Consider the following 57,671-nt stretch of genomic DNA (forward strand, 5'->3'; position numbering starts at 1 on the left):
CACAGGTTTATTTTTTGCATCATGCAGTAACGGAAAAAAATCTGATGATGTTAAAGATGTTGCTGAAGAGCAAAATGATGAAAAATTTGATTCCAATCAACAGGAAAAAGATGCTCAATTTGTTGTTAATGCAGCAGAAATGAACATTGAAGAAATTCAATTAGGACAGTTGGCGCAGCAAAAAGGCAGCAGCTCACATGTTAAAGAATTGGGTAAAATGATGGTTGAGATGCATACAAAATCACAAAATGATCTCGCAACATTAGCCAACAATAAATTTGTAAGTATACCAACTTCACCAACTGATGATGCGATGAAATCGTATGGTAAATTAAATGAAAAATCCGGAACTGATTTTGACAAAGCATATGCCGATATGATGGTCGATAAACATAAAGACGCTATTAAAACTTTCGAAAAGGCATCTTCAGATTGTGAAGATATGGATATAAAAAATTGGGCTACCACTTCATTGCCTGATTTGCGTGCACATTTAGACTATTCGCTCGATTGTCAGGAAAAGTGTAAAATGAATAAATAATCCTAGTTTTGGAAACTGACGAATATCCAAATTGATTAACGACATAAGTAACCGCATTTTAAAATTCACACTAGTACCCCTTTGATTTGTGATGATTATGTAATTCTGGGGTTGTAGGTTTTGTTTTAAACTATGAATCATGTAAAGGTTAGCGTAAATTATATAATACTCACTATAAAATTTAATTACATCTTTACCATATTACATTTATTAATAATCTAAACACGTTTACTATGACTAAAAATAAAAACGACAAGGGCTTTCAGCAAACTGAACGCACTACTCAGGATTCTAAAAATCAGGATTTGAACAAACAACATTCCGGAGACGGAACAAAAAACTTGAATAAAGATGAAAAACATCCTGTGAAAAAAGAGGAGGAAGAAAGTTACGATCCCAATCATCGTCCTGCCAAAAATCAGGTTGATCCAAAACGGAAAGATTCTGATATGAATGATGATGACACCATGGATAATCCGGATGAAAAAGATCGTGTTAAAAAACGTATCGACACCGATTTAAACGAAGGGGAGATGGGCGATGAGGAAGATATTGATGAAGATTTGGATGTAGACATTGATGAAGATGAAGAAGAAATGGATGAAAATGGTAAAGTAAAAAAACGCGGTGTTATCACAACAGATGACCCTGATAAGGAAGCGGATAAAGTGTAATTCTGAACACGAAAAATTCCTGTAAAGGCACACATATTTTTATTTAAATCAAGTTTAAAAAATTAGTTACAATGCAAAATAAATCGACATCCGCTGCTAAAAAAAAGCCTTCTGCTGAAATTGCCGGTTCAGTTAGTTCAATGCAATCTTCACAATTAATGCAATTATTTGAAGATGAACTTAAAGACATACTTTGGGCAGAAAAGGCTTTAACGAAAGCAATTCCTAAAATGCAGAAAAATGCGACTTCTCAAGATTTAATGGATGCATTGGAGGCTCATTTGGAAGAAACTTATCAGCATGTTGAGCGATTAGAAGAAGTTTTTATTGAACTTGGTAAAAAGGCAGTCGCAAAAAAATGTGAGGCAATGGATGGCCTAATTAGAGAAGGAACGGAAATTATGCAATCTTGTGAAAAAGGTGCAATGCGCGATGCAGGTATAATTGCTGCCGGACAAAAAATTGAGCATTACGAAATTGCCACCTATGGCACCTTGCGTCAGTTTGCCGAAACATTGGGATTAAAAAAATCAGTTGCGCTTTTAGCAACAACACTGGAAGAAGAAAAAGCAGCCGATGAAAAACTTTCAGAAGTGGCAACATCTGCAATAAATATTGATGCGTCAAATACAAAAACAAAGAAATGAATAATTTTTTCAGAACTATTATTGCAGGTTACGGCGCAAAAAAATTAGGTGGAGGCTGTATAGGAACAATCATCGTTTTCCTGATTATTTACATGTTACTCGGGCAGTGTAGTTAATGCTCCTGAAAACCACACAAACATTAGCAGTTGTAATTATCATATTACTATTTAATAAATATTTAAAATACTAAAGAAATGGAAAATCAAAAAACAATTGATGCGTTAAATAAACTCATCACAATAAATAATGACAGAATTGAAGGTTATGAAACAGCGTCTAAAGAAACTGAAGAGGCAGATCTCAAAACCTTGTTTGCAAACTTAATGGCTACAAGTCAAAAATGTAAAAGAGAACTTGAAGCTGAAGTAATAGCATTAGGCGGCGAACCTTCTGAAGGAACAAAGGCTTCAGGGAAATTTTTCCGCGCATGGATGGATGTTAAAGCGGCATTAACAGGTAAAGACCGTAAAGCAATTTTAAACTCATGTGAATTTGGTGAAGATGCTGCCATTAAAACATACGAAAATGTAATGGAAGATGATACCAGACATTTTAATGATATGCAGGAAACGATGGTAAACGATCAGTTTAGTTTATTACTGGCTGATCACAGCACGGTAAAATCTTTGCGCGATGCCCTCGCAAGTGCCTAAGCCGGGTTTAAATAAGTTTTACTCCACCTTAATTCAATGGTTTATTATGGCCATATAATTCAGGTATTTCTATAGTAATAGTGATATCACCAATTGATGATACAGCAATGTATTGTTGGTTGGTGTTTTTAATTTAGGTTACCTCAACACACATTGTATAATTTGGAGCAAATAGGAGATTTGTTCAACTAAGCATTCAACAAAAACCCGTGCGCAACCGGCTTTACAAAAATTGCAAATTTTTGACAATTGTAAATCTGTTTAAGATTTACTTGCATTATGTGCCTGAAACGTAACATTCAAAAGGGTTGTGTCGAGTAATTGGCAGAAATAAGTAAGGTATAATATTTCTTAATTGGGACACCAAATTAACATTTATATAAAATTAAATTAATTTTGGAATAACTTATCACGTCCATATCCAATTATCTTCAATTTAATAATATCCTATGCCGGTAAAATTTACGCTGATTGCAATTGTTTTATTCCTTACCATTTCTTTTTGCACAAATGCCCAGGTAGTTATCAATGAAGGCTCAAATAAAAATTATGTTACCGGTATTGACGAAGATGCCGAAAATGAAGATTGGATAGAGTTATATAACGCAGGTGCTACAACAATCGATTTATCGGACTTTACGTTGAGCGATAAATTGTCTGAACCAACATTATGGCCCTTAACAGGACTGAGTTTGGAGCCTAATGCATTTTTGCAGATTTTTTGCAGTGAAAAAAATCGATACCAGACAGCACCCTTTATAAATGCGATAAACGATTTGGATTACACTCCCTTTGCCGGATGGAATACACATAATTTTACCACTGAATTTGAATGGGATGGCAGTAGCAATATTATTCTGAATATTTGTTCCTATAACAATACCGGCTATACTGAAAATGCCATTTTTAATCAGACTGCCACTCCTTATGTGTCAACAGTTGCTACATTCAACGATGGCAGTGATGCATCGTGTTCGGCAACATTTGGATATATGTATTATCAACGTCCGAATTTGCAAGTAAACGGAATTACCATTGATGCAGGAACAATTCAAAATTCAAATACCGATTATCCGGCACCTTATGGTAACTGGTACTGGAGTGCAAGGCATCAAATTTTAATTCATGCTTCGGAATTATTAGCAGCAGGCATTACAGCAGGTCCAATAAATTCTATCGGATTTGAAGTTGCTTCTACAAATGATATCATTTATTCTTATATTGATATATCCATAATCGCTACAAACTTAAATGACTTAACAGAAAGTTTAATTCCGGTAGATGGTTATCAAAATCATACAAATTTTAAAATTGATGCTGAAGGAGAAACCATTTATTTGTTCGATGCCGGTGGAACAAATATTAGCTCCTTGTATGTAAACTCCCCACGTGTGGATGTTTCAGTGGGTCGCTCACCGGATGCAGATGCGGAAATTGTTTGGATGTCGCCAACACCCGGTAGTACAAATAATGTAGCAACCGTTTATATTGATTCATTAGCTGCGCCAATTTTATCAGTGGCAACCGGCATAGTTAATGATGCTTTTTCGCTTGATATTATTAATCCAAACGATGCCGGAATTGACACTAAGGTAGTATATACTATAGATGGAAGCGAGCCGCTATTTTCTTCTACTGAATATTCTGGAGCACCAATAACGATAAATGCAAATGTGGTAATTCGTGCCAAAATATTTCCTGTCACGGCAACTAATTTATTGCCAAGTTATGATACCTATGGTACTTATTTATTTGATATTGATCACAGCACACCTATTTTGCTGATTACCACCGAAAATTCAAATTTATATGGCGCAGATGGCATTTTTGATAATTATAATTCTGATTGGGTAAAAGCTGCACATATTACCTGGTTAACTAAAGCGGAAGGTCATCCGGAATTATTTGAAACACGTACTGCTATGCGTATGGATGGGGGAGCTGGTGGAAGCCGATCTAATCCGCAACATTCATTCCGATTGAGTTTTGATGATAACGCACTTGGCGAAGAAACAATTCATGAACAATTAATTCCTAATATTCCATTTCGGAATTCCTACAGCGATGTGTATTTACGAAATGGTAGCAACCAATGGTTAAATTATCCGCAAAAAGATGCTACTCAGGTAAGTATCATGAGCAAAGGAACAAATAATTATTATTCTGCAATGGAGCCGGTTAGTGTTTATATTAATGGCGCCTATTTCGGATTATATGAATTGCGTGAAAAATTTAACACCGAATATTTTGATGAGCGCGAAGATATTGACAAAGACTCAATAGAAATATTATCGATGAGTTATTTTTATAATTTGATTTTGCGCGCACTGGAAGGTAATGTAGATAATTTTTATAATGACTATGCAGCTTTTGATGCATTAGACCCAAATGATGAAAATTATATGATTGACGCAGATAAATATTTCGATTTAAGCCATTACACCGACTACATCATTGCAGAATCATGGATGGGAAATACCGATTGGCCTGGAAATAACATTAAAATTTATCGTTCAAATAAAACCAATTACCGCTGGCGTTTTGCTTTAATTGATTTGGAATTATCACTTAATCCTAACGGATGGACAACCTGTTTTTATAATCATATTCGTTATATGGAAGATCAAAGTACCGATAATCCATATATAAATATCTGGTTACAAAGTATACAAAATGAAGCTTATCTAAATTCGTTCATCAACAGATATGCCGATTTATTAAATACCAGTTATTTAACCGATACCTTATTGGCAGGTGAGCAGGCTTTTTATGATAAAATGGTTGTAGAAATGCCTAATGAATATGCACGTTGGGGCGACCCATTTGACATTGAAGGCCAAATGGCAAATTTTACCAATAACCACGAAATATTTCAAGAACAACTCGCTTGCAGAAACGATCAGGTGCGCGGAGATTTATTGAGCGAATTTAATTTAAATAAGGAAGTAGAAGTTAAACTGGCAATATTTCCTGATAGCACCGGAAGTATTCAATTAAATACGATTCATCCGGCAACTTATCCTTGGACAGGTATTTATTTTGATGGTGTGCCTATTCAGTTAACCGCTATTCCGGATTCCGGATATATGTTTGTTAATTGGGTGCCAAACACTTTAATTACAGATACATTAAATCCAATAATTGAAACAAATGTAAATCTGGATACCATCACATTTACAGCAGTATTTAAATTAATACCTCCTCCACCTGACGGGCCAACAATTGATTTTACATTGTATCCTTCGCCCAGTAATGGTGTGATTACAATTGCACATAATAACCCAACACTTGCTGAAAATACAGTTTATCGTATTTATGATTTGCAAGGACAACTTGTAGAACAGGGTGATATTAATCAATCTGCCAATACAACTACAATTAATGTCTCTAAACTGCATTCTGCTTTATATTATGTGCGCATAAATAACGGATCACATACACTTGAGGTGATGCAATTTTTGAAGATTTAATGCTTAAAAATTTTTATTTTTTTTTTTTTTGGTGGTTTTTTTTTTTTTTTTTTTGTGGATATATGATGGTGAAAGAAAAAAAAAAAAAAAAAAAAAAAAAAAAATTTTTTTTAAACAGGACGCCGGGGTTTGTTTTGTTTTTTGTTTTTTTCTCCATCCAAAAAAAAAATTTTTTTTTGTTTGTCTGTTTAATTTTTTTTTTTTGGGGGGGGGTGGGTTGGGGGGGGGGAAAAAAAAAAAAAAAAAAAAAAAATAAAAAATTTTTTTTTTTGAGGTGGGAGGGAATTACCCCCCCAAACAAATTTTTGTTTTTTATTTTCCCCCAAACCCAACACCAATTGTTTTTTTGTTAATTTTAATTTTTTTTTTTTGTAAAGGGTGTGATTTTTTAAAAAAAATAATGGAATGAAAGAAAAAATATTTTTGTGGGAAAAAAGGATTTTGGGGGGGTAGAAATAAAATTTTTTTTTTCCCAACCCTTTTTTTTTTTCCCCCCCGGTTTAATTAAAAAAACACTATTTAAAAAAAAAAAAAAAATTTTTTTAAATTTTTAAATAAATTTGTTGAAGGATGAAGTGCCTTGCCCGCCCTCTTTTGTGTGGAAAAGAAAAAAAAGGGAGATTTTTTTTTTTATGGTTTTTCTAATTTTTGAATTGATAAAAACATTTCTCTCTTTTACTTTTTTTTTGTGTTTGTGTGGGAAAAAGTGGAATTCGCAGCCCGGCCTCTTTTCCCCCTTTTAACTTAAAAATTGTTTTGAAGTGCCTAAATTGTATACCTTTAAATTTTTCTTAATCCTTCTGTAATTATTTGGCAATTTTTTGTTAATTTTTTAATGAGATGCAATATTTTACTTATTTTAGATAAAATTTTCTCCTCACTATTAAAATCAGGCATATGAAACTTAATCGTTTACTTTTAACCATTCTCTTAATTTCAAGTTTAAAATTTATACATGCACAATCGCTGGCCGATTGCAATAATTTAAGTTTGAATATTGATACCGTTTATCTTTTTCCGGGTATGGATACTATAGTTACGGGTGATCTATATTATAATGATACTACATTTACCGTGTATCCAACTTTATTGGTTTTATTACCGGAAAATCCCTACATTGAGTCAAATGATTTAATGGTTTTATCCTCCTTGGATTCAGGCTCTGTTCAATGGTTTGAGCTGGAAATCACTTTTATAAATACGGATTTTCCAAACAATACCGTAATACCGGCATTGTTCCATATTTATGACTCCGATTGGGTTGGTGATTCAATTGTAACGTGTTATATACCTTTGACACTTGTGTTGCAAAATGAAACAGAAGCAATTAATGCAAACCTAAAAAATAATGTCATGCAGGTTTATCCTAATCCCGCAACTGAAAATTTACATATCTGCATGGATCCGGAATTTATAAATCAAAAAATTCAAATCATGAATTATAGCGGACAAATTTTAACTACACTTTCAGGACAACCCGATTTAAATATATCGTTGACATCCTATCCTTCAGGAATTTATTATGTTAGATTAGAAAATTCCGGTATCGTTAAATCTTTTGTAAAAGAATAAAATACATGTGTACACATGAAATAATATAAATATTTTTTGGAGCATCACCTTTCCCCACACCAGCACAATCCCTACCGGCTGTCCGCTGCAACAAACTGTAAATAGCTTCATTTAGGGAATAACAATTCGTAGCCCAATTTCAATTTGCGTCAAGGCATATATTATCAAGTTAACACATAATCCGGCTGTTCAATCAGCACATCAGCACATTAACACATTAGCACATTAACACGTTTGTTTCCGCTCCCATCCGGGCTAGTTGTACCGCATGGAGCCGCTATCACAAAAACAGTTAACTAACCAACAAAATTATTGTTAACTTTCATCAAAATTGTAACCGATAAAACTAAAAACAGGTTGGTTAAAATGGGTAAAATATATCTAACTACATTTTTATTTTTCATTACGAGTACTGCTGTTTTTAATCAAACACTTGAAGATAGCCTTGCTGCTTATTACAATTTTAATAATACATTAAACGATGCATCGGGTAATTTAAAACATATTACTGAAGCAGAAGGAGCATTTACTGCAGATCGGTTTGGCTCACCAAATGCAGCATTTCATTTTGATGGTGAAAATGATTCACTTGTTTTGCCTGTTGATAAATTTGCACCAATTACCGGAGATTTTGCAATCAGTTTTTGGTACAAAACAAATTCCTCCGCTATAATGAATTTGTTTTCATCTAAACAATCACCGGATGATACCACTCAAAATTTTGAAATCCAGTTAAACAGTCACAATCGTTTTTACCTTGAATACTATAAGCAGGTTTGGTATCAAACTTACGTTTATTGGAATGGAACAGGAATTGAATCAAATGCATTGGCTGAAGGTGTTGCAGGAAATTTTATAAAGGGCGAATGGAGCCATTTTGTTATAAGCAGAGAAGCAGATACATTTAAAATTTACCGTAACCATCAATTATATTATTTAAGCATCAACACTTATTTCGCTGACGAACTTGGCGATGCAATTAACATGGTTTTTAGTGCGATGCCGTACCGTTTTAAAGGTGACATTGATGATTTACGGTTATATAAACGTGCTTTATCACAACAGGATATTGACCTATTATGGTTTGAAAATAATCCTATTCAATTTGTAAATCCTCAAGCTACAGATGCCTATGTTTTTGGTTCAAATGTGTTGGTGTATTGGGAATATGATACAACACAAATAAGTGATTCTATAATGGTTACTTATAGTATAAATAATGGAGCGTGGATTAACGCAGATCACTCCGGGTTAGCCTTCGAAAATTACACTTATGTGGATATGAGTTTTGCACCGGGTACAACTGTTGAGGTGCGCGTTGAAGACAGGGCGGACTCAACAAAATTTCAGCAATCAGGGCAATTTATTGTTAGCCCTTATACCTGGACTGAAGTAACTGACGCATTGCCTTTTCCGGCAAAGGATGGGTCAGGATTAGTTGCATTTAAAAATAAAATGTGGTTATTAGGTGGCTGGGATCCTCCATTTCATGAACCTAATTATACCCATAATGAAGTTTGGAGTTCAACTGATGGAGAAAACTGGAACTTCGAAACAAATGCAGCATGGCCACCACGACATTGTGCTGCATGGTTATCTAATACCGATAATATTTGGGTAATAGGCGGTGATCCTCAATCAGGTTGTTTAACTGATGTTTGGAATTCAACTGATGGAATAAACTGGGTGCAAATTATTGATACCATACCTGGCTATACAAAACGTAATATGCCGAATTATGCAATTTTAAATGATAAACTAACATTATTTGGTGGCGAACAGTGCAGTGGTTTAGGATTAAATGACGTATGGCAAAGTGATAATGGTGAATCATGGAATAAATTACCGGATGCACCATGGTCGGGTAGAGGTATGCAGATTAATTCTTGTGTTGATGATAATGGTTTTATGTGGATGCTTAGTGGTGCCAATGAAGGTGAACGACGTCCGTTTAATGAAGTTTGGAATACTGCAGATGGTATTACTTGGAATTTAATAAACCCTTCTGCACCCTGGATGGGAAGATACTGGCATACTGTTGCATGGTTTGATAATAATATTTGGGTAATGGGTGGAATAACAGCAGGAATCGAATTAAATGATGTTTGGTATTCACCGGATGGCATAAACTGGCGTGAATTAAAAACCACAACAGGCAATTTACCGGAAGGCACACGTCACGCGCAATCTACAACAGTATTTGATAATGCACTTTGGTATATGTGTGGAATCAGTACGAATAATGTTTGGAAAATTACGAATCAATTTAATGAAGTGGCAATCCCTGAACTTGCTGAAACAACACGGTTGTTAATTTCACCAAATCCAACTACAAATAAATGTTTAATTCAATTTGATGAAAGCGATATCGGGAGAAATTACATTGTTACTAATACGCTGGGTGAAATAATGCTACGCGGAAAAATTAACGCAAGTCAACAAATAATTGACCTGAGCAATTTTAATACCGGCTTATTTTACTTTGTTATAAATGATTTAACACCCGAAGTGGGAATTATAGTTAAACAATAAAATTGGTAGTGCGCTTTAGCAATTAGTGGCATGTTATTTGTTGAAAAATGGCTTGATAAATTTAATTGCGGTAGCCATTAATATGGTTGCTGCTATTTTTTATTTTCCATCAAATCAACACCTATGCGTATTTCTACTTTGTTATTGCTACTTTACATGCCGGTCTTTTTATCAGCACAAAACACCAAAATTAAAGTGATAAAAGGATTAACTTTAACTAATGATGCCGTCCTGGATACACTTTTAGTATCTAACACAAACGACTTTTTAAATGCTGCACAATTACCCAATGAAAGCAACAAATTCGTATTGCCTGCACAAAAAATTGAAACATATATTTTATTAGATGAAATATTAGGTATTACAACAAATCAAAATTCGCGGGAAACAAATTTTTATAAAGCGCATATCATAAATTGTATCGAAGTAGAAGTTGCTCAATATTTGTTGCAGGTTGCTTATTTGTCTACAAGCGACAGTATACCTCAACTGAATGCAATTTTTGAAATAATCGCCCATAAAGGAAGTAACGGCTTTTTATTTTCATCCCCACTAAAATATAATACATTAAACTGGAAAACATTTACTGAGCAAAATACAACAGTTTACTTCAAAACCGATATCCAAAAAAATAAGGTGTTGGACTATACAACTTTTGCGGGGACAATAGATGCTAAATTAAAATCAACAGATAAGTCTACTGAATTTTATTGCTGCGATAATTTTAATGAAGTTTTAAAATTAATTGGTGTATTGTATAAGGCTGAATATGCAGGCATTCAACTCAATACTTTGGCATCGGTGGCCGATAATAAGAAGTTAATTGTTGCAGGTGAGCACAGTAATGAATTCACTGACTTCGATAAACATGATTTATGGCACGACCGACTCAGTTTGGTGGTGCCACGAAATACCCTAAATAAGCCTGTTGATGAAGGGTGCGCTTATTTGTATGGCGGTAGTTGGGGGCTGAGTTGGAACGAAATATTTACACAATTTATCAAATCTATTCCGATAACCGAACAAACAGATTGGAAGGAATATAAAGAAAACCCATTTAATTTTGGCGAAAATGATGCAAACCACTTGTATGTTGATTATGTAATTAATGCATTAATTGTTCAACAACTTGAAAAACAATACGGATTTGAAGCAGTTTGGAAATTACTCAATTCGGGTAAATTTCAAAAGGGCAACGAAAACTATTATGCAATATTGAAAGAAATTGCCGGCGTTGATTCAGCAAACTACAATGCATGGGTTTACGGATTGATAAATAATAAAATTAATAATAAATAATCCTGGAGAATAATTTTACCTGAATTGCAGTAGTTTGAAATAGCACACATTTTATGCGTTTATTTGGCATAAACAAAGATGGTAAATAGTTTTAAAACAGATAAGTAATTCGAATTAATAAACTGCAATGCAAAATCGCAACCCTCCACATTGAAATTTGGTCACACATCATTTGGTTAATGGTCAACCTAACCGGAATGTAAATGCTTCGTACTCAATTAAATTTATTTTTGGAGCATCACCTTTCCCCACACCAACACAATCCCTACCGGCTGTCCGCTGCAACAAACTGTAAATAGCTTCATTTAGGGAATAACAATTCGCAGCCCAATCTCAATTTGCGTCAAAGTAAAAATTATCACATCAACACATAAAGCGGCTGTTCCATTGGTACATCGGTACATCATCACATTGGTACATCAGCTTGTTTCCGCTCCCATCCGGGCTAGAATTTCCTTCTACAGTCTCTATCACAAAAATTTATCGTCATTTCACCATTATTGCACCTGCTGGAACATAAACCTAAAAAAAATAAATACCTTTGAATTTTATTATTGATAACATCTGTCCGAATACCTAAAAACTGCGATTTAAAATATGAAATACCTCCACCTTATTGGCTGTCTTATTGTAATGAGTTTGGTGCAATGCAAAAGTAGTGGTCAATCCAACTCGATTATAAAAGCAAAAATGGATAGCCTGCTGCAAATTAATAACCCACGCAGCTTTAGCGGAGTCGTATTGATCAGTAAAAACGGGAATACCATTTACAGTAATGCCATTGGTTTTACTGATTCTCTTAATAGTAAAGCAATTAATTTATCTGACGAGTTTGTGCTATTATCAAACAGTAAACAAATTACAGCAGTCTTGGTTTTGCAAGCGGTTGACAAAGGATTAATTAACCTAAACAATCCAATTAAAAATTACCTCCCTGAACTAACTATGTCTTGGGCTGATTCAGTTACTGTTCATCAATTGCTAAATCACTCCGGCGGTTTAACCGGCAAAAACGAACCTTTATTATTTGCGCCTGGCACTGACTTTAAATACAGCGATATTAATTACATTTTACTGGGTAAAATAATTGAGGCAGTTGAAAAACAATCCTATGCTCAATTGGTTACACAACTTTTTGAAAAGGTTGGTATGCAACATTCCTACTTTCCGAATTTCAGCAACCAACAAAATTTAATCATCGGCAATAAATATATTGGCACTTTAAAAAATAAATCAATAGATAGCGTTATCATCGCTCTTGAAAAAATACCTGCAGCAGGATTAGTTTCAACTGCGGGCGACATGACCATCTGGAATAATGCTTTACATAATGGTAAATTAATTTCACCTGCTGCTTATCGCTTAATGACATCCTATACCATAACAGGTCAACATGTTACATTTGGTCCTGATAAAATTGGTTATGGTTACGCACTTCGTGTAAATGACGGTATGCCGGTTAAATATTTTGGACATACCGGAACTGCACCTGACCAGGGATTTACCTCACTCACACTTTGGTTCCCTGAAGAAAAAATAAGTGTGGTAATTCTCGAAAACCAGGCTTATGATAATATGGAAATAAACTATTGGTTTGAAACGGAAATCAGAAAATTGATTTGCGGCTTGGCTGCGAAAGGTAATTTAAGTGAGTAATCACTACTTATTGTAAAAAATACAAAAAGTAGTAAAATCAATTTCTGAATCTTCTTTTTTAACCGTACCGGAGCAAATTAACTGCCAATTTTGACCCGTATTTTGCAAATTCACGGTATTCAGTGAATGGAATTGTTTATATTTAATTTAAAATTGCAATAGGTTTTAGGCAACTTGAATTAAAAACAACCGAATTATGAAAAAAATCTTTACAATTGCTTGTCTGTTAATGAGTTACGCAGTTTACAGTCAGGTAACTCCGGTGAATACCAATATATACCCGTATGATTACATTGTTAACCTGAATGGCACTTTATTGTTTTTTGCTACCAGCAAGGCGGAGGGTAATAACTACGAATTATGGCGTTCAGATGGCACCGAAGCGGGCACCATGCAGGTGAAAGATATTAATGGTAATTTGAATGGCAGTATATTGTCGAACACTGAATTTGGAATGGCTTATAACGATAGGAATTTTGTGATCTACAATAATGAATTTTATTTTATAGCTACTGATGGGCCGCATGGTTTGGAAATCTGGAAATCCGATGGCACTGCAGCGGGAACGATGATGTTAAAAGATATTTATCCGGGACCAAGTGGATTTGAATCGCCTTCGTTTAATTTCCCCTATTTTACAGAATTTAATGGAAAATTATTTTTCGCTGCAAACGATAATGTGCATGGTTTTGAATTATGGTCAACCGATGGAACAGAAGCAGGCACACAAATGGTGAAAAATATTTCTGCTGATGAAATTTATGGCTCAAATCCGGAGCATTTAATTGTGTTTAACAATATGTTATATTTTGCAGCACGCGATGATGTGTATGGTTATGAATTATATAAAAGTGATGGCACTGCTGCGGGAACACAAATTGTAAAAGATATTGTTCCGGGTATAAATGGCGCTTTAAATAATGGATATGCAAGCAGTATTGATCCGAAATTTACTGTTAGTGGTAACTACTTGTATTTTATTGGAAGAATTGATGCATCGTTACCGGTTACATTCGATTTATTTCGCACAGACGGAACAGATGCCGGAACAATTACATTAAATAATGAATTAAATGATATCACAAATTTATGTGATGCGAATGGCACAATGTATTGTTATGCATTTGATGGAAATTTTGATCATTCCGGATTATGGAAAACAGATGGCACACCGGGCGGAACAGTTTTAGTAAATGCAGCTGATGTTATGGCTTCAAGTGTTGCACATGGATTTTATAATTTTAACGATAAGTTATTTTTCTCCGGTTTTGCACCCGATTTTTCTGCATTTGGTTTAGCAACTACCGATGGTTCAGGAGCAGGAACCAATATGGTTTATGAATTCGAAAGTGTTGGTAGTATACCTGAAGTGCATGATTTTAACAGCGAAGCAGGTAGTGATTATTTCTTTTATCATGCTTTAACTAAAATATCAGATTTTGCAATGTCGATACGTATGGTGCAAACAAATGGAAGCAATGCAGGAACCAAAATATTCAGTGGTGTTCAACCATTTCGCAGCACGGAATTTTTAGATGGTGATTTATATTTTGGCGGCATCGACAGCACCGACGAAGAGGTGTGGGGATTATATAAAATTGCACCTGTAGTTTTTGAGGTTGGCATTGAAAATTATAGCACTTATACGTTGTCTGCTGGCCCGAACCCTGTTACCAATCAATTTATTGTTAGCATTCCTTTTGCCGATGGCACCTTATCCGTTTATGATATGACCGGTCGCGAGGTGAACACGGTAACCGCATTACCTGCCGGGGCTTTCGCAATTGATGTTGTTAATTTAATGCAGGGATGTTATGTAGTGAAATGGGAAAAAGCAGAAATGATCTATCAAACCAGGATGGTGGTTACCGGTAATTAAAGCCAATAAGCAGGTTAGTAATTTCATTCAGGCTAAAAAAATATCATTTACCTTTGTGCGAAACAACCAAGCATGTCTGTGAACCTACCATATTTTGGCGCTATTGATATTGATGAACTCAGTGATTATTATCAGGCTGATTATCCCTATGAAGGAAAAAATATCCCATTAGATTTAAATTTCGACGACACCGCAATCGGCAGTCGCGACCTGGAAGACACCATTGCTGCATTACAATCACTTCCACAATTAATTTCCACTGCGTATATCGAATTAAAAAAGAGTTTTCAAACCAATGGTGTTGTAAAACAATATATTAATCGCCAAATGAGTGGTTTATCGGCGGAGCAATTAGATACATTATTTACTGGCACGGCGGATGATATGAACAAAGAGCAAAAAATGTTATCACAGCTCAAAATTGTCCGCATTGGTTTTTACCCCGAAGACATCCTCGACGCCATCACCGTCGATTTCAGCATCGGCTACGACCACACCGACACCATCATCGTAATGAATTTCAACTCCAAAATGGAATTAGAAGACATTGGACAAGAAAGTTAAAAATTCCAATCAACGCAACCGCGTAGCATTACCTTCCAGATAAGGTAGGGGTGACATAATGATAACAAAGTGCGCTACATAGAATCACCTAACCGTGTAGCGGTGACACGTTTGTAACAATCACACGCTCCTAGACCACACGAAACCGCATAGCGGTGAAACCACGTAGTACTCAATTAAATTTTTTCGAAGAATCAACCGCATAGCGGTGAAATAATGGTAACAAAGTGCGCTCCCAAGACCGACAAAACCGCATAGCGGTGAAACCTCGAAGTACTCAATTACATTTTTTCGAAGAATCAATCGCATAACGGTGAAATAATGGTAACAAAGTGCGCTCCCAAGACCGACAAAACCGCGTAGCGGTGAAACCTCGAAGTACTCAATTACATTTTTTCGAAGAATCAACCGCATAGCGGTGAAATAATGGTAACAAAGTGCGCTCCCAAGACCGACAAAACCGCGTAGCGGTGAAACCTCGAAGCTCTGAATTACATTTTTTCGAAGAATCAATCGCATAACGGTGAAATAATGGTAACAAAGTGCGCTCCCAAGACCGACAAAACCGCGTAGCGGTGAAACCTCGAAGGTGAAACCTCGGAGTGCGACATTTTTTAGTTGAATAAAAAGCTACACTAGTCAACATAATAATCAATCCAATTGAACAAATATTGCGAATCAAACGGAATGTCATTATCTGTTAGATATGTTTTAAATTCCGATTCGAATTTTTCCTTTTTATGATGCTCTTCCTGATTTTTTATATAATCGTAAATACGATTAATTTCCGTTTTTGCACAACTAAAAACACCATACCCATTTGACCATCTAAAGGCATATTTTGTAAATTTTGAATCGTGGATATATTTTGAAGTATTATTTTTCAAATCCCGAACAACATCTGAAATTGATTCTTTCGGATTTAAACCAAATAAAATGTGAACATGGTCTTCAACACCATTGATAATATAGGGCTTATGATTTTTGTTCAATAAAATACCTCCCATGTATTTGAAGACATCATCTCGCCATGGTTTTAATAAAAGACTTTCTCTGTTTTTTACTGCAAAAACAAGATGAATGTAAAGTTGTGAATACGCGTTTGCCATAATTTTTTTTAGCAAACATATTACATTATTTTTTCCAAGCCGTGTGTAAGCGAATATACTCGGTTCGCGCGGCTATCATCTACAGCTGTAAGGGTTTTGGGCGAATGTTTTTTTGAGATATACTGTGTTTTTCATCCACAACTTGGAGGTTTCACCTCTACGCGGTTTAGTTGATTCTAGTAGCGCACTTTGTTACCATTGTTTCACCCCTACCTTATCTGGAAGGTAAAGCTATGCGGCTGATTCATCGTAAAAATGTAATTCAGAGCTTCGAGGTTTCACCGCTACGCGGTTTTGTTGATTCTAAGGTTCGCGCTTTGTTACCATTGTTTCACCGCTATGCGGTTGGTTTTTCGTTGAAATGAAATTCATAGCTCCGAGGTTTCACCGCTATGCGGTTTTGTAGATTCTACTATTCGCGCTTGTTATCATTATTTCACCGCTACGCGGTTGGTTTATCGTTCAAATTTAATTCATAGCTTCGAGGTTTCACCGCTACGCGGTTTTGTTGATTCTAAGGTTCGCGCTTTGTTACCATTGTTTCACCGCTACGCGGTTGGTTTTTCGTTGAAATGAAATTCATAGCTCCGAGGTTTCACCGCTACGCGGTTTTGTTGATTCTAAGGTTCGCGCTTTGTTTCCATTGTTTCACCGCTACGCGGTTGGTTTTTCGTTGAAATGAAATTCATAGCTCCGAGGTTTCACCGCTATGCGGTTTTGTAGATTCTACTATTCGCGCTTGTTATCATTATTTCACCCCTACCTTATCAGGAAGGTAAAGCTACGCGGTTGGTTTATCGTTCAAATTTAATTCATAGCTCCGAGGTTTCACCGCTATGCGGTTTTGTGAATCGTTTAATTACGTTTGCTACAAACGTTTCACCCGTACCTTATCAGGAAGGTAAAGCTACGCGGTTGGTTTTTCGTTGCAAGGAATGAGGAGCTTCGAGGTTTCACCGCTATGCGGTTTTGTGAATCGTTTAATTACGTTTGCTACAAACGTGTCACCCCTACCTTATCAGGAAGGTAAAGCTACGCGGTTGGTTTATCGTTCAAATGTAGTTCATAGCTTCGAGGTTTCACTGTTGAGAGGAATGGGCATTGGTATAATTAACTTGATTTATTACTATGTTGTTTTATTTCATTCCACATTCCGTTGGGTGGGATTCCAGACGCTGGTTTTTATGCCTTTGAGGTATTTTATGAAGCCGAGGAGGAGGGCTAAATTCATAGTGTAGAAATAGGAGAGCAAACGCAATAAATAAATATGGATGTTTAAATTGCTTAATAACTTATCTAATAATGGTGTTAAAAACCCGGCTGCTTGAATGTAAAATGCCAATTGGAAAAATAGATTGGTATTAAATAAAATTAAACTTGTTACAAATGTGCCAATTAAAAAAAATGGCCCAAGCCAACGTAGAACTTTGTGCGATAAGAAACTGAAACCGGCTCCGGTAAAGGGTTTTAAAAGTAAGCCTTTATATACAGCCAGGTTTTGAAAATTACCTGCAGATATTCTTATTTTGCGTTTAAATTCTTCTTTAATTTCATTACTAACATCTTCATACGCAATTGCTTCAGGCTCCGCAATCGCTTTTTTATTATTTTTAATTACGGCAAGTGTAATATAAAAATCTTCCATCAAAAAATTTTGCGGAATTTTTGGAAATAATTCAGCTCGGATAGCATAACATGCACCAAAGGCGCCCATCATTGTACCCCATAATTGCCCTTCATAAAATTTAATGATATTTTCGCGTTTAATGTAGGTTTGCTCCTGATAACTGATACCATCTTTTCGTAATCCGGTGTTGGTAATATTTGCTGCAACCAGACCAACTTTATCATCGGTAAAATGCGCAATTAATTTTGGAATAGTTAATGGTTCAAATAAAATATTGGCATCAGTAGGAATAAAAATTTTACCTGCTGCCAAAGGTGCCATTGCATTAATGATTTGCGTTTTACCATTTCTGCCACCAAATTGTTTAAAGTTAATGCGATATCCTTCTCTAATTAATCTAGCAATAATTTCATCGGTTTTATCGGTAGAACCATCTGAACCAATCCACATTTCCAATTGTGCTGCCGGATATGCAGTATTAAAAACGGACCTGATTTTTTGTTCAACTACCTTTTCCTCATTATAAACTGCCATTAGCACACTTACCATTGGCTGCGGAGCCGGATGATATTGAGGTTTGGGAACACTGATATCTCCCGCAAAAATTTTTAATAAAAATGGATATAGCACATAACTATGTACCAAACAAAATGCGCAAACCCAAAATATGATTAACCAAATCATTGCGGCGATAAAGTTTGATAAAATTGAATTAATTTTTTTGCTAAAATACTGTTACTAAGTGTATTGCGGACAAATGATTTGGCTGCAATGCCTTTATTTACCGACATTTCAGCATCCTGCAACAATGTTATAATTATCTCAATAAATTGTTCCTTTGTGTTGGCTACAAACACGTGCTCCTCTGTTCCGGGTGGCATTCCTTCGGCGCCTTTTGTTGTTGTAACAATCGGTTTCGCCATATTCATGGCTTCCACAATTTTAATTTTCATTCCCGAACCGGAAAATAATGGAACGATACAAATGTTTTTATCTGCTGCAAAAATATCGGCATCCGGAACTTCTCCGTAATATATGAAACCCGGTATTTTTAATTTCGACCACTCACTGCCGCCGTTTCTTCCGGCCAGATGAAATTCTGCTTCAGGCACAGATTTTTTAATTTTCGGAAATGCTTCGTTTATAAACCAATTAATGCCTTCAATATTTGGAATCCAATCTAAGCCACCAATAAAATAAATACTTTTAAAAGCGATAGTAGGTGAAACAACCGTTGATTTTAAATTTATTCCGGTAGGAGCATAAAATACCGGTTTTTTATATCCCAACTGCTGATACCAATTACTGTCGCTCGTGGAAATTGGGATTATCGCATCAAGAAAATCCGGGATGTTTTTTTCATATTTTAATAACCTTTCAGATTGTAATTTCAAATACCAAGCCTTTAATTTATTATTAGTGTTCCCTGCAATATTTTCCAGATTTCGGATTCAATGTTGTGACTTCTGTAAATTAATTTGGCTGAGGTTAATGATTTAATATGATTTAAGTATTGTATCAAATATAATCCTTCACTTTGGATGATGGAATATTGATTTGTTTTTATTAATTGTAACAATTTTTGTAAGTATTGTTTACTGAAAAATCGCTGAACGTGATAGGAATTGTTTCCTATTAAATTCATCAAAGCACCAATTGAGGTTACATTGTTATTTAAGCGAACTTCGTAAAAAGTTATTTTTTTGCTAAATTCTTCAGGAATTGCCTCAACATTGAAATGATGTTTGGGGGTGTTCAAATACAGTACATCAACCTTACAACCCTGTTCGGCTAAACCCATTGCCATCTGCATGATAGCAATAGCTTCACCATCATGAGCAGGGTAGGGTGGTTTTTTGGCTAACAGAAGTATGTGCATCGAGAAGGCAAAGTTAATCAATCATTTGCGGAGGCTGAACTATTAGCTGAAACTAAGGTGGCATCTTGAATTGGGTTGGCTGATTGAAATTGTTCATTTACAGCAATCGACCATTATAGATACCTCAAAACAGCTTTCCATTTATTGAATTAGCTTTGCAGCGCATGCTCTTATTACTCACGCCACTTACTGAAAAAATTATCAGCCTTTTTGCGGGCGGTTTTATTGCTGCAGCACAAATTATGCTGGTGGTAGATGTTTTCAGAAAACGATTTACACCAAGTTTATTGTCGTGGCTCGGATGGGGTTTATTAATAGGAACAGGTTTACTTTCACAGGTTATTGAGCAGGGTTGGGAGTGGAGCCAAATAGGATTACTATTATCAACTATAGGATGTTTTGTAATTTTCTTTTTATCCTGGGCTAAAAAAAATTATTTAATTGTCCGCTCCGACTATAGATTTTTATTTTTGGGATTAATTTGTCTGATTATTTATTACATCTCTCAGGATGCGTGGATAACCACTTGCTTTGCCATCTTAGCTGATTTTATAGTTGGAATACCTACTTTGTTGCATGCATACCGCAACCCAATATCACAAAAAAGTGCTGCATGGATGTTGGGATTTATTTCATGGACATTTTCACTGATTTTATGTGCAGGGAATCCATGGTTGTATGCGCTTTTCCCGATTTACCTCTTTTTGTATAATGGCGCAATGGTATTGTTAACGGCAAACAGCAGGATAACAAAATAATTTAAGCTGATAATTAATAATTTGGTTTGTCTGCTTTGGGAGTCGTATTTGTGTTCCTTATGTGAACCGTTTTCAAAAAGATTTATAAAATTGCTTTAGAAATTCGATTCCTTAATCCGGACAAAATTAGCTACCCATTGAAATGCGATGAAGCCAAGTAAATAAACAGTTACAAGCGGATTTCCCATCTTCCCGTTTATAAATATCAGCGTTATTGCAGTAATTCCAACAATTGCTAATCCGGCTGCATATAAAACAAAAAAATATTTGGATTTCGATTTAGCGAAAATCACACTGAGCGGCACCATCATCGTAAATCCAAAAACGGCAATCGATAAAAACAATTCGTTGAATGTAACTAAATAGCATATAATACCGGCTAAAAATATCAGCATACTGATACCAACAAAATTGCTGCTTTTAATTTCCTCTTCATCCAATAAGTGCCTGCCATATGGATTTAACCGGAATAATAAATTACTGATTGGCGTCATTACCCATGTTGAAAAGGCAAAAATGGCCAACAAAATAATTAATGGATTTAAATATGGCTGTAAAGCGGGGTTACTTTCTGCAACGCTGGCAATAATTCGTACACCAACATAAAATCCAATAATAAACGCCCATTGATATTTAGCGGTGAGGTTACCAAGAAAAAATGCATATTTTAAAAAACCGCGATAAAAAATATTGTTTGCTTTTAATGCGGCAACCATACCTGCCTGTGCATACCGATTATCAGGATCAGCTTTTAGTGACTCCCTGAAATGTTCCAGTGCTTTTTTGTGATTACCCTTTTCCAATAAATTCCAACCATAATTAGCATGTGTAAATGCATTGTTCGGGTCTTCACGTAAAGCACCAATTATTGTTTCATAAGATTCTTCTTTACGATTTAATTTTATGAGCGCATTACTTCTTATGTTTAAACCCAGCAAATTATCAGGTTCTATAGCCAGCGCGTCGTTTGCGAGATTTAATGCAGCTTCATATTGTTTACGAGAAAGTTTTATGGATGCCCAATAGGCATGATAATCAGCTTCATCAGGGGCCATTTTTATTGCCGTTTCAATACTGTTTTCGGCTGCATCGTATTTATTTTGTTCAAGCTGAATGCGTGTTTTAATATAAAACAAATGTGCGCTTTCAGGATCAATTCCAATTGCTGTATTTATCAGTTCTTCTGCCTCATCAATTTTATCCAGTTCAATTTTTGTTTCTGCCAGCATTGATAATACTAAAACATCATTAGGGTTATCCTGTGTGAGTGATGCGAGCATTTTTTCTGCTTCAACATAACGTTTTTGCTGTAATAAAATATGCGCACGCTGAATGATTTCTCCTCTCATTTTTTAATTTTTAAATGCGTGAGAATATCATCATATAAACCTGATTCATTTGCAAACAACGCAAAATTTTTCGCCGTAGTAAACCATTCCTGGGTACTTGGCTTATGTTTTTTTCCGGCTAATATTAAATCATTAGTAGTTATTGGCTTTGGAATGCCATCTGTAAATGAGGCCTCTAATTTTTCTTCAATGGCAATATCTACCAACGCTTCAATATCAGCACCGGAATAATTTTCAAATTTTTTCGCTAAACCGGCGTAATCGATTTTATCGACTGGTTTATCTTTCAGCTTTAATTTAAAAATAGCTTCACGAGCTGCTTCATCAGGAGGTGGGACAAATATAATTCGATCAAAGCGGCCCGGTCTTCTAAAAGCGGGATCCAGATGCCAAGGTGTGTTTGTAGCACCTAAAATCAAGATACCTTCATTACTTAAATCAATACCATCTAACTCCTGTAAAAACTGGTTAATTAAATGTCTGCCTGCCGATTGTTTCATATCGCTGCGACTGGCACCTAATGCATCTATTTCATCAAAAAATAAAACACAGGGTGTGTTTTGTCGGGCAACTTCAAATACCTGATGCAGATTTTTTTCGCTGCTGCCAATCCACATATCCAAAATATCGCTTAGTCCAACAGAAATAAATTTGGCATTAACCTGACCTGCAGTGGCTCGGGCAATATACGTTTTGCCACATCCCGGTGGACCGTATAATAAAATGCCACCGCCCATTTTTTTACCGTAAGCTTTATATAATTCAGGATGTAATAGAGGTTTAATTATTTTTAATTCGATTTCTTTTTTCACCTGATCCATTCCACCTACATCCTGAAAATTGATATTTGGTTTCTGAATAAAATTATTTTCAAATTCTTCCAGGTCAATATCTTCCCCAATAAAAGTTGTAGTCCGCAGTTCCTTATCCAACTCTTCATCTAGAAAACCCGGATTAAATTTCAACGCTTTTTGATATGCCTGAATAGCGGCTCCAATTGCCTTTTCCTTTACCAATGCCCTCGTATATAAAATATATACATCAAAACCTGCATTGCCACCTTCAATTATTTCTTCAAGAATTACATTACATTTGGAATAAGCTTCCTGTTTAAAATAAACTGTTGCTAAACCTGTTTTAGTTTTAAGGTCGGGCGAAAGTTTCATGAGTTCAAGATATTCGGTTTCAGCTTCCGCAATTCTGTTAGCCTGAATTAACATTTCGGCTAAATGATGTCGTAAGGGAATATTATCCGGCGAAACTTTGAGTGCTTCCCGTAAACTATTAATTGTATTCTCATCCATACCTTATAAATTAATTTTCACTATGACCAATTAAATTGATCAAACGAAGTGTAAAAGTAGCAGATTTTGCCGACAAAGCCGAAGTACATAATTCCGCAAATCAGGTTTTGAAATGGCTTATACGGGTTGGAGCAGGTTAAATTTCACCTTTCGTCGGGCTTTTCTACTTTAACAGCAATATCGGTAGGTTCAACCGGATCGGCGTGCAGTGCAACGTATGCGCGGGTAAATTCGGCACCATAAAAAACAATGAGTGATGAATATGAAACCCATAATAGTATTAATATCACAGAGCCACCTGAGCCATAGCCGTCTTCTGGTGTAGTTTTACTGAAATAAATTTCCAACACTGTTTTCCCGAGTTCAAATAATAGTGCAGTAACCAAAGCGCCAATCCAAACATGATTCCATTTTATTTTGGCATCCGGCAAATATTTAAACATGAGTGCAAATAAAAAGGCTAAAATAGCTGTTGAAGTTATAAAGGTTAATACTTGTAAAATGATTAGTGCAGATTCGGAGAAACGACCGGATATCCAATCACCAAAAGCAGTTAATACTGCCGATATTACCAGTGAAACCATTAAAATAAATGCGAGCGATAAAATTAATCCGAACGAAAATAATCTGGCAACAACAATTTTTTTAATTCTCGATTTAGTAGCGAGTGGTTTAACTTCCCAGATATTATTCAGCGACTTTTGGAATTCATTAAATACTCCCGTAGCACCAATAATTATCGTAATGCCACCTATTATTTTTGCCCACAAAGATATTTTAACCTCTGATGTTTTGTGTATCATCGACTGCACTTGGTCAGCTGTCTCTGCACCTAAAGTTGTTGTAATTTCCCCCATTAAATGTGAGCTAACTTCATCCTGTCCAAAAAAATAACCCGCAATGGAAATAAGTAACATCAATAATCCCGGAATTGAAAATATGGCATAATAAGCAATAACGGCACTTTGACGAAACGGGTCTTTTTTACGCCAGGATAAAAATGCCTTTCCTGCTATTTTAAAAAAATTGCGTATTTTAAATTTAGTTTTTGTCATTCTTTTTCTTTTTTTCAAACAATTTTTTTAACCCTTTTTTCTCATCTTTAACTTGTTCATCATCTACTGAAAGGATATTTATTTCATTGTCAATTCTTGGAATTAAGGCCTGAATAAATGCATTTCGTATTACCTGCCAAATGGCCTCCAGCGTGCTAATTTCCGGACTTGAAAATTCTCCCTGCATTTCCACTTTAGTAGCTAAGCGATCTGTTTTTTGATTTTTGAAAATAACACCAACACCACCAATTAAATGCTCCCATAATTTTTGCACAAACGGGTCTTCCTTGTCTTCAGGTCCAATTACATTTAAATCTTCAATTAATGGTTTAACATAACCTACAAATTTGCCTTCGCTTGCTGCAATTTCGGTATACATACCAAAGGTTCCGCCTGTTACATCAAAATTGCCATAAGCTTTAAAGAAATCATTTAACTCCGGCAGATTTGTATTTTTTAATTCTGCATTTAAATCGAAGGTTGGGTCTTTAGCCAGCGCATTTAATTTCATATTAAAGGTTAAACTGCCTTCATATAATTTGGCATTGGCAGTAACTGTTGATGGTAATAATATGGTGTCATTAACTACGTTGGTTAAGTTTAATGCCAGCACATAAGTATCCGTTAAACTTAAATTTAATTCAGGTTTTGTATTATAGTCGATATAGTGAATACTACCGTTAAACACTTCAAATCGGTTCACTTTTAAAGGCATGAGGGCTTTTAAGAGGTTGCGGAAATCGGTGGTATCCGCTTCTAGTCCACTTAATGTTGTTTTACTTTTTGTATAAAATAATTGTGGTGTTTCAAAAATTAATTCACCTACAAACGCACCTTTAAATAAAGCTGCCCATTCAACCGATAAGTCAATTTTTTCAGAAGAAAAGAAATCGGTTTGTTTTAAGGTGGTGGTATCTACTTTATTTAGATATATTTCTTTAATAACATAAGCACCACGCCAAAGCGATAAATCAATATCATCGATATGTCCATAATATCCATCCATATGCGCAAGTGTTTTATTTGCATACTTTAATATGATATAAGGTAAAATCAGTCGTATAATAACTAATACTACAAGAATGGCAATCAGAATTTTATATTTTTTTTTCATTTTAGTTATTATTTGTAATAAAATATTAAAGGGTGTATATGGGCTAATTACAAAGATGTAACGGGATGATAGTGTTGGTGTTATACAACTTGGGGTATTGTTTACATGATTCACACTTTGGGGGAAGTAGGAACGCGGAACCCGGCAAGCGGGTCGCTGATTTCGGATGATTTAAACTGATTTTTTGTGGGATGTTTGTAAAAGGAACACAGATTGAACGGGTTTAACGGATAAGGGACGGATTTTTTATGAGGGAACCTGCCTACCGGCAGGCAGGCGCAGAACCCGGCAAGCGGGTCGCTGATTGTTTCAGATTTAAACTGATCTTTTTTGGGGATGGGTAAGGATACCCGCAAGCGGGACGCTGATTGTTTGTGGGATGGTTTGGCGGGGGGCGATTGTTTGTGGGTGTTTGAAAGGAACGCGGAACCCGGCAAGCGGGTCGCTGATTGTTTCAGATTTAAACTGATCTTTTTGAGGATGGGTAAGGATACCCGCAAGCGGGACGCTGATTTTTTGTGGGTTGTGTTTGAAAGGAACGCAGAACCCGGCAAGCGGGTCGCTGATTGTTTCAGATTTAAACTGATCTTTTTGAGGATGGGTAAGGATACCCGCAAGCGGGACGCTGATTTTTTGTGGGATGTGTTTGAAAGGAACGCAGAACCCGGCAAGCGGGTCGCTGATTGTTTCAGATTTTAAACTGATTTTTTTTGGGGATGGGTAGGGATACCCGCAAGCGGGGGCACTGATTTTTTTTGGGGGATTTTAGGCGGTGCGTTCGTATTGGAGGATAGCAGTGTAATCGCCTTTTGGGTTGAGGGTGGAATTTTTTAGGATGGTGAAGTTTAGGGTGCGGTTGAGGGTTTCACCCAGGTTTAGTTGGGTGTCGCTGTTTAGGACGAAGGTATCGGTGGTAACGGGAGAAAAATCATCGATCATTGAAAAACTAAAAGCGGCTGTCCACATAAATAATACGCCGGAAATGAGTAATGCAAAACCTGCAATAACTAATGGTGTGATTACAATAGTGTCGATTAAAATACCACCTACCGTTATCATTGCTTCACCTATAACACCTAATAAGGCTAATAACACATATTGGTCATCCTCATTTCGGAACCAATCTTTTTCCATTAAAAATAAAGTTGCGATAAATTGCTGTGGAAATGTTGCTGCAGCACGCAAATCAAATTCCTGCAATTGTAAATTAATTGTTTTGGAATCCTCTTTTTTAAATTTCCCTAAATCGCGGATAACTTCTGTTCTACGACCCAGTGCGTCGAATACAATAGCATTAATTGTTATTTCATCTTTATGTACATCATTTGTTTTATTACAAGTTAAGGTTTGCAGACTTAGCTTTAATGTACGCGGTGGCAAAGCTGCAACTTTTGGGTGTGGTGTATTTATTTTATTTACTGATTTTTGTCTAAAAACATGTTGCTCTGTATGTTTGATCAAATCTGCCTGTTCAGCAGCTGTCAATTTAAGCTGAGCAGGTGTTTGCAATGTTGTTAATTGCTCAAAAAAAGGTGTCTTACTTTTGAAATCAAGATTTGCCAGGTCGCCATACTTGTTTTTTCGTGCAGCTTCGCCGGCACTTAATATTGCATTTGATTTATCGAAAAAATGTTTTTGTTTTGATTTGGGTAGAATCGAATAGTAATTAAAAATTGCGCGCTCTACACTTTTTGTATTAACCGGAAGGGGATAGTTAGCCGGCGAATTTATATGTGCTGCAACTTTGGCCATACTCAATTCTAACGTTTTTAGTAAACGTTCTTTTACCATTTCTATTTTTGGCGTTGCAGTGCCATAGGCTATTGTATTCATAATGTTTTTAATTTAAGAGTAAAAATTAAGCTGTACGTTCCCAACGAATATTGGATGCATATTTTCCGTCAACATTTAATGAGTAGGAATTGATTATTTCAAAGTCTAATGGCGTTGTTACACCTTCACCAATAGCAATACCCGGAGGAAATGAAAAAATGAATTGGTCACTTTCGGGCTTTGAAATATCATCGGTTAGTAAATATCCGAATCCACCAATTACGAGCGTTATTAAGCCTAAACCAATTATAATACTTGCAATAATATCGGTAATCGGATTGTAAAACATAGCTGCCGCTAAGGTTATGCCAACTGCAAATAATGTGGTGCTGAGTGCAGTCATATAATATAAAAATGCAGTGGCGGCATTATCATTCCGAAATAAATCGCTGTCAGTTATAAATAGTGTGGTAAAAAAACTTTGAGGGAATGTATTTGCCTCACGTAAATCAAAATCGAATAATTTTATTTTATTGTTTTTGCTGTCATCTTTTTTAAACTTGCCTAAATTTTTTGTTACAATTGTGCTTGTTCGGTTTAATGCATCTACTACAATTCCGGTAATACTAATTTCATCTTTACGAACATCACTGGTGTCGTTGCAGGTAATTGATTCGAGAAATAAACTCAAGGTTCGTGGTGCAACACCTTGGGGTTCTATGGCGATTGACTTTCGTCGTTTCAGGTGTGGATGATTTTCTGCTTTTGATAAAACTTCTTTTTCTTCAGCTTCATTTAATTTCATATTAGCCGGTAAAGGCAATTCCTTTATTTGTGCTGCTAACGATTTATTACTTTTAAAATCAAGTGTGGCTAAATCGCCAAATTGTGCTTTACGGTTTGTTTCATCGGCATTTAAAATTTTATTGGCATTATCGAAAAAATGTTTTTGTTTCGATTTAGGTAATACGTTGTAATATTTATAAATAGCATGCTCTAAACTTTGTTGATCTGCGGGTAATGGATATGCTTGTGGTGCATTTACATGTGCTGCAACTTTTGCCATGGTTAATTCAACCATATTTTTAAGGCGGTTGGTGAGTAATTGCATTTTGTTGTTTGCGCGGCCGAATTCGTAGTTCATAGTTGGTGGTTATGGGGCAAAAGTAGATTTTGGATTGAGAGGGGGCAATCACATGGTGATGTGATTTTGAAAAGGAACCTGCCTACCGGCAGGCAGGCGCGGAACCCGCGGAACCCGGCAAGCGGGTCGCTGATTTGGGATGATTTAAGCTGATTTTTTGGATGTGGATGCGCTGGCGGGACGCTGATTCTGGATGGTGTGTTTAAATGGAGGACGGGTTGAACGGATCGGGACGGAATTTTTGAATGGTGACGTGGAGGCAGTGGGTCGCTAAAGGGATGATTTAAGGATTTTGGACGGGTTTTTTGGGGAACGCTAGCTATCGGGACGGGAACGTAGCGGAGGCGGGCCGCTGATTTGGATGGATTTTTGGCTGATTTTTTTTGTTGGATGCGGATGATGGATGCCCGCTGGCGGGACGCTGATTTTTTTGGGATGGTGTGGATGGGGTAGGTGTTGATTATGATTTAGAGGGGAATATTTGATTTTATTCGAAAATGTGAGTAAATCCGGGATGTAGGGGCGAATTGAATCCGGCCCTACATCCCGGATTTATGATTGGTATCGATAATTGACCTGCAGCTGCTGATTTTTTGGTGGATGTGATTTTATTGGATTCAAGATCGGCCTTTTATGGGATTTGATACTTTAGATAAAACCACTAAAAAACGTATTTTTGCCGCCGATCATGCTGTTAAACAAAAAGATAGTGGTGGTGCTGCCGGCTTATAATGCAGGAAAAACATTACCGCAAACGTATGCTGAAATTCCAATGGATATTGTGGATGAAGTTGTGCTTGTGGATGATGCCAGTAAGGATGATACCATTGAAGTGGCCACACGAATTGGTATTAAACACATTATTGCACATGAACAAAATAAAGGCTACGGCGGTAACCAGAAGTCATGTTACAACAAAGCCCTTGCCCTTGGTGCTGATATTGTGGTGATGTTACACCCCGATTATCAGTATACCCCGAAACTGATTACCAGTATGGCAAATATTATTGCTCAGGATTTATATCCCGTGGTGTTGGCTTCACGTATTCTCGGAAGAGGGGCATTGAAAGGCGGAATGCCATTTTATAAATACGTGTTTAACCGCTTTCTTACGCTATCACAAAATTTATTGTTGCGCCAAAAATTGAGTGAATACCATACCGGCTATCGCGCATTTTCGGCAGACGTTTTACGTGGTATTAATTTCGAAGCGAATTCCGACGATTTTGTGTTTGATAACCAAATGCTCGCTCAAATATTTTTTAACGATTTCGAAATTGCAGAAGTAACCTGCCCTACAAAATATTTCGACGAAGCTTCTTCCATTAATTTTAAACGCTCGGTAATTTACGGAATGGGTGTACTCAAAACATCTTTCCAATACCGCTTCCAAAAATGGGGAATGGCAAATTATGCCTACCTGAAAAGAAAATAATTTATTTTCACTAAGCTCAAAATACCATTAAACTCAAATCATTCACTGAAGTGAGCAACGCTATAATGTAGGGGCGAATTGCATCCGCCCCTACATTATAGCGTTGCGATTAGGTAAGCTAAATTCTAATATTACTTCACAACCGGCTTAAACAAACTCCAGTTATGCCAGGTTTTATTTTTAAATAATGGTGAAGTTATGAGCAAATAATATAACAGGGTACCAAAAACAATTCCGCATAATGAGCCAATCCACACATCAATTAAAAAATGCTGGAATAAATACACGCGGGAAATAGCAACCAACAATGCCAAAGTGAAAAATAAAACGGTATAGTTTTTCTTCCCAACAAAAAAACTCAATAATAAAAACATGGTAAATGCCGCTGCCGCATGTCCGCTCGGGAAACTGTGATTCGAATAGAGGTCTAAACCCTGCACCCAGTTTAAGTCCTGGCCGGCTAATACACGTGAAGGTCGCGGCTCGTCGTAGAAATTTTTTAACAGGGAAACAAAAAATGCGGAGGTAAATGAAACCAGACTCATGATGATGCCAAAACGCAATTTTACAAACAACAGCACAAAACAAATTATTGCAATTACAATACCATCGCCACCCCAGGTGATGTAACGAAAAAATACATCGAGGGCAGGTGTGTGGATATTATTTAATGCAAGTGATGCAGCAGTTTTTTCATTAAAGGCTAAATACAAGCCGCCTAAAACAAACCAAACCAACCAACAGGCGTAAAATGTTTTATTTTGAAGTATAATTTGTTTCATTATTTTTTACGGACAAACAATTGACGTAATTTAATAAACTGATTTGTATACCATTCACCATCGATAACAGGCGCATCATTTTTTGCTTTTATGGTGAGGAAAAAACTAAATGGTGCAATTATTAAACTCGACATCCACATGCCCCAGAATGGTGTTAATACCATTTGTTCTGCTAATTTTTCACCAACAATATTGAGTATATAATAAAAAATAAAAATAAATATCGATAATAAAACAGGTAAACCAAATCCACCTTTTCGAATAATGGAGCCTAATGGTGCACCAATAAATACAAATAATAAACAAGCTACCGATAAGGTATATTTTCGGTGTTCTTCAATAACGTGGTCGCGAATTTTTAATTCGGTATTTTTCATGCGCTGCACAACGTTGGTGCTGTATCCGGCGAGGCTGCGCGAGGTGGTTAAACTTTTTTTAATAATAGCATAGCGGTCGCTTACCGGAATTTCATCGATAAACCGTTTTGATTTTAATGTTGTAGTAAGCGGTGCAATGGAAACTGTGCTGTCGCGGCCTTCCAGATAATGCATACGCATACTTGGTTCCAGTGTGGTGCTTTGTTTGCCGATATATTTATCTAATGAATCAATTGCATTGGCAAGCTGCGTAATATTCAACATTTTGTAGTGGTTCTGATACAAATCTTCGCTGGTATGCGTCATTTGAAAACCACTTAAGTCGATAGATTTTTCCCATTCACCAAAATTCATGCGCATGTGCTCGCGCGATTTTTTATTTTTTACTTCAGGCTCTAATTCTTCGTATTGTTTGCCACTATACAGCGTAAATAATAAATTCTGATTATCGGCTGTGGTTTGCATTTTGCCTTTTTCTGCAATCAGCACATTGTCGTTGCTCTTATCTAATTCTTCGTAAATGGTTACTTCTTTAATGGTGACATTGTCTTCACTTTTACCACCGATCATAATTGAGTAGCCATCAATTTCATTATAAAATTCGTTGGGTTTAATATTGAGTGCCGGTTTTTGTTTGGTGATGTCTACCAGTGTTACCACAAATTTTAAATAAGCGGAGGGCAAAATATAATTAGAAAAGAAAAATGCGCCGATTGAAATAAATACACCAATTACTATAGTGCTGCGCATAAATGTAAACATCGAAATACCTGCACTTTTAAACGCAGCCAGTTCAAAACGTTCGCCCAGGTTGCCATAAGTCATGATGCAAGCCAGTAAAACTGCAATTGGCAGCGAAAGCGGAACCATATTGGCAGAAGCATAAAATAATAATTTGGCGATGATATACCATTCCAGTCCTTTTCCCACCAGGTCTTCAATGTATTTCCATAAAAATATCATCAGAAATATCACCAAAGCAATCACAAATGAAATTAGGAATGGTCCCAGAAACGATTTTATGATATATTTGTCAATCTTGTTCATGTATGCCCGACCAATTATTTTTTGATAACGACGAAACTCAATTTATGTTTGATGCCCAACTGTTTGAACGTAAACGAAGGGTTAATCAAAAAATTTTCGAGTTGTTCGAAATTATCCGATTGCGGCTCAAAGATAGTTCTCTGCACAAACAATTTCCTTTTCCTGAGGGAACAGATTATCAGACCGGAAAAATATCGCAGGGTGAAAACTATTTGGGCTACCCTTGGGTAATGCTCGATTTCCCCAGAGGTTTCAATAAGAATGCCATATTTGCTTTTCGCACCATGTTTTGGTATGGTCATTACTTTAGTGCGCATATGGTAATTGCGGGAGACGGACTCTCCGGCGTGCTGTCAACCGTAGCTGAAAAACTACGGCAAACACCTGATGCCGTGCAGTTCAGTTGCTACGAAGACGCGTGGTGTCATGACATCAATAAGAGTACATATAACCAAGCAAACCAATTGTCACCTGAAGCAATCAAGTTGCATGCAGCACGACATGGTTACATTAAACTGAGTATAAAAACTACGGAAACAGACACGGAAAAGCTCGCCACAGCTGTGGTTGCGCATTATGAGGCCATGTTACAATTGTTATTATGAAGCGCCGATGCGTTTAATGAGATTGTGGATTTGAGCATCCCAAAGGCGGCGTTGTGCATCCACTTCACGGTCGTCGGCAAAGTCGGTAACAAACAAAATGGTATCGTTTGTTACTTCGGTTTTATCGATGCGGAACTCAAAATATTCGTCTTTATCCTGATAATCCCAGCGGAAGCGGATATAATCGTCCTCTTCGGAGCTTAGGAGCTCGGCAGTTTCGGTTTCACCATTCCAGGTAAAATAAAAGGTATTGCCATCATTATCTACTGTATCGGCGAACCATTGTTGAAGCCCGGTAGCGGTTATGAGACAGTTGTAAAGGACCAACGGACTCGATTTTATGATGTATTCTATGGTAAATTGTTTCTTTTTCGACATGTTACTGGAAGCTACACATGGGTGCGGCTATAATGTTGCAAGTATAATATAATTTCAAAGGATACAAAATTTTTAACAAAGTTTTTTTGGGGATAGTGATAAAACCCTTGATATTGTTGAGTTTTATAATTGTACTTATAGTCATTTTTCACAAAAGTAGCTGAGCTCTGCCGCGCTTTCATTACCTTTGCAACCTGAAAAACTAACCTTTTAAACCTTACTTACATTATTATGAACAACACTTATGAATTAAAGCTTAAGGAGTGGAACATGAAAGAAAAGGCTGCAGTTGAACTCAGCAGTATTGCAACACACCTTTGGTACGACAAGTCTGTGGAGCTGATTATCTTCCGCCGCAATTTGGTTGATGCTCGTGCGAGTGAAATTTTAAATCACCATTTATATGCGCAACGTTTTTTGAACCGTCCGCTCACAATTGAAATTTCTTTGGCTTTAACCAAAGCAATTAATCAATTGGATTTAGCGCCAAGCCGCATCGATTTAGGCCGTTTGGGCAGCGAGTGGTTAAGTGAAGGAAGCAATTACAGCAGCGAACTGGAATTTGTAAAAGATAAATTACACGATTTTATTGGTCAGGACAAAATGGTGCTGAAACCAAAAGATGTTGTTTTATATGGTTTTGGCCGAATTGGTCGTATTGCTGCACGAATTATTATTAATGAAGCAGGAAAAGGTGAACAATTGCGTTTACGTGCTATTGTTACACGTTCTAATTCTGATGAGGATATTATTAAACGTGCGAGTTTATTACGCCGCGATTCTATTCACGGAAAATTCCGCGGAACCATTGTTGAAGATTTAGAAAATAAAGCGCTGATTATTAACGGACATACCGTTTATATGATTGCTGCTGATAAGCCTGAAAGTATTGACTACAATGCATTTGGAATTGATGATGCATTAATTATCGATAATACAGGTATTGCCCGCGACCGCGCTAATTTGAGCAAACATTTGGAAGCAAAAGGTGTGAGCCATGTATTATTAACTGCGCCGGGTAAAGGTGATATTCCGAATATTGTTCACGGTATTAATCATGAAATTTTTGACCCTGCAAAAGAAAAAATATTTTCTGCAGCAAGTTGTACAACAAATGCCGTTGTTCCGATTTTATATACCATGGAAAAAATGTTTGGTATTGATCACGGACATTTGGAAACAGTGCATAGTTATACCAACGATCAGAATTTGCTCGACAACTATCACAAAAAATCGCGCAGAGGTCGTTCAGCGCCAATGAACATGGTAATTACCGAAACCGGAGCTGCAGGTGCAGTTGCAAAAGTGCTTCCTGATTTAGCAGGAAAATTTACCGGCAACGCCATTCGTGTTCCAACACCGGATGTGTCGCTGGCGATTATGAATTTAAATTTGAAAAAAGAAGTTACCATTGAAGAAGTAAATAATGTGTTACGCGAAGCTGCCTCATTTGGTCAGTTGGTTGAACAAATAGATTACAGTATCAGTTTAGAAATTGTGAGCAGCGATTGTATCGGCAACAGCCATTGCGTAATTGTCGACGCACCCGCAACCATTGTTTCAAAAGATGGTAAAAATGTGGTTTTATATTGCTGGTACGACAATGAGTTTGGTTATACAAAACAGGTTGTTCGTTTATCAAAATATTTAGCCGGAGTGATTCGGTTAAGGTATTATTAATGTGCTGATGTGCTAATGTGCTGATGTGCTAATTGAACAGCCGGGTTTGGAGTGCGATTGGACTGAGGAGAGGATTAGCTGATTAGCAAATTAGCTAATTAGCAAATGGGGATTCGGAGTCCAATTGAACATTAGTAATCCTAATTCGAATTTATTTTACAATTGAGTATTAGTCCGCTGTGCGGACTAATTTTGGAAGGATGAATTTGAATGTTTGTAAAAAGTAATCATTAGCTAATTTGCTAATCAGCTAATTTGCTAATTCATATAAGTCGAAAAGTTTGAATGTTTCGAAGAAGTCACCATTAGCTAATTTGCTAATCAGCTAATCAACTAATTAAACAACTATGTTTGAAAATTTATCGGATCGTTTAGAAGGCGCGTTTAAGAGCCTTAAGGGACAGGGAAAAATTTCTGAAATTAACATTGCCACAACGGTGAAGGAAATTCGTCGTGCGTTGGTGGAGGCCGATGTTAATTATAAAATTGCCAAAGAATTTACCGATACGGTGAAAGAAAAAGCGCTTGGACAACAGGTGCTTACAGCAGTTTCGCCGGGGCAATTAATGGTTAAAATTGTGCAGGATGAATTAACGTCATTAATGGGTGGTGAGCAAACCGACATTAATATAAAGGGTTCGCCTGCAATTATTTTAATTGCCGGTTTACAAGGTTCCGGTAAAACAACATTTAGTGCGAAGCTTGCCAATTATATTAAAACCAAAACAGGAAGAAATCCGATGTTGGCTGCCTGCGATATTTATCGTCCGGCTGCGATTAATCAGTTACAGGTTTTAGGGGAGCAAATTGGTGTGCATGTTTATGCAGATGTTGAAAATAAAGATGCTGTTGATATTGCAAAAAAGGCAGTTAATTATGCCAAAATGAATAACCACAATGTTGTAATTGTGGATACTGCCGGTCGCCTCGCTGTTGATGAAGAAATGATGGATGAAATTGCGAAAATTAAAGCCGCATTAAATCCGTCGGAAACATTATTTGTTGTTGATAGTATGACCGGTCAGGATGCTGTGAATACGGCTAAAGCATTTAACGACCGATTAAATTTTGATGGTGTTGTATTAACCAAATTAGATGGTGATACACGCGGTGGTGCAGCGTTATCGATTAAGTATATAGTTCAGAAGCCGATTAAGTTTGTGAGTCGCGGCGAAAAAATGGACACGCTCGAATTGTTCTACCCTGACCGTATGGCGCAGCGTATTTTGGGTATGGGTGATATTGTGTCGTTTGTAGAAAAAGCGCAAGAGCAATTTGATCAGGAAAAGGCGGAAGAGCTGCAACGAAAAATCAGAAAAAATCAATTCGATTTCGAAGATTTTTTACAGCAGTTAAAGCAAATTAAAAAAATGGGTAACATGAAAGATTTGTTGGGCATGATTCCCGGAATCGGCAAACAAATTAAAGACATGGACATCGACGAAAAACAATTCGCAAAACTCGAAGCCATGATTTACAGCATGACACCGGAAGAGCGCAACAATCCCGACATTATGACCGGCACACGTCGCCAGCGTATAGCAGCAGGCAGCGGAAGCAGTATTCAGGATGTAAATCAGTTCATGAAACAATTTGAAGAAATGCGCAAAATGATGAAAATGATGAACAAAATGGGCGGCGGCGCCAAAGCTGCACGTGCATTAGGTGGCATGATGGGAAAACGATAAATAAATTTCATTAAAATAATTAATTGAAAGGCTGCCTTTGGGTGGCCTTTTTTAATTTACAGCATCTTTTAAAGAAAGTTGTTTTTAATTTATTGGAGCATCAACATCCCGCTTCGTATCAAAATCGTTGCCGGTGTTCTGCTACAAGTCCTCGCCCGCCTATCGTCGGACTGCGGGCTTTTCGCGACACCCCGGGCTAGAATGACTGAAAAGCTTTGATTGAAAATAAATATAAGGTATATCAATAGCTTTATACCTTCGATTAATAAATTAGTAGTATTTATTAAAAAGGTAATTAATTTTTGATAGTTTTGAATAGGTATTATAAATAACCACCTTCATGCAACACACAGTAATAAAAGGTTTTATTCAGGACTACGAACGAACCGAAAAATATGATGATAATGGTTTTAAAATTATTGTTTATCTCCTTAAAATAAATAATGAAACGTATACTTTAACAATGCCACATAAGGCTGCTATTTATTTTGATAAAGGACTGGAACTAATAATCAGGGTTAATGAAAATAATGTGGTGATAGGTATTTTATGCCCAAAAAAGAGTTTTAAATGGGGAGAAACAAGTGGCTTAAAAAATGAGGTGGATGAACAAGATTATTTTGAACTGGTTGAAGGCGAAGTAATTGAAAAAAGGAGGGAGTCGTTTATTGTAAATAGAAATACTACAGGAGCAACTACTTATTTAGATAATTCACGGACGGTTATTAATTACACTATTGTTTTAAAGGACAAAACCTTTAGAGTAGTGGATTCGATCGGCGAAAAAATTAAACCGGCAACTTTTATTGTGGCGCTTTTAAAAGAAGATGTAGGCTTTGTTGTTAAAGATGCAACAAATAATAAAATTTACGGTAAGCCAAGGCAGGATTATTTAATTGCAATACTGCTCTGGGTTGCTTTTAATGTTTACATGTTGTATATGTTCAACACCAATCGGCAAGATGTATTTGTTTCGTTTAGTTCAGTGATGTGGATTGGTAACATATTTTTTGGAATTGCATTTTTATTTTCTTTTTCGGGATTTTTGAGTAAACGGAAGTCATTGAAATTATTCAAAACGATGATAAATAATAAAAGCTAAATTTGAACTGCTTTTTATTTTGTGACAGGGTAAATCGGCTAATAACATAAAAAAAATGCCTGGAAGTATTGATAATATTGGCTACTTTGTTAAAAAATGTGACATTTTTGAAATGCCTGGTGTCAATAATTTCATCCTTTAGAGCAAATTAATTATTGTCAGCTAAAGTAAGTTTTAATTATGGATGTAATATCAAGTGCAGAACTTCGCCAAATTCTTGAAACTAATTTTGCTAAAATAAGTAGTGATTTGCATTTATTACCTGAAATTAATAATTCCAATTACAACTGTGACCCATTTATTGAAATTTGGCAAAATGGCTATTATTATATTTGTTTGGAGCGGGGAGAAGAAGTTTTCAGGAAACAAACTACTGATTTGAATGAGCTTATTTTTATGGTAATGGAAGATTTAACTTTCAAAATGGCTTGGGATTGGGCGAAATTGGAACCAAAATCGAATTCAGATTTACGAATTCCGGCATTTGCTAAACAAGTTGAATTAATGAGAACAATTAGTTTGGATTATGGAAATCGACTTAACGCCGGTTTATAAAACATTTTCAATTTTTAATTAGGCTATTAGCGTTATTAATAAATCGGTATTGCGTTTTTATACCCTTTCAAAATTAAGACTTCTCGACAGTGTCATGATTTGTATTTTGTAACACAAAAAACACAAAAGAAATCCTCGCAAAAAAACACAAAAAAATTTGAGATTAAAATAATATTGTTATTTCTTATTTATTTTTTTATCCCAAACAAAAACTCTGTGACCTCTGTGTGTATTTTCTCCGTGAACTTTGTGGTTTCGGCTGTTCATGAAAAGTTTAAATCTTGGAATTTTGTAAATTTGAATATCAAAATTATATAGAACCAATTTTTAAAGTATTAATTCTAGATATGTTTTGGAATAAAAAAAATATAAAACCGATAGGTGAATCAGTTGAAACCAATGGTAGCGGTAAAGTTGAGCACTTCCCTTTTATTGAAAGGCGATGTTGGCTATTTATCAGCTCGAAATTTAAGGAGATTTTATTCGTGCCAGTTGGTAAGGATAAAATTAGTTTTAATGAATTGGATTCAATAATCATTAAACAATGGCCTTTGAAAATCGAGGAATTGCAAGATTGTATTCAATTAACGTTAGATAAATTTGTCCAAAATGTTGAAGACCAACCTCCAACTAATGAAAATTGGTATTCATTGAAAAACAGTAAAGCTAAAACTCAACAATCTTTTAAAATAGAATATGTCCAAATTGAATTAAAAACCGATATGGAAAAGGAATACGGGCCTAAAGAAGTGGAAAGAATTTTAATTAATGCTGGCCCATTTGATAACCTTAAAACCAGGTATAAGTTGATTGGCAAATCTCATTTAATAGATACAGAAGTAGCTGAGGTTGTTGTTGAAATTTTTAATGCATGTGAAAAAATCAGGACAGATTAATCAGCTATTTAGCTTAAAGGTTTAAATTTTTCGCAAATAAAAACTTTGTGTGTTTTCGGATGTTCGATGAAAAATCTACTTTTAGTTTTATTTTTAACAATTGGAATAGTGTTTGTTATTCCCCTTTTTTCTAAAATTGACTTTTTTGAACAGCCGAAACCACAGAGCACTCAGAGAAAATACACACAAAGTTCGCGGAGAAAATGTTCGTATATTTGAATTAATCGCCATGTTGTTTCATTAAAATAAAATTAAATAATTTTCAATAAATCCCCCTGTGCTTTCTCTGTGTGTATTTTCTCCGTGATGATAGCCATCGGGATTGTGGTTTCGGCTGTTTTAAACATTGGAATTTGTAGCGCTAAGTCCCTCGAAAATGGCGTGATTATTGCTTATTGATTACTCACCTATGCTTAAAACGTACACATTAATGCTGATGCTATTATTTTCTATTAGCATCAAGTCACAAATTACTCTGGAAGGATTATTTACGGAGCCAAAACAAACTGCAGATACACTTTATTTCCCGTTTGAAGATAGCATTCAATTAATTGTAATTAATTATTACGACACATGGGAGCGGCAGGTTGCTTATAAAGAAGCTTCACAACCAAGAGGATTGTCGTGGGCTGCGCTTATGGGACCTCCACCTAAAAATATGTATTTGTTTAGGAATACGGAGGGCAAGATTGTTAAAACTTATCATGGCATTTCTGATGGTAGGGGATTAAAAGGCATGGACTATTTTAATGCCGGGTTAATTTATCTGTATGGCTTAAGGGATTTTACTGAATATCATGGAAATTTAAAATATTATGAATTAAATGAGCAGGTTGGCTTAATAAACACAAAAGGAGAAGTTGTGGTTCCGGCTGTATATGATGATATACGTAGATATCAGGACTTTGATGGTGATTGGGAAAAATTGATAATTGAAAAGGATGGTTATTTTGGATTATTGGATACTAATTTAAATGTATTATTTCCACCTATTTACAGATGCAGCAGTGACACCAATTATTATGGCTACCCGGAGCATAACATTTTGAACGACGCATTTATTAAAGTATTTAAAAATGGGAAATGTGGGCTCATAGATGAAACCGGTGTTGTGCAGATTGATTTTAAATTTGATAATATCATAATGATTCACGACACCATGTTATTAGGTTTGGTAAATAAGCAAGTAATTGATCCAAATAAATATTTTTGGCAAAATGTGCAGGGTTGTGTGGTTTTTGATAAAAACTTTAATCAAATTGCCGACCTCAATCAGTATGACCAATTGGAATATAATGGTGTTAAACGATTTATTGTTAAAAAGGATAATCTTGTCGGCGTGGTTAATCACAAAGGTGAAGTAATTATACCCATTCAATTTGATAATTTATCAACTCAAAATGGTGATTATTACGTAACAAAAGATAATAAAAGTGGTATGATCAGTTTAGAAGGAAAAGTATTAATTCCCATTGAATTTGAATGCAATATGTACTTCTATGATCCGGCAATATATGTCACTAAAAACGGATTAATTGGCGTGTATAGTGATAAATATCAATTAATAGCAGAACCGCAGTACAAACAACGTTACTGGGAGATGGGAAAATTTATGCTCATACGTGCAGATGGATCCAAAGGATTCGTATTACATGAAAAGGTAGGCACCTATTACCAATCGCCGGAAGGGGAGGTGATTAAGTTTGATTGAATGAAAGCTAAGGCGGTTGAGGTTAAGGCTGTTTTGCAAAAAATGAATATATTTATGTAATTATAAAACTTCAACCTGAAAATGGGTTGTCGTGATACATTCAATTTTATTTAAATGAAAATAGCCGGATATGTCTTTATACTTTTAATTTTCGCTGCTTGTAATAATAAAAGCACTTCTGTTAAATCAGCAAGCAAAATTGATTCTTTAGCCGACGAGAATATTGTTGAAGTATCTCGTGATAATCCTGATTTATATCTGCACAATGAAAAAAAATTTAGTGATTCTTCAGGTTTAAAAATTACCATTCAAAATAGTTTACCTAAAGGTGGTCCATATTATAACCCGAATGGAGCTCGATTTGGATGCGTGGTATTTTGGTCGCGTTTTATTAATGAAAGTGCAAAACCAATTGAAATAACAATTAATTTTCCGGCTGATTCGTTTATGGTATTTAATTCGACTGATGCCTATTTAAAATTATTACTGCCAACAGATACAATGTCGTCAGAAAAAGCGGGACTATACAATTATGGCGCTACCGGATTACAGACATTTTTAGAAGCAAATTTTCATAAAGCCACAGGTTTGCAACAAATTATACAACCCGGTGATGATTTTATTTTTTATACAACTGCGCTTTCATATAAAGAAGGAGGAGTTGTTCGGTCGGGCTTTGAAATAGTTAATCATGATGTTATTTATTCTATTAGTATTACTCCGCACTTTGAAAATTTTAAAGTGAATTGTGGGGAAATAAACTTTATAGAATGAGCTATTTATATCACTAAATGAAAAGAAAACACCGACTTAATTTATTCATTTTGTGACTGATTTGCCAATTATTTGTATATACATGAATTAATTGTATTTTTAATTTTTAGAATATACCCTTGATTTAACCCTTTTACTACCTAAATACAGCAAATGAATTTCATACACATTAAATCCCAGTGGTTTTCAGCCATATTTTTATGCCGACTTACCTTTATTGTCCTGTACAGCATCGCGCTTACTTTCCTGATTGATGGATGTACACCTAATTCGCTTAACCCTCATACAGGGGAGACAGCTGGTGATAAAGAATTGCCACCCTGGGATACAACTGAAAAATATTTGTTGGGTATAAGAGCTAATGATCCTGTTAACAGAAACTTACGCATGGATTGGTTTGTAGAAGATTATGGAGATGAGTGGAGTTTGTTAATGCCAACGAAACAAAATTTAGGAGGAGTGCTAAAACGTTACAGCACGAATGATGCAATTGCCAAAATTCCCAGTTATGAACGTGATTTAGCATTTAACATTCAACCTTTTACTCCATTCAAATTTTTATATGACGTAGCTGTAAATAATAATGATATTCATTCAGATTCTTCAGTTTGGGAGACAAAAGAAGGTGAAGACAGAACTTATTTTAAAACTATTCATTGCGAAATTACGCCGCAATTCACCAAATATCTATACTATGGGTCAATTATTTCAGAAAGTAATCCGGGTTTTTTTTATGACAACCCCTGGTTTGGTTTAACAGGCAATTATGATTACGGCATTCCCAAAAGTATTGGATTAGATGATACAATTTGTACTTATGGGCCTTTTGTTAGTGATGATATTGAAGATGAACATCATGCCTGTCGTCCTGAAATACATCCTGCTCAACAAATATGGTTTAAAGATAAATTAATCACGGACCATAAAGCGTATTGGCTTTTCTTTTTTCAGGATCAATCGGATCGATTTTGGGATACTGATGATGTTTATTACATTCTAAGTGAGGATTTGCCTAGTTATATTAGACAAAAAGTTCCTGCGGATAGTCAAAACGTATTTAGACCCTGGGCTAAATCACCTGTATATGGACAGTATCAAATTTTGTTTCATATTAAACCACAAAACCAGGTTCTAAATCCAAGTCAACCGATGATAATAAATTTATCCGTTGCTCAGGAACGAGAGGTAGTAACTGCTGAATTTCCAACTATGGTTGCAGATGTAAATGAAGGATTTGTTCATTCTTATTATGTAGGTGGGGAAGAATTAGTAAGGGTAACTGAACCTGAGCAAAATGATAATGACATGGGCATTCAGTTTGTTGAAGTAACAAAGTTATCAGATGGCAGTTATGTTGGATTTGTTCAAATTTCAATGGTGTTAGGTGATGGTGATGATGATACAGGTACTGATAATTTATCTGGGAATGGTGCAGGGTATATTGTTTTACATGCTGATATTTATCCATATCATATTACACAAGCCAATGATTTGAGAAATACCTTAAATACTAACCAATAATATTGATAAAATTTGTTGCCTTGATGTAAAATTAAATATTAAAAAAAATGAATTACAAAGGCGGGCTTATAAAATTTTGCTGCAGCAAATAAATTGCATTAATGGAAACTGTGTGCCTGATACGGAATTAGAATTAGCCTTTCAGCATGGAATTCGAAAAATCAACATAAATACATAGTAGCAGAAAACAAAGTGTTTTCATTGAATAAAATATTTTTATTTTGATGGGCAATAATACGTGTTTAGCCAAATGGTGATCACGAAGTTACTAAAATATTGTTAATTATGAAGGTATACAATTAAAGTGGTTTTGTAGCCATTCATTTAAAATTTAAATTTGACTTTTAGTAGATAAGGGCTATTTTCACGTTATTATTATATAAATCTTATCTCGGCTATGAAATATTTCCCCTATGAAAAGGTCATATTTAAAACATCGTTGTCTGAACCGGTAATATTAAACCGGCTTACAGAAGGTATACGGGCGGAAAATTACTACCAAATCAGGACTTTTAAATGGAAAATGGCGAATCCCCAAGATGGTAATGAATATGGTAATGGCTTTAAAATTTGGAGACTTACTTTCCGAAAGTCTAATTTGTTGCGCATATATACCGGTATAATTGAACATTCTTATAATGGTATATTAATTACGGTGAAAATGCAAATAACTATTTTTGGAATAATTTCGTACATAATTAGTATGGCAGTAGCCTTAGTTTCACTGGTGTTGTTTTTAATTGAGCTGATAGCTGATTCTGAATTTAGTTGGTTTTACTTCACTTTCTTTATACTTTTAGTTTTGCGGCATATTTATTATATGTCTGATTTTAATAATACAAGCAAAATATTTAAGCAGGAAATTTCAGAATTATTAGATGCGGATATTGTAGATGGCCATTAAAATTAAATCCTTCTAATTTATTACCAACATAAGTTTACTTATTTCATATCAACGATAAAGTTCACCTAGCCCGGGGTGCAGCGGAAAGCCCGCAGGAGCCGCAACGCAGTGTAGGCGACGAGGACTTGCAGCGGAGCACCGGCAAGATAATGACCAACGAAGCGCGATGTTGCTGCTCCAATTTATTTTATTACAAATTTTTATGATTAGTATTTGGTAAATCTTGCTTACATTTAACCAAAATAATTTATGAAAATTATAATTACCGGTGCTACGGGTATGGTTGGTGAAGGTGTGTTGATGGTTTGTTTGCAGCATCCTGATGTTACACAAGTTTTGTCGGTGAGCAGAAAACCGCAAGCACATAAACATGCCAAATTAAAAGAATTAATTGTCCGCGATTTTTCAGAATTGGAAAAATACAAAACAGAATTACAGTCTTACGACGGTTGTTTATTTTGTGCAGGTGTGAGTTCGATTGGCGAAACGGAAGCAACTTTTACGAAAAAGACATTTGATTTTGTGTTGCCATTCGGCAAATTATTATCGGAAATAAATCCTCAACTTACTTTCATTTATGTATCGGGCAGCGGAACCGACAGCAGTGAACAAGGAAAAGTGATGTGGGCAAGGGTTAAAGGCAGAACGGAAAATGCGTTGAGCAAATTACCATTTAAAGGCGTATATCATTTCAGACCAGGATTGATGAAGCGGTTGCGGACAAAAAAATGTAAAACCGATATTCCGCGTTGTAACCACCTTATACCCTTTGGTTAAAGTGCTTGCGCCGAAATGGTCCTGCACGCTGGATCAAGTTGGAAAGGCTATGTTACACTGCGTTGAAAAGGGTTATGCTAAGGGAATTTTGGAAGTGGCGGATATTAAAAAAATAGGTGGGTAGAACATTGCAAATAAAATTAATGTTTCATTTGCAATAAATTACCAGCCACTTTTTACGGGTAGAATATATTGCATTGCTACAGGCTTACCATTTTTTGTTGCTGGAATTAATGGAGAGATAGAAATTAATATTTCATTGAGTTCCAGAATATAATAGGGATAGATTTTAAAATTTTCGTTTCCAAAATACTGTTGCACATTGATAATTTTTCCTTTACTAGTTACTGTAAATTGAATACTTCTAACATAAGTCATTGGTTCGCTTAAATACCCACCTGTGCGTTCTAATATTAGCGTATCTGGCAATGTTCCGTTAATTCCTGATTGTGGTAAAGTGGTTACCTGGTCTGCACTATAAATTTTTTCATTACAATGTGTATAATAATAATTGTTAGTGTAATAATAATAGTTTTTTTCGTATAATATTTCCGGATAAGTTGTTGTATAAAGTGTATCGCCCGTTGCTTTATATTGATGATAAAATAAACCTGTATGTTGAAATGGAATTAAGGTTGAAACTTTGCCTGTGGTTATATATTTCGCTGTTGAAGTTTTAACCGCAAAATTTCCATCTTTTAATGAACGAAATTTCCAGTAGGTACTATCACCTTGATTTATAATTAATAAACTATCTCCTTGAATGAAATATTCATAAGTTTTTTGAAATTTAAGGGTATCATGAAAATAAGTATATTCTATTTTAACATGATTCGGATTATATCGAATGTCTGTTCTGCCGTATTTAACTATTGATGCAAAATGTTTATCATAATTTGGGAACTGCAATAAACTGTAGGTTGGTGCTTTGCTTACCATTACCGTATCCTGAGCTGCAACTGCCAAATGCAGGAATATTAAAATGCAGGTAACGATTTTATACATTTCGGTTAAAATAACGGAATTGAAGTGGCTTCAATTTTGCTGGCTTGCTATTAAAATGCTAATTTAATAATTATAACTGTTAATTTAACCCACTTTTGTATTTAAGCTTTGATGAAATGCACAGGTGAAGCATCAATCCGGACTTGCCCAACATTTCATAAATAAATTAAGAAATGCGTTCCCATTTAATATTCATGGTATAACTTCCTTTTTTCTTACCTATTGATCTGGAAATATCAATATTTAAAGTGCGCACTACAAATTCGCCGGTTTGAAGTGTTACAGGATTTAAATCAAAAACGAAGCTGTCGTTAATTAATTCGGATGATTCTCCTTGTAAAAAAAGCGTAATACCACCACCAACCACGAGCACCACAAGTGAACCTATCATAGCAACCAATGCACCGGTCATTAAACCGGCTGCAATTGGCATGGCGCCACCGGTTGCAGCCATACCAATAGCGATACCCATTGTAGTTAGGCCTAAAACACTTAGTGTGCCAGCCATTATGGCGCAGGTATTAAAAGCGTCAACTATTTTTTCCTGATCGGCAAAAATATCTTTATCGATTAGTGCAAAGGTGCCTAATAAAGTTTGAGGGAAAAATCCTGCATTGTTTAGATTTACTTCTGCCAATTGACCTTTTGTGCCTAACGGAATGGTATCACCATTTTTCATTTTACCAATATCGATGGTATCAATAATTGTTGTATTGCCGAGGGCATCTGTAAATAACCCGTTGAGTAAAATTTCATCTTTTTTTAATTCAACAGTCTGAACACAATGAATACTTTCAACAGATAATCGGATGATGCGTGGAGCAGCAACAACAGGTTCTGGGGTTATTGATGTTTTTTTATTGATTACCCGTTTATTTAAAACTTTTTTGCAATCACATCATTTTCTGCTGTAGTAAATTTCAAATGTTCAGGAAAGGGCATTTTTAGAATTTGTGCTGCAACAGGCTCATTTATTTTAAAGTCCACCTGTGCCAGATCGCCATATTTAGCTTCGCGTGCAGATGGAGTAGCAGGCATTTTAATCATAGCTTCTACTGCTGCTATAAACTTTTGTTGACCCGATTTTGGTAATTTTTTATAGTGATTGAATAATACATATTCAATTGCATTTTTATCGGTTGTCATTGGGTAAGTGGCTGCATTACCGGCATGTGCAAGCATTTTTGCCATTGATAAATGAGCGATATGTTCTATACGTTGAACTACCAAATTGTATTTTGGTTGTGCAATACTGAAATCGAATTTTTTCATAATTGTATATTTAATTACGGCTTAAAGGTAGCGTGCACTGGCTGATTTTACCTAAGGAAATGGTAAAATCACATCATGATGTGATAGGGGTTAAATGGCGCCTGTATTCAAGTTTTGTTCCATTATGGAGTTATTAAATCATATACTTTATATGCTAATTTATGCCGAGCCAGAATTATACAACGTTACATTATTTAATGATGTTTTTTTTTAATTTACATCGCTTTAAACAAGAATGCTAAACCCAATGCTGTGAAATTTACGCACTTTCGTATCTTAGCATTACATGCTTAAATCGGGTGTCAAATATTGGTTGATATTTATTGTTGGCTTAATGGCTTATAATCCGTTAAGTGCCCAACAATTTCCTGATTTCCATTTCGAAAACATTAGTACTGCTGATGGCCTGAGTGATAATACGATTACCTGTTTGTTTCAGGATAACAAGGGGTTTTTATGGATTGGAACCGGAAATGGATTAAACAGATATGATGGTAATATTGTAACTACTTACTTTTATGAAGAAGGGAATGCCAATTCCATGGGAGGAAATTTTATTTCAGGGATCATTCAGGATGATGCCGGAGTATTTTGGATTGGCACGCGTGATGGTGGTATTACGCGATTGGATTTGAATGCGCCTTTAGCTAAACAATTTAAACGATTCAGTAATATTCCGGGTGACTCGACTACCATGTTTTCAAATCGTATTACAACCTTAGCGGAATTAAATTCGGATTATATTGTATTTAGTGCTGAAGGTATTTCCACCGGTTTTATAAATAGGAAAACGTTTGAAATTTCCTACCATGAAAGTAAAAATAAATCAGTTGCATTAATAGATACAAAAATTACAAAACCTAAACCGGATGGAAACAGTTGGATGCAACTAATAAAACGTGATGGCAATACAATTTACTTATCCGGGCTTATTGGTGGAACAGTTTATGCGTTTGATGCCAACAACCCTGTTGTACCCGCAAACCACACAGATGGCAGTGCTTCCAGCATTCAGAATTTCGATGTTGATGGTGATACTATTTGGGTGGGTGGATGGAAACATGGTTTATTTATGCAGGAAAATCCTTTGGACAATCCGAATGATAAACCACTTGCTCTTAAAAAAGTGGTGCCTATTGAAGCAGAAGTTTTATCCGTTTTATCGTGGGATAAAAATTTTGTGCTTGCCGGTTCCAAAGGGATTGGATTATACGTGGTGAATAAAAAAACATTTGAATATAAAGTAATTCAACACGACAGAGCAGATGCGTTTAGTTTGGCCGGAAATAAAATTAATTGTTTATTAAAAGACAGCAATGGAATTTTATGGGTGGGAACTTCTGCCGGATTAAGTAAATATAATACTATTCAATGGCAATTTAATGCTACGTTAATTAAAGATGATTTCACTAAAGAAATAACCCATTTTTCGATATTTGAATTTAACGATCATACGTTTGGGATAAATACCGGAATGGGTTTGTTTAGATATTATCCTGAAAATCAGACGTTCACGCAACACCATTTTAATTTTTACGGCGTAGAAATAAATCCAACTGCCATTGTTGCTATTTCAGAGGATAAACATTATTTAACTACTGAAACGAACACGTTTTTAATCGATTTAAAAACGTTGCAAATTAAGGAAATATCTCCCAAGACGGTATGTAATCCTGTGCTTGATACATGTTATAGAACTAAGGATATTTTGTTTGGGAATTACCAAGTTTATGATGTTTTGTTTGATACTTTGGATAACCACATTTTGCACTTTTTTACTACTATTGGTTCTGGAATAGGCATATATGATGCTACAGATGATGCTTATTATAACCTGTTCCAATACACCAACAAGCCGAATAGTATATCCAATAACTTTGTCCGAAATATTTATCGCGATTCAAAAGGAAATATTTGGGTGTCAACTTCGGAGGGATTAAATAAATGGAATAAATCGTTTCCCATTAAAAATGATTTCACCATATATAAACACAGTATTACTGATGTTAATTCAATTTCGCATAATAATATTTCCGCAGTTTGGGAAGCACCGGATGGCATTTTATGGATTGCCACATCTAATGGTTTAAATGCTTTTGACGGGCAAAAATTTACACGTTATTATAACACGGTAAATGGCCAGCAACAAATGTTTGGATTGTATCCGGATAATAAAGGGAACCTGTGGTTACCCATAAAAGGTGGCTTTTTAGTTTTTAATTTACAAAATAGAAATTTCCGTTTTGTGCCACTCATTTATTCGGGTTGGTCGCTGCGTTCACCGGCCAAATTATTACAAAGTAAATCCGGCAACTGGATGTATGGGGCAGGTAATTATTTGATTTCCTTTAATCCTGACAAATACATTTTTGAAACCAAGTTTCCTGAATTGTATATTACGGATATGCTGGTTTCGGATAAGTTAATTGATAAAAGCGGTAATTATGCGAACCTTGTTTTTAAACATGATGAAAATTTTGTCACCATCAATTTTTCCAGCTTACAACTGTCACAACCAAAAACAGTAAAATACCGTTACCAATTAGCTGGGTTAACAGAAAACTGGACAGATTTGGGGAAAAATGGTGTCATTCGATTTACCAGTCTTCCACCGGGAAATTATACGCTATATATTCAGGTTACTAATCCGCAGGGCGACTGGAGTGGAAGCAGTAGCATGTTATCTTTTGAAATTTTAAAACCTTATTGGCAAACGTGGTGGTTTTATTTATTGTGTATCATATCACTAATAGGTATTACATATTTAATTATCCGTTATCGCGAGCAGCAATTAAAAAATGTATTAAGTATGCGAAATAAAATTGCGAACGATTTACATGATGACGTGGGAAGTGCTTTAAGTACAATTAATTTATACAGTGAGGTAGCTAAAAATAAATCAGGAACGAATAAGGAGCTTGAACCAATTTTGGATAAAATTACCGGCATCAGTACTGAAATGCAGGAAAACATGACGCATATTGTTTGGAGTTTGCAGCCAAGGAACGACAATTTTGATCAAATGTTATTGCGGATAAAATCGTATGCTTTGGAAAACTTGTCGGTAAAAAATATTGAAATATATTTTGATATTGATGAAAAATTGAATGGTATTAAAATTGCTGCAAATAAACGCAAGGAGTTATTTTTAATTTACAAGGAAGTATTAAATAATATACAAAAGTACGCCTGCGCAACACAAGTGCACATTCAGTTTAAACGCGCAAGCAATGACTTGCGCATGGAAATTCGGGATAATGGCGTTGGGTTTGATATAAATGCGCTAAACGATGGTAACGGTATGTTCACTATGCGTGAACGCGCAGCTGCATTAAATGGAATCTTTGATATGTCTTCTGAACCCGGAACTGGGACAACCGTTGTGTTTACCTTCAAATTTTGAACCTACTAATATTAGTAGGTAGTTAATCAACTTAATTGGATAATTTTGATTAGAATTTATGCCCATTCGTGTTGCCATATTCGATGATAATGCCACCAGAAGAGATGGGGTTAGGTTATTATTGGACACTTCAGAGGGGTTTTTATGCGCAGGCGCTTTTGAAAATTTTAACAATGGTATTTCAGACATACTTTCCTGCAATCCCGATGTTATTATAATGGATATCGATATGCCCGGTATTAATGGTATTGAAGCGGTGCGTATGATTAAAACGAATTACCCGCAATTGCCGGTAATGATGCAAACTGTTTTTGACCACGATGACAAGGTTTTTGACAGCATTTTGGCAGGCGCTTCGGGGTATTTGCTCAAAAAGGCAGCACCTTTAAAATTGCTGGAGGCCATACGCGAAATTCAGGAAGGTGGTGCACCAATGACCCCTGAAATCGCAGTAAAAGTATTGCATTTTTTCAGAAATAAAGAACAGCAAAAGGTGACGAACGATATGCTGCTTACTGAAAAAGAAAAAGAAGTATTATCTGACCTTGTTGCGGGTTTAAGTTATAAAATGATTGCTTCAAAACAAGCTATCAGCTATCATACCGTTAATTTCCATATTCGGAATATCTACAAAAAGATGCATGTAAACAGTGTTGGTGAAGCTGTTGCGAAAGCGTTAAAAGAAAAGATGATCTGACTTATTTTTCCTACTACTATTCGCTGTTTTACAGGCAGGGCTTTGCACTTAATTTTGAGTTTCTCAATTTTCTCATACTTGTGAGCAAACCAATAAACTATTTTATGAAACTTAAAAAACTACTCCCATTATTGCTGCTATTTTTTGCAAGCAATCACATTTGGGCCGACACAGAGCCGGACAACAACAATCCAGTAACCGCAGATGCCATGACACTTGATAATGCCACTACAGGCACTATTAATTTAGCCGGCGATGCAATTGATTATTATGCATTTACAACAACTGCAGATGGTAAAATTACTTTATCACTAACCAGTGATGTAACATATTTAACCGTTCGTTTGTATGATGCAGATGGAACAACTGTTTTAGGTACAGTTTCCGATTATTCAACTGTTACCGTTAATGTTGACGGATTAGCAGTAGGTAATTATTATGCTGCGGTTGTAGCCTACGGAGGTTATTCAGGTAATTATTCAATTACGTCAAGTTTAATGAATGCTGAATACGCAAATGACACAGAAGTAAATGATACCTATGCGCAAGCACTCGACATTACTGAAAACGGGAGCGTAACCGGCCACGTTGGTTTTCGCTTCAATGGTGGTGCTTATGACATGAACGACTGGTATAAAGTTGTTACAACGCAGGATGGAAATATTACTGCAACTTTTGCAAATAATACCGGAGATTACAATAACCTTTACATTTATGATAATGATGGAACAACCGTTTTAGGTTCGACAGCAGATTATGGAACCGACACGTTGACGGTTACCGGAAAAGCAGCAGGAACATATTACATTCGTTTAAATTATTATTCTACTAATTATTTTAATGGTTACACTTTAACAAATACTGTGACACCAACAAATTTTGCTAATGATGCCGAACCAAACGACACCTATGCGACTGCAACAGTAACTATTCCTGAAAATGGCAGTGTTAACGGACATATTGGTCATCGATATAATGGTGGATCTTATGATACTGACGACTGGTATATTTTAAATATGAGTCAGGATGGTCAGTTACAACTTAACTTGACACAAGGTGCCGGTATTTATCATGGTATCTATTTATATGATAATGATGGTACATCTTTGCTTGCATCTAATTTTGAATATGGTGCTACAAGTACGGTTCGATATAATTTATCTGCCGGAACATATTATGCTAAAGTTGATAATTATTCTACATCCTATTTTTCAGGTTATACCTTACAATTTGTTGCCACACCAACTGCTTATGCCTCAGATGTTGAACCTAATGAAGATTACTCTGATGCTACAGTAACAATTCCTGTTGGCGGAACGGTAAACGGGCATATCGGGTTTTACAGAAATGGCGGCACATATGATACTGATGACTGGTATAAATTAACATCAACCGAAGATGGTATTATCAGTTTAACATTAAATCAGGGAACCGGAATTTATCATGGTATTTATTTATATGATGCCAATGGAACTACATTACTGGATAACACATTTAATTATACTACTTCTACAGTTTCTGTTTCTAATCTTGCAGCCGGTGATTATTATGCGAAGGTGGATAATTATAGCACGTCTTATTATTCATCTTATTCGCTTACATTTAATTTAACACCACCTGCGTATGCAAATGATCCCGAGCCAAATGGTTCGTTAGCTGAAGCTACTCCCATGTTAACAAATTCAACTGTGGATGGACATATTGGGTATCGCAATAACGGTACAATTTATGACCAAAACGATTATTATGAAATTGTTTTATCGGAGCCGGGTGATTTATCATTAACTATAGAAAAAGGACCTTCACAATATAATACCATTTATATTTTGAATAGTGCGGGCACTTCGTTAGAGTCACAATCAAACTATGGAAATTTTTCTATTTCTGAATTGAATTTGGCTGCGGGAACTTATTATGCGAGAGTGAATTATTACAGCTCAACACATTTTGGTGGTTATACGCTAACCAACAATTATTGCCCTGATCAAATTACCATTATTGCAGAAGGTGAAACCACTTTTTGTGCCGGTGAATCAATTGTTTTAAGTACACCTGATCATCATTTAAATTATTTATGGAGTGATGGATCCGTTACAGAAACAAATACTGTTACTTTATCAGGCGATAATTTTTTAACAATTGATAATGGTGCTGGTTGTATTCGAACTTCAAACACAATTACAACAGAATCTACGCCATTACCTGTTGCAGTTATTAATGCGGATGGTCCAACAGAATTTTGTGCAGGTGGTGATGTTACACTTAGTGTTCCTGTTGTAGCTGATACCTATTTATGGAGCAATGGTGCAACAACACCTACAATAACCGTAAGTGCAACAGGTGATTACAGTGTTGAATTAACAAAAAACACTTGCTCTGCTATCTCTGATCCGATACACATCACAGTAAATGCAAATCCTGTTGCAACAATTACACCTGATGGTGCAACTACATTTTGCGAAGGCGGAAGTGTAACTCTTGAAGCCAACGCTGCAGTTTCTTATGCATGGAGCAATGGTGCTACAGCAAGTGCTATTGTAGCAGATGCGAATGGTGATTTTTATGTAACGATTACTGATGCAAATGGTTGTTCAAATACATCTTCAACAATTAGTGTAACTGAAAATGATAATCCAATTGCAGGAATTAGTGCTGATGGTCCAACAACATTTTGTTCAGGATTATCTGTTAATCTAACTGCAACCGGAGGAACTAGTTATTTATGGAGTAATGGTGCAACAACCGCTACAATAAATGTTACAAGCGGAGGTACTTATTATGCAACTGTAACAAATGCATCAGGTTGTTCTGCGGTAACTACGTCAATTGATGTTACTGTTGAAGCTTGCGGAACAGTGAGTATTGTTGCGGACGGTGCAGTTGAATTTTGCGATGGTGGTTCTGTTACTTTAACTTCCAGCGAAGCAGCAGGAAATATCTGGAGTACGGGTGAAACAACACAAAGTATTGTGGTAACCGAAAGTGGCGATTATTATTGCACTAATGGTGTAAATACTTCAAATACCATTTCTGTTATTGTAAATGCAAATCCAATTGCTACAATTTCTGCTGACGGTGCAACTGAATTTTGTGCAGGTGGAAGTGTAAATTTAACAGCAAGTGCAGCAAATATTTACGATTGGAATACCGGTGCAACTGCAGCATCTATTTTAGTAAATACGAGTGGTGATTATGTGGTTACTGTTACAGATGCTAATGGTTGTTCTGCAACTTCTGCTGCAACTACAGTAACTGTTAATTCAAATCCTACAGCAACAATTTCTGCAGACGGAGCTACTACTTTTTGTGAAGGTGGAGATGTTAATTTAATGGCATCTGCTGCAGCATCTTATTTATGGAGCAATGGCTCAACAGATGGAACAATAAACGTTAGTGCTTCAGGTGATTATTCAGTTATGGTTACCGATGCAAATGGTTGCTCTGCAACATCAGAAAATGTTACTGTTACTGAAAATGCAAATCCAACACCGGTAATTGCTGCCGATGGTCCGGTTGTATTTTGTGGAACAGATGTAACACTTAGTGTTGATGGGGATTACGATAGTTATTTATGGAGTAATGGTGAAACAACTTCATCAATTACCACAGCAAGTTCAGGTTCATATTATGTAACAGTTACCTCAGCAACTTGCGAAGGAACTTCAAATACAATAGATGTAACAGCAGATGCAGCACCTTCAGTAAGTATTGTGTCAGATGGTACATTAATTTGTTTCGAAGCCAGCACTATGTTAACTGCAACAACAGATGCTGAAAATATTCAATGGCAATTAAATGGTGTTGATATTCCTGGAGCAACAGATGCTGTTTATCTAGCTTCTACGAATGGAAAATATCGTGCAGTTGCAACAACAGGATTGTGTGAAGCAACCAGTCTCGAAATAAAATTGAAATATGCTGAACGTTTAACTGTTACACCTGCAGGCACAGTGGGCTTATGCGGTGGTTCAGTTACCATGAATGTTCCTGCTGCTGCCGGAGCTACTTACCAATGGTATCAAAACAATACTTTAATTGCTGGTGCAACATCTAATTCATATACTACCACTACCAAAGGTAAATTTTATTGCCTTGCGTATAAAGATGGTTGTTCAAATGCATCCAAATTATTGGTTGTAACGAACGATTGTAAAGTAAGTGAAGAAGATATTTCCAGCATGCAAATTGCGCCAAATCCGGCTGCAAATAATTTTACAGTTGTATATTTTGCAACGATAGCCGGTGAATCAAATATTACCATTTCCGATTTGTCTGGTCGTATTATTTCATCTGAAAATGTTCAAACCGTAATTGGTGAACAAACGCAGGAATATACTACTACTATGATGCCTTCAGGAATGTATTTAGTTGCCATTCGTTTAAGCGATGGAACTGTGATGACTCAAAAATTAATTATTGAAAAATAATTAGGTTTGTTCATTGAATGAGGCTGTTTCGTAAGAGGCAGCCTCATTTTATTTATAGGTAAGTTTGAAACATTAGCTTTTATTCCGCAAGCAGGTCGAGTACAAATAATAAAATGGCAATTATTATTAAGGCAATTCCCGCCCATTTTAATTTAGGCATTTGTTTGTTTTTTGCCAGATATAAGGCATAACAACCGCCTAATAACATAATAATATTGTCTAAATATTTTCCAATTTCACCCAACATAGATAATTATTTTTTATTCCAGGGAAGAAGTTCCTTAAATTTATCGAAGTCTTTGGTGTAATAAATACCCACACCGGTTTTTACATCGTTTTTCGCAATAATGGCATCGTATTCTGATAAGCGGAATGCTTTAACCCGCACACGACCATCAGGGGAAATTAAATATTCCACTTCAAAATCACCGGCCAAATTACTGGCAGAACCTTGATTTCCACTTGCAAAATCGTAATAAGTAGTTCCAACTTTTACTACAACTACATCAGTTATTTGTTGCTCAATGGTCAAATCAAATTGTTTATCCTGTTCATCAGTATATGTATATGAGCCGCTTTGAATATTACCTATTCCAATATCAATTTCCGTATTTTTAAGAAAATCACTAAGTATATTTTGGAAATAGGTGGTCAACTGACTGGCAACGAAATCGTTAATTGTATTATTTGTGGTTGTGCCAACTGCATTAAATGTTGTTAAATCCTGAGGGAGGAAACTATTAGTAATTAACAAACCAAATACCTGTTTATTTAATTCGTTTTTATCGGCGCGCACTTGTTGTAAACGGCGTTGAAAATCTGAATTATTTGATGCAGTTCCTTGTCCTTCAGGGACATCTAAATCGAAGTCAATTTGTGGGGATTCCAAAACGCCGGTTATTTTAATTAACACATTTACATCAGTTTTTTCCTTTGTTTCAGTTCCTGTTAATGTACTAATACCAATATCCTGCGCTGCATACTCTGCAGTGAGGTCAAGTTTTGCATTATATGGCGAGCCGCTAAATTCAATGGTGCTTCCCGGAACAACCTGGAATTTTCGTTCAAATAATCCCTGGAATGAAAAATCGTATAAACCTTCTGTAATTCGATAAGTTCCGGTCATATCTATTGTTCCTAATGAATTGGCTTTAATATTCAAAACGCCAAATCCTTTTCCTGTTAAATACTCGGTTCCTTCACTGTTTAATAATAATTTTATTTCTGCATCCGGTGTGGCATTTAATTTTAGATCCACATTTACAATTGCAAGATTTAATTCATCGGGTGGAATTACAGTGGTAGGAGCAACTACTTGCCTGTTTACAAAACGAATAAAATCGTGTCGCTTAACATTTCCTGAACCATAGGTTGGTAAATTTACTACTGTTCCGGTATGCGGTGTTGCTGTAACGGCAATATTTAACGCATCTAATTTTCCGGTGATATTACAATCTACTTTCCCAATTGCATATCCAAAAAAATCAGGATTTTGCTTCACAGTTGTTTCCATTAACACCAGGTTTTCACTTCGGATACTCAACTCTTTAAAATTCCAAGCTTCAAAATTGGAGTAAGTAATTTCACCTTTTAATTTTGCCTGATTATTTAATTTATCTGTAATTGTTGTTTCAGGAATTAATACTTTATTTTTTTCAATTTGAACGTCAATCTGGTCAAAATAATAATGTGCACCCATGTAATCCACTGTCATTCCACCATCCTTAATATTTAAATTCCCTTCCATCTGCGGACGTTTGGCCGGCCCTTTTATATCTAACTTCCCATAAATATCACCATCCATTTCAGACAAAATACCTTTTAAGAAAGGTTCTACAATAAAGAGTTTGGTTTTGCGGAATTCCGCTTTTACAATTAAGCTGTCCACATCTTCGCCTTCACCCAAAATGTAAAAGCCATCTGTAGTAAATCCATTATCTCCAACCAAGGAAGAATTAAATTTCAACCTGTTTGTGGGTTGTATCATTGAAGTATTTACTTTTAAATTCCCCAACAAAACATTATTCATTGTAAGG

The 57,671-nt window shown here is 35.8% G+C and carries 45 protein-coding genes and 1 pseudogene (2 of these 46 only partly in view); 28 read left to right on the forward strand and 18 right to left on the reverse strand.

From position 1 onward, the window contains the following. From IPI65_07705 to IPI65_07755, 11 genes are all read left to right on the forward strand, one after another. Positions 1 to 541: the 3' portion of a DUF4142 domain-containing protein gene (locus tag IPI65_07705; protein ID MBK7441401.1), read on the forward strand. 47 nt of this gene lie to the left of the window's left edge; 541 of the gene's 588 nt are visible here — the last part of the coding sequence; its start codon lies off the left edge, out of view; it ends in the stop codon at positions 539 to 541. A gap of 233 nt (positions 542 to 774) precedes the next feature. Then, positions 775 to 1,215 carry a hypothetical protein gene (locus IPI65_07710; GenBank protein ID MBK7441402.1) on the forward strand — a complete coding sequence of 147 codons (441 nt, stop codon included), beginning with the start codon at positions 775 to 777 and terminating at the stop codon, positions 1,213 to 1,215. Between the two features lie 71 nt (positions 1,216 to 1,286). Then, positions 1,287 to 1,862: a ferritin-like domain-containing protein gene (locus tag IPI65_07715; GenBank protein ID MBK7441403.1), complete on the forward strand. Its 576-nt coding sequence runs from the start codon at positions 1,287 to 1,289 to the stop codon at positions 1,860 to 1,862. A gap of 194 nt (positions 1,863 to 2,056) precedes the next feature. Further along, entirely contained in the window at positions 2,057 to 2,515 is a 459-nt protein-coding gene (locus IPI65_07720) for a PA2169 family four-helix-bundle protein (GenBank protein ID MBK7441404.1), read from the forward strand. Positions 2,516 to 2,964: 449 nt separating this feature from the next. Then, the gene (locus IPI65_07725; GenBank protein ID MBK7441405.1) at positions 2,965 to 5,985 is read left to right on the forward strand and encodes a CotH kinase family protein; all 3,021 of its coding nucleotides are present in this window, start codon (positions 2,965 to 2,967) and stop codon (positions 5,983 to 5,985) included. Positions 5,986 to 6,882: 897 nt separating this feature from the next. Beyond that, positions 6,883 to 7,557 (forward strand): T9SS type A sorting domain-containing protein, encoded by a 675-nt coding sequence (locus IPI65_07730; GenBank protein ID MBK7441406.1) that lies wholly within the window; start codon positions 6,883 to 6,885, stop codon positions 7,555 to 7,557. Between the two features lie 312 nt (positions 7,558 to 7,869). Continuing rightward, positions 7,870 to 10,089 carry a hypothetical protein gene (locus tag IPI65_07735; protein ID MBK7441407.1) on the forward strand — a complete coding sequence of 740 codons (2,220 nt, stop codon included), beginning with the start codon at positions 7,870 to 7,872 and terminating at the stop codon, positions 10,087 to 10,089. 123 nt (positions 10,090 to 10,212) lie between these two features. Further along, positions 10,213 to 11,388, forward strand: a complete 1,176-nt coding sequence (locus IPI65_07740) for a hypothetical protein (GenBank protein MBK7441408.1) — start codon at positions 10,213 to 10,215, stop codon at positions 11,386 to 11,388. A gap of 597 nt (positions 11,389 to 11,985) precedes the next feature. After that, positions 11,986 to 13,044, forward strand: coding sequence for a beta-lactamase family protein (locus IPI65_07745; GenBank protein ID MBK7441409.1), 1,059 nt, complete (start codon positions 11,986 to 11,988; stop codon positions 13,042 to 13,044). A 196-nt stretch (positions 13,045 to 13,240) separates the two neighbouring features. After that, complete coding sequence (locus tag IPI65_07750) at positions 13,241 to 14,923, forward strand: T9SS type A sorting domain-containing protein (GenBank protein MBK7441410.1); 1,683 nt, start codon at positions 13,241 to 13,243, stop codon at positions 14,921 to 14,923. A gap of 72 nt (positions 14,924 to 14,995) precedes the next feature. Beyond that, positions 14,996 to 15,487: a DUF2004 domain-containing protein gene (locus IPI65_07755; protein MBK7441411.1), complete on the forward strand. Its 492-nt coding sequence runs from the start codon at positions 14,996 to 14,998 to the stop codon at positions 15,485 to 15,487. A 635-nt stretch (positions 15,488 to 16,122) separates the two neighbouring features. On the opposite strand, the gene tnpA is transcribed toward IPI65_07755, so the two are convergent. The 4 genes from tnpA to IPI65_07775 form a co-directional block, all read right to left on the reverse strand. Next, complete coding sequence (tnpA, locus tag IPI65_07760) at positions 16,123 to 16,596, reverse strand: IS200/IS605 family transposase (protein MBK7441412.1); 474 nt, start codon at positions 16,594 to 16,596, stop codon at positions 16,123 to 16,125. Positions 16,597 to 17,737: 1,141 nt separating this feature from the next. After that, a complete protein-coding gene (locus IPI65_07765) occupies positions 17,738 to 18,907 on the reverse strand; it encodes a glycosyltransferase (GenBank protein ID MBK7441413.1) in 1,170 nt (389 codons plus the stop codon). Then, on the reverse strand, positions 18,904 to 19,617 hold the full coding sequence (locus IPI65_07770) for a glycosyltransferase (GenBank protein MBK7441414.1): 714 nt from the start codon (positions 19,615 to 19,617) through the stop codon (positions 18,904 to 18,906). Before IPI65_07770 ends, IPI65_07765 begins: the two co-directional genes overlap by 4 nt. A gap of 11 nt (positions 19,618 to 19,628) precedes the next feature. Then, a complete protein-coding gene (locus IPI65_07775; protein MBK7441415.1) occupies positions 19,629 to 20,102 on the reverse strand; it encodes a hypothetical protein in 474 nt (157 codons plus the stop codon). A gap of 164 nt (positions 20,103 to 20,266) precedes the next feature. On the opposite strand from IPI65_07775, the gene IPI65_07780 reads away from it, so the two are divergent. Then, complete coding sequence (locus tag IPI65_07780) at positions 20,267 to 20,860, forward strand: hypothetical protein (protein ID MBK7441416.1); 594 nt, start codon at positions 20,267 to 20,269, stop codon at positions 20,858 to 20,860. Between the two features lie 95 nt (positions 20,861 to 20,955). Here the strand turns inward: IPI65_07780 and IPI65_07785 are convergent, their stop codons facing one another. From IPI65_07785 to IPI65_07800, 4 genes are all read right to left on the reverse strand, one after another. Continuing rightward, entirely contained in the window at positions 20,956 to 22,209 is a 1,254-nt protein-coding gene (locus tag IPI65_07785) for a tetratricopeptide repeat protein (GenBank protein ID MBK7441417.1), read from the reverse strand. Beyond that, positions 22,206 to 23,513, reverse strand: coding sequence for an AAA family ATPase (locus IPI65_07790; GenBank protein MBK7441418.1), 1,308 nt, complete (start codon positions 23,511 to 23,513; stop codon positions 22,206 to 22,208). The genes IPI65_07785 and IPI65_07790 overlap by 4 nt, the downstream gene beginning before the upstream one ends. Positions 23,514 to 23,656: 143 nt before the next feature. Further along, positions 23,657 to 24,568 carry a YihY/virulence factor BrkB family protein gene (locus IPI65_07795; protein ID MBK7441419.1) on the reverse strand — a complete coding sequence of 304 codons (912 nt, stop codon included), beginning with the start codon at positions 24,566 to 24,568 and terminating at the stop codon, positions 23,657 to 23,659. Next, positions 24,555 to 25,682 (reverse strand): DUF748 domain-containing protein, encoded by a 1,128-nt coding sequence (locus IPI65_07800; protein ID MBK7441420.1) that lies wholly within the window; start codon positions 25,680 to 25,682, stop codon positions 24,555 to 24,557. Before IPI65_07800 ends, IPI65_07795 begins: the two co-directional genes overlap by 14 nt. Before the next feature lie 336 nt (positions 25,683 to 26,018). Here IPI65_07800 and IPI65_07805 point away from each other — a divergent pair, with 336 nt between their 5' ends. Then, positions 26,019 to 26,381 carry a hypothetical protein gene (locus tag IPI65_07805; protein MBK7441421.1) on the forward strand — a complete coding sequence of 121 codons (363 nt, stop codon included), beginning with the start codon at positions 26,019 to 26,021 and terminating at the stop codon, positions 26,379 to 26,381. A 66-nt stretch (positions 26,382 to 26,447) separates the two neighbouring features. Here the strand turns inward: IPI65_07805 and IPI65_07810 are convergent, their stop codons facing one another. Both IPI65_07810 and IPI65_07815 read right to left on the reverse strand, forming a co-directional pair. Beyond that, the gene (locus tag IPI65_07810; protein ID MBK7441422.1) at positions 26,448 to 27,515 is read right to left on the reverse strand and encodes a hypothetical protein; all 1,068 of its coding nucleotides are present in this window, start codon (positions 27,513 to 27,515) and stop codon (positions 26,448 to 26,450) included. Between the two features lie 25 nt (positions 27,516 to 27,540). After that, positions 27,541 to 28,599 (reverse strand): hypothetical protein, encoded by a 1,059-nt coding sequence (locus IPI65_07815; protein ID MBK7441423.1) that lies wholly within the window; start codon positions 28,597 to 28,599, stop codon positions 27,541 to 27,543. A gap of 688 nt (positions 28,600 to 29,287) precedes the next feature. Between IPI65_07815 and IPI65_07820 the strand changes: the two genes are divergently transcribed. Then, positions 29,288 to 30,034, forward strand: coding sequence for a glycosyltransferase family 2 protein (locus IPI65_07820; protein ID MBK7441424.1), 747 nt, complete (start codon positions 29,288 to 29,290; stop codon positions 30,032 to 30,034). Between the two features lie 131 nt (positions 30,035 to 30,165). Here the strand turns inward: IPI65_07820 and IPI65_07825 are convergent, their stop codons facing one another. Together IPI65_07825 and IPI65_07830 are read right to left on the reverse strand one after the other, a co-directional pair. Further along, complete coding sequence (locus IPI65_07825; protein ID MBK7441425.1) at positions 30,166 to 30,816, reverse strand: phosphatase PAP2 family protein; 651 nt, start codon at positions 30,814 to 30,816, stop codon at positions 30,166 to 30,168. Beyond that, positions 30,816 to 32,240 (reverse strand): LptF/LptG family permease, encoded by a 1,425-nt coding sequence (locus IPI65_07830; protein MBK7441426.1) that lies wholly within the window; start codon positions 32,238 to 32,240, stop codon positions 30,816 to 30,818. Before IPI65_07830 ends, IPI65_07825 begins: the two co-directional genes overlap by 1 nt. A gap of 2 nt (positions 32,241 to 32,242) precedes the next feature. On the opposite strand from IPI65_07830, the gene IPI65_07835 reads away from it, so the two are divergent. Beyond that, positions 32,243 to 32,845 (forward strand): hypothetical protein, encoded by a 603-nt coding sequence (locus IPI65_07835; GenBank protein ID MBK7441427.1) that lies wholly within the window; start codon positions 32,243 to 32,245, stop codon positions 32,843 to 32,845. Here IPI65_07835 and IPI65_07840 read toward each other — a convergent pair. Beyond that, complete coding sequence (locus IPI65_07840; GenBank protein MBK7441428.1) at positions 32,840 to 33,223, reverse strand: ATPase; 384 nt, start codon at positions 33,221 to 33,223, stop codon at positions 32,840 to 32,842. The two genes, IPI65_07835 and IPI65_07840, sit on opposite strands and share 6 nt — an antisense overlap. Before the next feature lie 231 nt (positions 33,224 to 33,454). Between IPI65_07840 and IPI65_07845 the strand changes: the two genes are divergently transcribed. From IPI65_07845 to IPI65_07890, 10 genes and pseudogenes are all read left to right on the forward strand, one after another. Next, positions 33,455 to 34,903, forward strand: a complete 1,449-nt coding sequence (locus tag IPI65_07845) for a glyceraldehyde-3-phosphate dehydrogenase (protein ID MBK7441429.1) — start codon at positions 33,455 to 33,457, stop codon at positions 34,901 to 34,903. Positions 34,904 to 35,250: 347 nt separating this feature from the next. Further along, positions 35,251 to 36,591 (forward strand): signal recognition particle protein, encoded by a 1,341-nt coding sequence (gene ffh / locus IPI65_07850; protein MBK7441430.1) that lies wholly within the window; start codon positions 35,251 to 35,253, stop codon positions 36,589 to 36,591. Between the two features lie 340 nt (positions 36,592 to 36,931). Further along, a complete protein-coding gene (locus IPI65_07855) occupies positions 36,932 to 37,693 on the forward strand; it encodes a hypothetical protein (GenBank protein ID MBK7441431.1) in 762 nt (253 codons plus the stop codon). A 180-nt stretch (positions 37,694 to 37,873) separates the two neighbouring features. Continuing rightward, positions 37,874 to 38,248, forward strand: a complete 375-nt coding sequence (locus IPI65_07860) for a hypothetical protein (protein ID MBK7441432.1) — start codon at positions 37,874 to 37,876, stop codon at positions 38,246 to 38,248. A 281-nt stretch (positions 38,249 to 38,529) separates the two neighbouring features. Next, complete coding sequence (locus tag IPI65_07865; protein MBK7441433.1) at positions 38,530 to 39,144, forward strand: hypothetical protein; 615 nt, start codon at positions 38,530 to 38,532, stop codon at positions 39,142 to 39,144. Between the two features lie 409 nt (positions 39,145 to 39,553). Beyond that, on the forward strand, positions 39,554 to 40,855 hold the full coding sequence (locus IPI65_07870; protein ID MBK7441434.1) for a WG repeat-containing protein: 1,302 nt from the start codon (positions 39,554 to 39,556) through the stop codon (positions 40,853 to 40,855). Between the two features lie 114 nt (positions 40,856 to 40,969). Then, positions 40,970 to 41,629, forward strand: coding sequence for a hypothetical protein (locus IPI65_07875; GenBank protein ID MBK7441435.1), 660 nt, complete (start codon positions 40,970 to 40,972; stop codon positions 41,627 to 41,629). A gap of 153 nt (positions 41,630 to 41,782) precedes the next feature. Next, positions 41,783 to 43,150 carry a hypothetical protein gene (locus tag IPI65_07880; GenBank protein ID MBK7441436.1) on the forward strand — a complete coding sequence of 456 codons (1,368 nt, stop codon included), beginning with the start codon at positions 41,783 to 41,785 and terminating at the stop codon, positions 43,148 to 43,150. A 397-nt stretch (positions 43,151 to 43,547) separates the two neighbouring features. After that, positions 43,548 to 44,054, forward strand: a complete 507-nt coding sequence (locus IPI65_07885; GenBank protein MBK7441437.1) for a hypothetical protein — start codon at positions 43,548 to 43,550, stop codon at positions 44,052 to 44,054. 249 nt (positions 44,055 to 44,303) lie between these two features. Continuing rightward, positions 44,304 to 44,955, forward strand: a pseudogene (locus IPI65_07890) (NAD-dependent epimerase/dehydratase family protein). 38 nt (positions 44,956 to 44,993) lie between these two features. Here IPI65_07890 and IPI65_07895 read toward each other — a convergent pair. From IPI65_07895 to IPI65_07905, 3 genes are all read right to left on the reverse strand, one after another. After that, positions 44,994 to 45,836 carry a hypothetical protein gene (locus IPI65_07895; GenBank protein MBK7441438.1) on the reverse strand — a complete coding sequence of 281 codons (843 nt, stop codon included), beginning with the start codon at positions 45,834 to 45,836 and terminating at the stop codon, positions 44,994 to 44,996. Positions 45,837 to 46,002: 166 nt separating this feature from the next. Continuing rightward, positions 46,003 to 46,515, reverse strand: a complete 513-nt coding sequence (locus IPI65_07900; protein ID MBK7441439.1) for a hypothetical protein — start codon at positions 46,513 to 46,515, stop codon at positions 46,003 to 46,005. Between the two features lie 197 nt (positions 46,516 to 46,712). Further along, a complete protein-coding gene (locus tag IPI65_07905) occupies positions 46,713 to 47,108 on the reverse strand; it encodes a hypothetical protein (GenBank protein ID MBK7441440.1) in 396 nt (131 codons plus the stop codon). A gap of 286 nt (positions 47,109 to 47,394) precedes the next feature. Between IPI65_07905 and IPI65_07910 the strand changes: the two genes are divergently transcribed. The 3 genes from IPI65_07910 (at position 47,395) to IPI65_07920 (ending at position 55,635) form a co-directional block, all read left to right on the forward strand. Next, complete coding sequence (locus IPI65_07910; protein ID MBK7441441.1) at positions 47,395 to 50,511, forward strand: hypothetical protein; 3,117 nt, start codon at positions 47,395 to 47,397, stop codon at positions 50,509 to 50,511. Between the two features lie 58 nt (positions 50,512 to 50,569). Beyond that, positions 50,570 to 51,208 carry a response regulator transcription factor gene (locus tag IPI65_07915; protein ID MBK7441442.1) on the forward strand — a complete coding sequence of 213 codons (639 nt, stop codon included), beginning with the start codon at positions 50,570 to 50,572 and terminating at the stop codon, positions 51,206 to 51,208. Between the two features lie 104 nt (positions 51,209 to 51,312). Further along, positions 51,313 to 55,635: a T9SS type A sorting domain-containing protein gene (locus IPI65_07920; protein MBK7441443.1), complete on the forward strand. Its 4,323-nt coding sequence runs from the start codon at positions 51,313 to 51,315 to the stop codon at positions 55,633 to 55,635. Positions 55,636 to 55,714: 79 nt separating this feature from the next. On the opposite strand, the gene IPI65_07925 is transcribed toward IPI65_07920, so the two are convergent. After that, positions 55,715 to 55,882 carry a hypothetical protein gene (locus tag IPI65_07925; GenBank protein MBK7441444.1) on the reverse strand — a complete coding sequence of 56 codons (168 nt, stop codon included), beginning with the start codon at positions 55,880 to 55,882 and terminating at the stop codon, positions 55,715 to 55,717. Between the two features lie 6 nt (positions 55,883 to 55,888). Next, a protein-coding gene (locus tag IPI65_07930) for a translocation/assembly module TamB domain-containing protein (GenBank protein MBK7441445.1) crosses the window boundary here: on the reverse strand, positions 55,889 to 57,671 show its final stretch. The gene runs 2,816 nt beyond the window's last position; 1,783 of the gene's 4,599 nt are visible here — the last part of the coding sequence; the start codon falls outside the window, past its right edge; its stop codon occupies positions 55,889 to 55,891.

It is taken from the genome of Bacteroidota bacterium, assembly GCA_016706255.1.
GTDB lineage: Bacteria > Bacteroidota > Bacteroidia > Chitinophagales > BACL12 > UBA7236.

Coding starts and splice junctions, on each gene's coding strand:
- IPI65_07725 (MBK7441405.1), top strand. CDS start 2,965: ATGCCGGTAAAATTTACGCTGATTGCAATTGTTTTATTCCTTACCATT.
- IPI65_07920 (MBK7441443.1), top strand. CDS start 51,313: ATGAAACTTAAAAAACTACTCCCATTATTGCTGCTATTTTTTGCAAGC.
- tnpA (MBK7441412.1), bottom strand. CDS start 16,596: ATGGCAAACGCGTATTCACAACTTTACATTCATCTTGTTTTTGCAGTA.
- IPI65_07745 (MBK7441409.1), top strand. CDS start 11,986: ATGAAATACCTCCACCTTATTGGCTGTCTTATTGTAATGAGTTTGGTG.
- IPI65_07775 (MBK7441415.1), bottom strand. CDS start 20,102: ATGCACATACTTCTGTTAGCCAAAAAACCACCCTACCCTGCTCATGAT.
- IPI65_07910 (MBK7441441.1), top strand. CDS start 47,395: ATGCTTAAATCGGGTGTCAAATATTGGTTGATATTTATTGTTGGCTTA.
- IPI65_07830 (MBK7441426.1), bottom strand. CDS start 32,240: ATGAACAAGATTGACAAATATATCATAAAATCGTTTCTGGGACCATTC.
- IPI65_07895 (MBK7441438.1), bottom strand. CDS start 45,836: ATGTATAAAATCGTTACCTGCATTTTAATATTCCTGCATTTGGCAGTT.
- IPI65_07915 (MBK7441442.1), top strand. CDS start 50,570: ATGCCCATTCGTGTTGCCATATTCGATGATAATGCCACCAGAAGAGAT.
- IPI65_07730 (MBK7441406.1), top strand. CDS start 6,883: ATGAAACTTAATCGTTTACTTTTAACCATTCTCTTAATTTCAAGTTTA.
- IPI65_07740 (MBK7441408.1), top strand. CDS start 10,213: ATGCGTATTTCTACTTTGTTATTGCTACTTTACATGCCGGTCTTTTTA.
- IPI65_07870 (MBK7441434.1), top strand. CDS start 39,554: ATGCTTAAAACGTACACATTAATGCTGATGCTATTATTTTCTATTAGC.
- IPI65_07905 (MBK7441440.1), bottom strand. CDS start 47,108: ATGAAAAAATTCGATTTCAGTATTGCACAACCAAAATACAATTTGGTA.
- IPI65_07715 (MBK7441403.1), top strand. CDS start 1,287: ATGCAAAATAAATCGACATCCGCTGCTAAAAAAAAGCCTTCTGCTGAA.
- IPI65_07805 (MBK7441421.1), top strand. CDS start 26,019: ATGGGTAAGGATACCCGCAAGCGGGACGCTGATTGTTTGTGGGATGGT.
- IPI65_07825 (MBK7441425.1), bottom strand. CDS start 30,816: ATGAAACAAATTATACTTCAAAATAAAACATTTTACGCCTGTTGGTTG.
- IPI65_07860 (MBK7441432.1), top strand. CDS start 37,874: ATGGATGTAATATCAAGTGCAGAACTTCGCCAAATTCTTGAAACTAAT.
- IPI65_07750 (MBK7441410.1), top strand. CDS start 13,241: ATGAAAAAAATCTTTACAATTGCTTGTCTGTTAATGAGTTACGCAGTT.
- IPI65_07820 (MBK7441424.1), top strand. CDS start 29,288: ATGCTGTTAAACAAAAAGATAGTGGTGGTGCTGCCGGCTTATAATGCA.
- IPI65_07815 (MBK7441423.1), bottom strand. CDS start 28,599: ATGAACTACGAATTCGGCCGCGCAAACAACAAAATGCAATTACTCACC.
- IPI65_07795 (MBK7441419.1), bottom strand. CDS start 24,568: ATGACAAAAACTAAATTTAAAATACGCAATTTTTTTAAAATAGCAGGA.
- IPI65_07875 (MBK7441435.1), top strand. CDS start 40,970: ATGAAAATAGCCGGATATGTCTTTATACTTTTAATTTTCGCTGCTTGT.
- IPI65_07810 (MBK7441422.1), bottom strand. CDS start 27,515: ATGAATACAATAGCCTATGGCACTGCAACGCCAAAAATAGAAATGGTA.
- ffh (MBK7441430.1), top strand. CDS start 35,251: ATGTTTGAAAATTTATCGGATCGTTTAGAAGGCGCGTTTAAGAGCCTT.
- IPI65_07885 (MBK7441437.1), top strand. CDS start 43,548: ATGAAATATTTCCCCTATGAAAAGGTCATATTTAAAACATCGTTGTCT.
- IPI65_07835 (MBK7441427.1), top strand. CDS start 32,243: ATGCCCGACCAATTATTTTTTGATAACGACGAAACTCAATTTATGTTT.
- IPI65_07780 (MBK7441416.1), top strand. CDS start 20,267: ATGCTCTTATTACTCACGCCACTTACTGAAAAAATTATCAGCCTTTTT.
- IPI65_07800 (MBK7441420.1), bottom strand. CDS start 25,682: ATGAAAAAAAAATATAAAATTCTGATTGCCATTCTTGTAGTATTAGTT.
- IPI65_07840 (MBK7441428.1), bottom strand. CDS start 33,223: ATGTCGAAAAAGAAACAATTTACCATAGAATACATCATAAAATCGAGT.
- IPI65_07880 (MBK7441436.1), top strand. CDS start 41,783: ATGAATTTCATACACATTAAATCCCAGTGGTTTTCAGCCATATTTTTA.
- IPI65_07845 (MBK7441429.1), top strand. CDS start 33,455: ATGAACAACACTTATGAATTAAAGCTTAAGGAGTGGAACATGAAAGAA.
- IPI65_07765 (MBK7441413.1), bottom strand. CDS start 18,907: ATGATTTGGTTAATCATATTTTGGGTTTGCGCATTTTGTTTGGTACAT.
- IPI65_07925 (MBK7441444.1), bottom strand. CDS start 55,882: ATGTTGGGTGAAATTGGAAAATATTTAGACAATATTATTATGTTATTA.
- IPI65_07710 (MBK7441402.1), top strand. CDS start 775: ATGACTAAAAATAAAAACGACAAGGGCTTTCAGCAAACTGAACGCACT.
- IPI65_07720 (MBK7441404.1), top strand. CDS start 2,057: ATGGAAAATCAAAAAACAATTGATGCGTTAAATAAACTCATCACAATA.
- IPI65_07785 (MBK7441417.1), bottom strand. CDS start 22,209: ATGAGAGGAGAAATCATTCAGCGTGCGCATATTTTATTACAGCAAAAA.
- IPI65_07755 (MBK7441411.1), top strand. CDS start 14,996: ATGTCTGTGAACCTACCATATTTTGGCGCTATTGATATTGATGAACTC.
- IPI65_07855 (MBK7441431.1), top strand. CDS start 36,932: ATGCAACACACAGTAATAAAAGGTTTTATTCAGGACTACGAACGAACC.
- IPI65_07790 (MBK7441418.1), bottom strand. CDS start 23,513: ATGGATGAGAATACAATTAATAGTTTACGGGAAGCACTCAAAGTTTCG.
- IPI65_07900 (MBK7441439.1), bottom strand. CDS start 46,515: ATGAAAAATGGTGATACCATTCCGTTAGGCACAAAAGGTCAATTGGCA.